Source organism: Stenotrophomonas sp. GZD-301, assembly GCF_049310345.1.
GTDB lineage: Bacteria > Pseudomonadota > Gammaproteobacteria > Xanthomonadales > Xanthomonadaceae > Stenotrophomonas.
Genome location: NZ_JBMOWY010000060.1, coordinates 1 through 57,671, shown reverse-complemented (window position 1 = coordinate 57,671; position 57,671 = coordinate 1). Strand labels below are relative to the sequence as shown.

At 66.9% G+C, this 57,671-nt stretch carries 28 protein-coding genes; all 28 read left to right on the top strand.

All coding sequences use genetic code 11. The annotated features are described in order from the left end of the window. Positions 1 to 187: 187 nt before the first annotated feature. Complete coding sequence (gene ndk, locus ACO6VK_RS16295; protein ID WP_038688788.1) at positions 188 to 613, top strand: nucleoside-diphosphate kinase; 426 nt, start codon at positions 188 to 190, stop codon at positions 611 to 613. Positions 614 to 623: 10 nt separating this feature from the next. Beyond that, positions 624 to 1,832, top strand: a complete 1,209-nt coding sequence (gene rlmN, locus ACO6VK_RS16290; protein ID WP_422508927.1) for a 23S rRNA (adenine(2503)-C(2))-methyltransferase RlmN — start codon at positions 624 to 626, stop codon at positions 1,830 to 1,832. Continuing rightward, a complete protein-coding gene (gene pilW / locus ACO6VK_RS16285; RefSeq protein ID WP_422508925.1) occupies positions 1,819 to 2,616 on the top strand; it encodes a type IV pilus biogenesis/stability protein PilW in 798 nt (265 codons plus the stop codon). Before rlmN ends, pilW begins: the two co-directional genes overlap by 14 nt. Before the next feature lie 6 nt (positions 2,617 to 2,622). Continuing rightward, positions 2,623 to 3,477 carry a RodZ domain-containing protein gene (locus tag ACO6VK_RS16280; RefSeq protein ID WP_422508923.1) on the top strand — a complete coding sequence of 285 codons (855 nt, stop codon included), beginning with the start codon at positions 2,623 to 2,625 and terminating at the stop codon, positions 3,475 to 3,477. Positions 3,478 to 3,534: 57 nt separating this feature from the next. After that, entirely contained in the window at positions 3,535 to 4,173 is a 639-nt protein-coding gene (locus ACO6VK_RS16275; protein ID WP_422508921.1) for a YfgM family protein, read from the top strand. Beyond that, positions 4,173 to 5,381 carry an outer membrane protein assembly factor BamB gene (bamB, locus tag ACO6VK_RS16270; RefSeq protein WP_422508919.1) on the top strand — a complete coding sequence of 403 codons (1,209 nt, stop codon included), beginning with the start codon at positions 4,173 to 4,175 and terminating at the stop codon, positions 5,379 to 5,381. The genes ACO6VK_RS16275 and bamB overlap by 1 nt, the downstream gene beginning before the upstream one ends. Before the next feature lie 12 nt (positions 5,382 to 5,393). Next, complete coding sequence (gene der, locus ACO6VK_RS16265; RefSeq protein ID WP_422508917.1) at positions 5,394 to 6,791, top strand: ribosome biogenesis GTPase Der; 1,398 nt, start codon at positions 5,394 to 5,396, stop codon at positions 6,789 to 6,791. Positions 6,792 to 6,923: 132 nt separating this feature from the next. Next, positions 6,924 to 8,060, top strand: a complete 1,137-nt coding sequence (gene moeB, locus ACO6VK_RS16260; RefSeq protein ID WP_422508915.1) for a molybdopterin-synthase adenylyltransferase MoeB — start codon at positions 6,924 to 6,926, stop codon at positions 8,058 to 8,060. A gap of 163 nt (positions 8,061 to 8,223) precedes the next feature. Then, positions 8,224 to 10,050 carry a monovalent cation:proton antiporter-2 (CPA2) family protein gene (locus ACO6VK_RS16255; RefSeq protein ID WP_422508913.1) on the top strand — a complete coding sequence of 609 codons (1,827 nt, stop codon included), beginning with the start codon at positions 8,224 to 8,226 and terminating at the stop codon, positions 10,048 to 10,050. Between the two features lie 219 nt (positions 10,051 to 10,269). Next, positions 10,270 to 11,145, top strand: coding sequence for a bifunctional methylenetetrahydrofolate dehydrogenase/methenyltetrahydrofolate cyclohydrolase FolD (gene folD / locus ACO6VK_RS16250; protein ID WP_422508911.1), 876 nt, complete (start codon positions 10,270 to 10,272; stop codon positions 11,143 to 11,145). A 204-nt stretch (positions 11,146 to 11,349) separates the two neighbouring features. Beyond that, complete coding sequence (gene guaB / locus ACO6VK_RS16245; protein ID WP_136003821.1) at positions 11,350 to 12,807, top strand: IMP dehydrogenase; 1,458 nt, start codon at positions 11,350 to 11,352, stop codon at positions 12,805 to 12,807. A gap of 111 nt (positions 12,808 to 12,918) precedes the next feature. Beyond that, a complete protein-coding gene (gene guaA / locus ACO6VK_RS16240) occupies positions 12,919 to 14,484 on the top strand; it encodes a glutamine-hydrolyzing GMP synthase (RefSeq protein ID WP_411850776.1) in 1,566 nt (521 codons plus the stop codon). 126 nt (positions 14,485 to 14,610) lie between these two features. Beyond that, on the top strand, positions 14,611 to 15,564 hold the full coding sequence (locus ACO6VK_RS16235) for a DUF5655 domain-containing protein (protein WP_422508908.1): 954 nt from the start codon (positions 14,611 to 14,613) through the stop codon (positions 15,562 to 15,564). Positions 15,565 to 15,692: 128 nt separating this feature from the next. Then, on the top strand, positions 15,693 to 16,475 hold the full coding sequence (locus tag ACO6VK_RS16230; RefSeq protein WP_422508906.1) for a 3-hydroxybutyrate dehydrogenase: 783 nt from the start codon (positions 15,693 to 15,695) through the stop codon (positions 16,473 to 16,475). Positions 16,476 to 16,605: 130 nt separating this feature from the next. Continuing rightward, positions 16,606 to 17,349, top strand: coding sequence for a 4'-phosphopantetheinyl transferase family protein (locus tag ACO6VK_RS16225; RefSeq protein ID WP_422508904.1), 744 nt, complete (start codon positions 16,606 to 16,608; stop codon positions 17,347 to 17,349). 136 nt (positions 17,350 to 17,485) lie between these two features. After that, positions 17,486 to 17,746: a 2TM domain-containing protein gene (locus tag ACO6VK_RS16220; RefSeq protein WP_422508902.1), complete on the top strand. Its 261-nt coding sequence runs from the start codon at positions 17,486 to 17,488 to the stop codon at positions 17,744 to 17,746. 187 nt (positions 17,747 to 17,933) lie between these two features. Continuing rightward, positions 17,934 to 19,085: an efflux RND transporter periplasmic adaptor subunit gene (locus ACO6VK_RS16215; RefSeq protein WP_422508900.1), complete on the top strand. Its 1,152-nt coding sequence runs from the start codon at positions 17,934 to 17,936 to the stop codon at positions 19,083 to 19,085. Continuing rightward, on the top strand, positions 19,072 to 19,836 hold the full coding sequence (locus ACO6VK_RS16210) for an ABC transporter ATP-binding protein (protein WP_422508898.1): 765 nt from the start codon (positions 19,072 to 19,074) through the stop codon (positions 19,834 to 19,836). Before ACO6VK_RS16215 ends, ACO6VK_RS16210 begins: the two co-directional genes overlap by 14 nt. Then, positions 19,836 to 21,053, top strand: coding sequence for an ABC transporter permease (locus ACO6VK_RS16205; protein WP_422508896.1), 1,218 nt, complete (start codon positions 19,836 to 19,838; stop codon positions 21,051 to 21,053). The genes ACO6VK_RS16210 and ACO6VK_RS16205 overlap by 1 nt, the downstream gene beginning before the upstream one ends. Positions 21,054 to 21,088: 35 nt before the next feature. Further along, entirely contained in the window at positions 21,089 to 21,787 is a 699-nt protein-coding gene (locus tag ACO6VK_RS16200; RefSeq protein WP_422508894.1) for a YIP1 family protein, read from the top strand. A gap of 612 nt (positions 21,788 to 22,399) precedes the next feature. Next, a complete protein-coding gene (locus ACO6VK_RS16195; protein WP_422508892.1) occupies positions 22,400 to 23,209 on the top strand; it encodes a thioesterase II family protein in 810 nt (269 codons plus the stop codon). A 31-nt stretch (positions 23,210 to 23,240) separates the two neighbouring features. Next, positions 23,241 to 23,459, top strand: coding sequence for an MbtH family protein (locus ACO6VK_RS16190; RefSeq protein WP_422508890.1), 219 nt, complete (start codon positions 23,241 to 23,243; stop codon positions 23,457 to 23,459). Between the two features lie 32 nt (positions 23,460 to 23,491). After that, entirely contained in the window at positions 23,492 to 31,636 is an 8,145-nt protein-coding gene (locus ACO6VK_RS16185) for an amino acid adenylation domain-containing protein (RefSeq protein ID WP_422508887.1), read from the top strand. After that, positions 31,636 to 39,411 (top strand): amino acid adenylation domain-containing protein, encoded by a 7,776-nt coding sequence (locus ACO6VK_RS16180; protein ID WP_422508885.1) that lies wholly within the window; start codon positions 31,636 to 31,638, stop codon positions 39,409 to 39,411. The genes ACO6VK_RS16185 and ACO6VK_RS16180 overlap by 1 nt, the downstream gene beginning before the upstream one ends. Further along, the gene (locus tag ACO6VK_RS16175) at positions 39,408 to 47,018 is read left to right on the top strand and encodes an amino acid adenylation domain-containing protein (RefSeq protein WP_422508883.1); all 7,611 of its coding nucleotides are present in this window, start codon (positions 39,408 to 39,410) and stop codon (positions 47,016 to 47,018) included. Before ACO6VK_RS16180 ends, ACO6VK_RS16175 begins: the two co-directional genes overlap by 4 nt. Continuing rightward, on the top strand, positions 47,015 to 51,772 hold the full coding sequence (locus tag ACO6VK_RS16170; RefSeq protein ID WP_422508881.1) for a condensation domain-containing protein: 4,758 nt from the start codon (positions 47,015 to 47,017) through the stop codon (positions 51,770 to 51,772). Before ACO6VK_RS16175 ends, ACO6VK_RS16170 begins: the two co-directional genes overlap by 4 nt. Next, on the top strand, positions 51,769 to 52,584 hold the full coding sequence (locus ACO6VK_RS16165) for an alpha/beta fold hydrolase (RefSeq protein ID WP_422508879.1): 816 nt from the start codon (positions 51,769 to 51,771) through the stop codon (positions 52,582 to 52,584). Before ACO6VK_RS16170 ends, ACO6VK_RS16165 begins: the two co-directional genes overlap by 4 nt. 5 nt (positions 52,585 to 52,589) lie before the next feature. After that, positions 52,590 to 57,671 (top strand): amino acid adenylation domain-containing protein (locus tag ACO6VK_RS16160; RefSeq protein ID WP_422508877.1); only part of this gene is annotated, 5,082 nt, incomplete at its 3' end.

The window sequence follows — 57,671 nt, the reverse complement described above, 5'->3', positions numbered from 1 at the left end:
CGAGGAGCTGAACGGGGGCGCCTGCCTTGGCGCTGCTGGGATGGCCGGGCAGGGGCCGGCACTACCGCGCCGTCGGGTTACACGTTAGAATCGCCTCACGTATATCAGGCTAAGCCCGCGTTTTGACGCGGGTTTTTTTCATGCTAACCTCGGGCCGATCAGTGGCCCGCCCAACGGAGTACTTCCCATGGCGCTGGAGCGCACCCTTTCCATCATCAAGCCGGACGCCGTCGCCAAGAACGTCATCGGTGAAATCTACGCCCGCTTCGAAAAGGCCGGCCTGAAGGTCGTGGCTGCCAAGTACAAGCAGCTGTCGCGCCGTGAAGCCGAAGGCTTCTACGCCGTGCACCGCGAGCGTCCGTTCTTCAACGCGCTGGTCGAGTTCATGATCTCCGGCCCGGTGATGATCCAGGCCCTGGAAGGCGACAACGCCGTGCTGGCCCACCGCGACCTGCTGGGCGCCACCAATCCGAAGGAAGCCGCTGCGGGCACCATCCGCGCCGACTTCGCCGAATCCATCGATGCCAATGCCGCCCACGGCTCGGACTCGGTCGAGAACGCCGCGATCGAAATCGCCTACTTCTTCGCCGCCACCGAAGTCGTTTCGCGCTGAGAGTGATGCCGTGAACGAGGTCGTACAGCCCACCGCCATCCCATCCGTACTCGTCCCGGGTCCGGCTGTGGCCAAGCAGAACCTGCTCGACCTCGATCGCGAGGGTCTGGAGCGCTTCTTCGCCGAGACTCTCGGCGAAGCGCGCTACCGCGCCCATCAGGTGATGAAGTGGATCCACCACCACTACGTCACCGATTTCGATCAGATGACCGACCTGGGCAAGGCGCTGCGCGCCAAGCTGCAGCAGCATGCCGAGGTCCGCGTTCCCAACATCGTGTTCGACAAGCCGTCCGCCGATGGCACCCACAAGTGGCTGCTGGCGATGGGCACCGATGGCAAGAACGCCATCGAAGCGGTGTACATCCCGGACAAGAACCGCGGCACGCTGTGCGTGTCTTCGCAGGTCGGCTGCGCGCTGAACTGCACCTTCTGTTCGACCGCCACCCAGGGCTTCAACCGCAACCTGTCCACCGCCGAGATCATCGGCCAGGTGTGGGTCGCGGCACGCCACCTGGGCAACATCCCGCACAAGCAGCGTCGTCTCACCAACGTGGTGATGATGGGCATGGGCGAGCCGTTGATGAATTTCGACAACGTCGTGCGCGCCATGAGCGTGATGCGCGACGATCTGGGCTATGGCCTGGCCAACAAGCGCGTGACCCTGTCGACCTCCGGCCTGGTGCCGCAGATCGACCGCCTGTCGGCCGAAAGCGATGTGTCGCTGGCGGTGTCGCTGCATGCGCCGAACGATGCGCTGCGCGAGACGCTGGTGCCGCTCAACAAGAAGTACCCGATCGTTGACCTGATGGCGTCCTGCGCGCGTTACCTGCGCGCCAACAAGCGGCGTGAGTCGGTGACGTTCGAATACACCCTGATGAAGGGCATCAACGACCAGCCCGAGCATGCGCGTCAGTTGGCGCGGCTGATGCGGCAGTTCGACAACGCCGTGCAGACCTCGCATGCGGGCAAGGTCAACCTGATTCCGTTCAATCCGTTCCCGGGTACCCGCTACGAGCGCTCCGGCGATACGGAGATCCGCGCGTTCCAGAAGATCCTGCTCGATGCCCAGGTGCTGACGATGGTCAGGCGTACCCGCGGCGACGACATCGATGCCGCCTGTGGCCAGCTCAAGGGGCAGGTCATGGATCGCACGCGCCGCCAGGCCGAATTCAACAAGACATTGCTGCAGGACGGGAAAGACCGGGATGCCGCTGCCTGATTGCCGATTGCCAGCCGTTGTTCTCTGCGTGCTGGCAATGGCCGGCTGTGGCAGACATGGCGTCAGACACCCGGCCGGGCAGTTGCCCGTCGCGCCGGTGTACGAGGTCCGCGATGACCCGGCCACGCGGCAGCGGGTGGGCTACCAGGACCAGGTCGTCCTGGCGTCCGAGGCGCTGCGTGCCGGCGGCCTGGATGTGGCGGCCAAGAAGGCCCGGGCCGCGGTGAAGATCGATGCGACGCGGCCCGAGGCCTACATGCTGCTGGCCCAGATCGCCAGCAGCCGGGGCGATGACGTCGCGGCGGGCACCCACTACCGCAAGGCCGCCGATGTCGCGCCCAGTCGCGGTGATGTCCTGAACAACTATGGCGCCTGGCTGTGCACCCACGGCCAGCCTGCCGCCGCGCTGGAGTGGTTCGACCGCGCCCTGAGCGCCCCCGGGTATGCCACGCCGGCGTCGGCACTGGCCAACGCCGGGGGATGCGCACTGGATGCCGGGCAGCCCGAACGCGCCGAGCGCGACCTGCGCGCTGCGGTACAGCTGGAGCCGACCAACGCCTATGCGCTGGAGTCGATGGCCCGCAGCGAGTTCGCCCAGGGGCGCTTTTTCGAGGCCCGGGCCTTCTCGCAACGGCGTCTTGCGGCTGCACCGGCCACACGTTCCGTGTTACAACTTGCCTCACAAATCGAGGTGCAGCTTGGCGACAACGCGGCATCCAGTCGTTATCTGCAGCGAATTCGCAACGAATTTCCGCAGGATGCGGCTCCTAATCCCCGGGGTTGAAGCATTGTGATTGATGACCAGACTGTGAACGCTTTCGACACCGTGACCGGGTCCGGAGCTCGACTCCGCCAGGCGCGCGAAGCGGCCGGACTGACGCTCGAATCGGTGGGTCAGCAGCTTCGCATGCCGGTGCAGGTGGTGCGGTCGCTCGAAGAGGAACAGTGGCAGCGCCTGGGCGCGCCGGTGTTCGTCCGCGGCCAGCTGCGCAGCTACGCCCGTTTGCTCAAGGTCGACATCACCGACCTGCTCGAACAGGCCCATATCGGGCCGGTGGTGCCGCCGCAGCTGGTCAGCCACACACATACCCCGCGGGCGCGCCGGATCGCCGAGAGCCTCGGTCGCCGCGCGCTCTATGTCGGCATCACCGCCGTGCTGGCCGTGCCGGTGTGGTTCGCCACCCGCGGCCATTTCGACGGGACTGCCAACACCCCCAATACCGCCTCGCTGGATGTCATTCCCGCAGCGGTTCCCGTGGCAGGGGGCGATACGCCGCCTGCCGCGCCGGCCCCGGTCAGTTCGGAGCCGCCCAAGCCGGCAGCGCCGTATCTGGCATCGCTGACCCCCGTGCCGCGTCCGGCCAGTACGGCCATGCCGGCCGGCGCGTTGAACCTGCAGTTCAAGGGCGACAGCTGGGTCGATATTGCCGCTCCCGATGGCACCACCGTCGAGAAGGCGCTGGTGAAGTCCGGCGAAACCCGCAGCTTCACGCCGGGCCAGGTGGGCCGCATGGTGCTGGGCAATGCGTCGGCGGTCGAGGTTCAGCAGGGCGGCACTATCGTCGACCTTTCGCCGTACCAGCGAGCCAACGTGGCACGCTTTACGGTATCCTCTGACGGCTCCGTGGCTCCGGTTTCACACTGAGTCGCGTTCCCAATCCAATTCAAATAGCTCCTCCTGACGGGCGGGGCGAGAGTACGCATGGCGATCGACGATCTGCTCGACGAGCACGAACAAAGTGAACGCGTCCGCGGCTGGCTGCGGAAGAATGGTCTCAGCATCCTGGCCGGTGTCGCCATTGCGATTACCGGCATCTGGGGCTGGACCGAATGGCAGGCCCGGCACAGCAACTCGCTGGCCGATGCCAACGTCGCTTACCAGGCCGTGCTCAAGAGCCTGGAAGAGATGAATCTGGACGAGGCGGCCAAGGGCGTGAAGGCGCTTGAAGGCGGCAAGGCCAACATCTATGCGGACCTGGCGGCGTTGCAGCTGGCCAAGGCGCAGGTGGATGCGGGCAAGGACGAGGCCGCGCTGGCGACCCTGCGCGGGATCACTGCCGAGGGCGAGTTCAAGCCGGTGATCGATCAGCGCGTCGCACGCCTGCTGGTCGCCACGGGCAAGAGCGATGACGCGATCAAGCTGCTGGGTACCGCAGCCGACAGCGCCAGCCTCGAGATCCACGGCGATGCGCTGATGGCGCAGGGCAAGCGTGATGCCGCCCGCGAACAGTATGAGAAGGCGCTCAAGACGCTGGACGTGGCAGCGCCGCAGCGGCGTCTGCTGGAAACCAAAGTGATGGATGCCGGTGGCACCGTCACCGATCCTGCGGAGTCGGTGTAATGAACCAGATGGTCATGATCAAGCGCGTTGCCACGGTGGTCCTGCTGGGCGTGGCCCTGTCGGGCTGCTCCACCGTCAAGGGCTGGTTCGCCGGCAAGGACGCGGCGGCCAAGAAGGCGCTGGAGCCGGCGGAGCTGGTGAAATTCGAGCCGACCGTCAAGGTCGACAAGCTGTGGTCGGTCAACGTCGGCAAGGGCGAGAAGCGCATCGGCGTGCGCCAGGGTCCGGTGGTTGCCGATGGCCGTGTCTACGCCGCTGCGATTGCCGGTGGCGTGCATGCCATCGACCTGCAGACCGGCAAGAAGGTCTGGACCTACGAGCCGGCCAAGGAAAAGAAGAAGCCCAAGCTGCGCCTGTCCGGCGGCCCGGGCGTTGGCGAAGGCCTGGTGGTGATCGGCACGCTGGACGGCCAGGTGATCGCGCTGGATGCCAACGACGGCAGCGAGAAGTGGCGCGCCAAGGTGCCCGGTGAAGTGATTTCCGCCCCGGCCGTGGGCCAGGGCATGGTGTTCGTGCGCAGCAACGATGGCCGCGTGACCGCCCTGGATGCCGGCAACGGTACCCAGCGCTGGTTCAACCCGCGTGAGCTGCCGGCCCTGACCGTGCGTGGCAACGCGCCGGTGGTGGTGGGTCCGGGCGTGCTGTTCATCGGCAACGATGACGGCAGCGTGGCGGCACTGGCCATGCAGGACGGCCGCACCGTGTGGGACCAGATGGTCGGTACCCCGGAAGGCCGTACCGAGCTGGAGCGCATGGCCGACGTCGACGGCGCCCCGGTGCTGGACGGCAACACCCTGTTCGTGAACAGCTTCAAGAACCAGACGATGGCGATCGAAGGCCCGACGGGCCGTCCGCTGTGGTCGCGCGATCACGGTGGCGCTGGCAGCCTGGCCGTGACCTCGGGCAATGTGTTCGTCTCCGACAACAAGGGCGGCGTGTTCGGTCTGGACAAGGCCAGTGGCTCGGCCATGTGGTCGCAGACCGGCCTGGCGCGTCGCTCGCTGACCGGTCCGGTCGTGCAGGGCGATTACGTTGTGGTCGGTGACTACAAGGGGTACCTGCACTGGCTGCGTACCGACAATGGTGAGTTCGCGGCGCGCGCCAAGAGTGGCGGCGACGCCCTGCTGGCGCAGCCGGTAGCTGCCGATGGGATTCTGCTGGTGCAGAACGTTGATGGAAAGCTGACCGCATTCCGGTTGGCACAATAAGGAGTTACCGCGATGCTGCCCTTGGTCGCCCTGGTTGGACGGCCGAATGTCGGCAAGTCCACGCTGTTCAATGCGTTTACCCGTACGCGCGACGCGCTGGTCCATGACCAGCCCGGCGTGACCCGGGACCGTAATTACGGTGTTTGTCGTCTGAATGAAGACCACCCGTTCCTGGTGGTCGATACCGGTGGTATCGCCGGTGAAGAAGAAGGTCTGGCCGGTGCTACCGCCCGCCAGGCCCGCGCTGCCGCCGCCGAGGCGGACCTGATCCTGTTCGTGGTCGATGCCCGTGAAGGCGCATCGGCCCTGGACGACGAGATCCTGTCCTGGCTGCGCAAGTTGTCGCGTCCGACGCTGCTGCTGATCAACAAGATCGACGGTACGCACGAGGACACGGTGCGTTCTGAGTTCGCCCGCTACGGCTTCAGCGAGATGCTGACCGTGTCGGCCGCGCATCGCCAGGGTCTGGACGATCTGCTCGATGAAGTGGTCGAGCGGCTGCCGGAGGAAGGCACCACCGAAACGCTCGACAACGATCCGAACCGCATCCGCATCGCCTTCGTTGGCCGCCCGAACGTGGGCAAGTCGACGCTGGTCAATCGCCTGCTGGGCGAGGAGCGCATGATTGCGTCCGAAGTGCCCGGAACCACCCGCGATTCGATCGCGGTGGACATGGAGCGCGATGGTCGCGAGTACCGTCTGATCGACACCGCTGGCCTGCGCCGCAAGGCGCGCGTGGAAGAGGTGGTCGAGAAGTTCAGCGTGATCAAGACGCTGCAGGCGATCGAGCAGTGCCAGGTGGCCGTGCTGATGCTGGACGCGGCTGAAGGCGTGACCGACCAGGACGCCAGCGTCCTCGGTGCGGTGCTCGATGCCGGTCGTGCGCTGGTGGTGGCGATCAACAAGTGGGACGGGCTGACCGTCTACCAGCGCGAGCAGGCCGAAGCGCTGGTGTCGCGCAAGCTGGGTTTCGTGCCGTGGGCCGAAGTGGTGCGCATCTCGGCCAAGCATGGCTCGGGGCTGCGCGAGCTGTTCCGTTGCATCCACGCCGCGCATGCCTCGGCCACGCACGAGTTCAGCACCAGCGAAGTCAACAAGGCGCTGGAGATGGCCTACGAGACCAACCCGCCGCCGGCGATCCGTGGCCACGTCTCCAAGCTGCGCTACGTGCATCCGGGCGGCTCCAATCCGCCGACCTTCATCGTGCACGGTACGCGCCTGAAGGATCTGCCGGAGTCGTACAAGCGCTACCTGGAGAACTTCTTCCGGAAGCGCTTCAAGCTCGTCGGCACGCCGGTGCAGTTCATCTTCCGCGAGGGTACCAACCCGTACGAAGGCAAGAAGAACGTGCTCACCGAACGTCAGGTCAAGCGCAAGCGGCGCCTGATCAAGCACGTCAAGGGCAAGTAAGACAACGAAGAGCCGGCGAAAGCCGGCTCTTCTGCATTGCAGACGCGGCAATCATCCCGCCATGCAGTGCCGGCCGCTGGCCGGCAACCCACCCAGCCGGTTCAACCCGGATGTCTGCGCGATAATGCACGCATGAGCATCCCCGAGCTGTCTCCCGCCGAGGCCCGCGCACGCCTCGCCCACGGCGCCCTGTTGATCGACGTCCGCGACGCGCATGAACGTGCCGGCGGCATGGCCGAAGGCGCGCTTGGCATCGCCCGGGGCGACCTTCAGAGCGCACCGGCCACGCACCTGCCGGCACTCGACCGCGAGGTCGTGCTGATCTGCCAGAGCGGCCGGCGCTCGCTGGACGTCGCCACCACCCTGGCCGGGCTGGGCTACACCCGCATCGCCTCTGTCCACGGGGGCACCGCCGCCTGGCGTGCGGCCGGCCTGCCGCTGGTGCAGCCGCTGCAGAGCGATGCCGAGCGCGATTTCAACGAGCGCTATTCGCGCCACCTGTTGTTGCCGCAGGTGGGCGTCGACGGGCAGCGCAGGCTGCTGGCGTCGCGCGTCCTTGTGCTGGGTGCCGGCGGCCTGGGCGCGCCGGCCAGCTTCTACCTGGCCGCCGCCGGGGTAGGCCACCTGCGCATCGCCGACGACGACGTGGTCGAGCGCAGCAACCTGCACCGGCAGATCCTGCATACCGATGCCAGCGTCGGCACGCCCAAGGTGCTGTCCGCGCGGGAGCGCCTGCTCGCGCTCAATCCGCCTCTCGACGTGGAGGCGGTGCAGGTACGGGTCGCCTCGGACACCATCGATGCGCTGCTGGAAGGCGTGGACGTGGTGCTGGACGGTTCGGACAATTTCCCACTGCGCTACCTGCTCAACGATGCCTGCATCCGCCACGGCATCCCGCTGGTCTACGGCGCGGTGGAGCGCTTCACCGGCCAGGTCAGCGTGTTCGATGCGGGGCGCCAGCGGGGCGTGGCACCGTGCTATCGCTGCCTGTTCCCGGAGCCGCCGCCGCCGGAATTCGCCCCGAACTGCGCCGAGGCCGGCGTGCTCGGGGTACTGCCAGGCATGGTCGGGCTGCTGCAGGCCACGGAAGTCCTGAAGCTGCTGCTGGGCATCGGCGAGCCGCTGGTCGGCCGGCTGCTGTCGTTCGACGCGTTGGCCATGCGCTTCCGCGAAACGCGGCTGCCACCGGACCCGGACTGCCGGCTGTGCGCGCCGGGCCGGACGTTCCCCGGGTACATCGACTACGCCGCGTTCTGCAGCGGCGTCTGAGCGCCGGTCAACCGACTGGCACGGCTGTCGATAGGACGATCTCGCCCTCCACTCGGGGCATTGTTCTGTTTTCAGTACAAATCAACGCAGCCCGCGCGCTATTGCCCGCAAACGCTTTGCCCTATCGTGGGGACAACATCCAGGTAGTTCGGGGAACATCCGCATGGCGGTGGAAGCAGGGGCCAGTGAGCTGGTGAAAGTAGTCGCGCTGCTCGGCGCGGCGGTGGTGATGGTGCCGCTGTTCCGCCGGCTCGGGCTGGGATCGGTGTTGGGGTACTTCGCCGCCGGTCTGGCGATCGGTCCGTTCGGGTTCGGCTGGTTCTCCGATCCAAAGGCCATTCTGCATACCGCCGAACTGGGCGTGGTGATGTTCCTGTTCGTGATCGGCCTGGAAATGCGGCCGTCGCATCTGTGGAGCCTGCGCAAGGAAATTTTTGGACTGGGCACGCTGCAGATCGTGGTGTGTGGCGCAGTCCTCACCGGCGTCTGCATGCTGTTCGGTTTCCCGCTGCCGGTGGCGTTCATCGGCGCGGCCGGCTTCGTGCTGACGTCCACCGCGGTGGTGATGCAGCTGCTGGCCGAACGCGGTGACATCGCGCTGCCGTCGGGACAGAAAATCGTCTCGATCCTGCTGTTCGAAGACCTGCTGATCGTGCCGCTGCTGGCCGTGGTCGCCCTGATGGCGCCGGTGCATGCCGAAGTGGGCGGTGCGTCGCGCTGGGTCAGCGTCGGCATCGCCGCCGGTGCGATCATCGGCCTGGTGCTGGTCGGCCGATTCCTGCTCAATCCGCTGTTCCGCATCCTGGCCGCCGCCAAGGCGCGCGAAGTGATGACCGCCGCCGCACTGCTGGTGGTGCTGGGCGCGGCGCTGCTGATGCAGCTGGGCGGACTGTCGATGGCGATGGGCGCGTTCCTGGCCGGCGTGCTGCTCAGCGAATCCACCTTCCGTCATCAGATCGAAGCGGACATCGAGCCGTTCCGCGGCATTCTGCTCGGCCTGTTCTTCCTCAGCGTCGGCATGGCGCTGGACCTGACCGTGGTGGCCAACAACTGGCCGCTGATCCTGTCCGGCGTGCTGGCGCTGATGCTGGCCAAGGCGGTCTGCATCTACACCGTGGCGCGCCTTCTGGGCAGCGACCACCACCAGGCGCTGGATCGTGGCGTGGTGATGGCGCAGGGCGGCGAGTTCGCCTTCGTGCTGTTCTCGGCCGCCGCCGCCGCCGGCGTGATCGGCGTGGAAGTCAACGCCAACCTGACCGCGATCGTGGTGCTGTCGATGGCGCTCACCCCGTTGTTCGTGCTGCTGCACGACAAGCTGATGCCGGCCCGTGCGGTGTCGATGGACGGCGTGGAAGCGGCCGACGGCCTGTCCGGCAGCGTGCTGCTGATCGGCTTTGGCCGCTTCGGCCAGGTGGCCAGCCAGTCGCTGCTGGCGCGAGACGTGGACGTGACCATCATCGACAACGACGTGGACATGATCCACAACGCAGAGCGCTTCGGCTTCAAGATCTACTACGGCGACGGCACCCGCCTGGATGTGCTGCACGCGTCCGGCGCCGCCACCGCACGTGCCATTGCGGTGTGCGTGAACAGCGCGCAGGATGCGGACCGCATCGTCGAGCTGGTGGCCCACCAGTTCCCGCAGGCCAAGCTGCTGGTGCGTTCGTTCGACCGTGAACATTCGCTGCGGCTGATCCATGCCGGCGTGGACTTCCAGATCCGCGAGACCTTCGAATCGGCGCTGCTGTTCGGCCAGGCCGCGCTGGTGGAGCTCGGCGCGGAGGAGGACGATGCGCGCGACATCGCCGAGCAGATCCGCCAGCGCGACGCCGAGCGTTTCGAGCTGGAGATGGCCGGTGGCGATCTGCGCGCCGGTGCGCACATGGTGTTCGGCACCGCGCTGCCGGGTGTGCCCACGCCGACACCGTTCACCGCGCCCAGGCGCAAGGCGCGCACCCTCAACGCGGACGAGGTCCCCGAAGAGGAATGATGCGCGTCCTGTGGTGGGGGGGGGGGGGGGGGGGAGGAGGAGAAAGGGGGGGGGGGGGGGGAGGAGGAGGGAGGGAGAAAGGGAAGGTTGTGTGTTGGCATCGTCGCTGCCACTGTGTGTCCCGGGTCGCCCCCCCCCCCCCCCCCCCCCCCCCCCCCGACGCGGGCGCGGCAAATCAGGGACAATACGTTCCCCGCCGCCGCCATGCCCCCGCATTCGATGAACGATTCCGCCCCCCGCCATTCCGCCCGCATCCTGGACGGACGCCGCATCGCCGAAGACCTGCTGGACAGCCTCAAGGTACGCGTGGACGCGCGCCTGGCCGCCGGTGGCAGCCGGCCCGGCCTGGCGGTGGTGCTGGTCGGGGGCGACCCGGCCTCGACCGTGTACGTGCGCAACAAGCGCCGGGCCGCCGAGAAGGTGGGCATCGAGGCGTTCGACTACGACCTGCCGGCCGGGACCACCGAAGCCCAGCTGCTGACCCTGATCGACCAGCTCAACGCCGATCCGAAGATCCACGGCATCCTGGTGCAGCTGCCGCTGCCGGGCATCCCCGATGCCAACCGCCTGATCCACCGCATCGACCCGCGCAAGGACGTGGACGGCTTCCACCCGGAAAACGTCGGTCACCTGGCCCTGCGCGAGTTCGGCCTGCGCCCGTGCACGCCGCGCGGCATCGTCACGCTGCTCGGCCACACCGACCAGCCGGTGCGCGGCCGCAACGCCACCATCGTGGGCGTGAGCAACCACGTCGGCCGCCCGATGGGCCTGGAGTTGCTGATCGCTGGCTGCACGGTCACCAGCTGCCACAAATTCACCCCCAAGGACGTGCTGGAGCAGTCGGTGCGCAACGCCGACATCCTGGTGGTGGCCGTGGGCCGCCCGGGCATCGTGCCGGGCGAGTGGGTCAAGCCCGGCGCGGTGGTGATCGACGTGGGCATCAACCGCCTGGACGACGGCCGCCTGGTCGGCGACGTCGGCTTCGAGGCCGCCGCCGAGCGCGCCAGCTGGATCACCCCGGTCCCGGGCGGGGTAGGGCCGATGACCGTGGCCACCCTGATGCAGAACACGATCGAGGCGGCTGAGGCCTTCTGACCGTCCGTGCCGGCCTACGGTCGGCACCTGCCGCGGCGCCAATCTCCGGACGCCCTTTACCGGCCAACGGTCCGCGGCGGCAATCCCGGTAGAGCCGACCGTTGGTCGGCTGCCGTTGGCGCGACACAGCGTCGCATCTGCCCCCTGCCCATCGGGCCCAAATAAGGGTAAAATGTCGCGCTTCCCCACATCTCGGGTATGCCGATGCTGCGCATCCAGGCTGAAGCACTCACTTACGACGACGTCTCGCTCGTCCCCGCACATTCCACGATCCTGCCCAAGGATGTCAGCCTTGAAACGCGGCTGACCCGCGACCTGCGGCTGAAGCTCCCGATCCTCTCGGCAGCGATGGATACCGTCACCGAAGCCCGCCTCGCCATCGCGATGGCCCAGCTTGGCGGCATGGGGATCATCCACAAGAATCTGACCGTCGAACAGCAGGCCGCCGAAGTGGCCCAGGTCAAGAAGTTCGAAGCCGGCGTCATCCGCGACCCGATCACGGTCGGCCCGGAAACCACCATCCGCGACGTGCTGGCGCTGACCCAGGCGCGCAACATCTCCGGCGTGCCGGTGGTGGATGGCGGTGGCCAGCTGGTGGGTATCGTCACCCATCGCGACATGCGCTTCGAGACCGAGCTGGACGATCCGGTCCGCCACATCATGACCAAGAAGGATCGCCTGATCACGGTCAAGGAAGGCGCCGCATCGGATGAAGTGCTGCAGCTGCTGCACCGCAACCGCATCGAAAAGATCCTGGTGGTCAACGATGATTTCGCCCTGCGTGGCCTGATCACCGTCAAGGACATCCAGAAGAACACCGACTACCCGAACGCCGCCAAGGACACCGCGACCCGTCTGCTGGTCGGTGCCGCAGTGGGCGTCGGCGGCGATACCGATCGCCGTGTCGAAGCGCTGGTCGCTGCCGGCGTGGACGTGCTGGTGGTAGACACCGCGCACGGCCACTCGCAGGGCGTGCTGGACCGCGTGCGCTGGGTCAAGAAGAACTTCCCGAACGTGCAGGTCGTCGGCGGCAACATCTGCACCGGCGAAGCCGCACTGGCGCTGCTGGACAGCGGTGCGGACGCGGTCAAGGTCGGCATCGGCCCGGGCTCGATCTGCACCACGCGCGTGGTCGCCGGTGTCGGCGTGCCGCAGATCACCGCGATCGACCTGGTCGCCGAAGCGCTGCAGGACCGCATCCCGCTGATCGCCGATGGCGGTATCCGCTACTCGGGCGACATCGGCAAGGCACTGGCTGCCGGCGCCTCGACCATCATGATCGGCGGCCTGCTCGCCGGTACCGAGGAATCGCCCGGCGAGACCGAGCTGTTCCAGGGTCGTTCCTACAAGAGCTACCGTGGCATGGGCTCGCTGGCCGCGATGGAGAAGGGGTCCAAGGACCGCTACTTCCAGGACGCCTCCAGCGCCGACAAGCTGGTGCCGGAAGGCATCGAAGGCCGCGTGCCGTACCGCGGTCCGGTTGGCGGCATCATCCATCAGCTGATGGGTGGCCTCCGCGCCACGATGGGCTATGTGGGCTGCGGCACGGTCGAGGACATGCGCAGCAAGCCGAAGTTCGTCAAGATCAGCGGCGCCGGCCAGCGTGAGAGCCACGTCCACGACGTGCAGATCACCAAAGAGCCGCCGAACTACCGCGCCTGATGCGGTAAGCGCAAAGAGGAACGAGGAAGCTGATTCCCGTTCCTCTTTCTCTATCCGCCGCCGCTACCCCCGTTTCGTTTTTCGTACTCCCTCCTGCATTGCCCGGGCGCCATGACCAACATCCATAACGACAAGATCCTCATCCTCGATTTCGGCGCGCAGTACACCCAGCTGATCGCGCGCCGCATCCGCGAGCTCGGCGTGTACTGCGAGATCTGGGCGTGGGACCACAACCCGGCCGAGATTGCCGCGTTCGGTGCCAAGGGCATCATCCTGTCCGGTGGCCCGGAATCGACCACGCTGCCGGGCGCGCCCGCCGCGCCGCAGGAAGTATTCGACAGTGGCCTGCCGATCTTCGGCATCTGCTACGGCATGCAGACCCTGGCCGCCCAGCTCGGTGGCGCCACCGAAGCGGCCGACCAGCGCGAGTTCGGCCATGCCGAAGTCAACGTCGTGCACCCCGACGCGCTGTTCAAGGGGCTGAGCGACCACGGCGGCGAGCCGAAGTTGAACGTGTGGATGAGCCACGGCGATCACGTCTCGGTCGCGCCCCCGGGCTTCACCGTGACGGCTGTGACCGACCGCATTCCCGTGGCCGCGATGGCCAACGAAGAGAAGCGCTGGTACGGCGTGCAGTTCCACCCGGAAGTGACCCACACCCTGCAGGGTCAGGCGCTGCTGCGCCGCTTCGTGGTGGACGTGTGCGGCTGCGAAACCCTGTGGACCGCCGCCAACATCATCGACGACCAGATCGCCCGCGTGCGCGAGCTGGTGGGCGATGACGAAGTGATCCTCGGCCTGTCCGGCGGCGTCGATTCATCCGTCGTGGCCGCGCTGCTGCACAAGGCCATCGGCGACAAGCTGACCTGCGTGTTCGTCGACACCGGCCTGCTGCGCTGGCAGGAAGGCGACCAGGTGATGGCGATGTTCGCCGAGCACATGGGCGTCAAGGTGATCCGCGTCAACGCGGCGGACCGCTATTTCAGCAAGCTGGAAGGCGTGAGCGATCCGGAAGCCAAGCGCAAGATCATCGGCAACCTGTTCGTGGACATCTTCGACGAAGAGTCCAACAAGCTGAGCAATGCCAAGTGGCTGGCGCAGGGCACCATCTACCCTGACGTGATCGAGTCGGCCGGCAGCAAGACCGGCAAGGCCCACGTGATCAAGAGCCACCACAACGTGGGCGGCCTGCCCGAGCACATGAAGCTGGGCCTGGTCGAGCCGCTGCGCGAGCTGTTCAAGGACGAAGTGCGTCGCCTCGGCGTCGAACTCGGCCTGCCGCGCAGCATGGTTTACCGCCACCCGTTCCCGGGCCCGGGCCTGGGCGTGCGCATCCTCGGCGAAGTGAAGCGCGAGTACGCCGAACTGCTGGCCAAGGCCGATGCGATCTTCATCGACGAACTGCGCAAGGCCGACCTGTACGACAAGACCAGCCAGGCGTTCGCGGTGTTCCTGCCGGTGAAGTCGGTGGGTGTGGTCGGTGACGCGCGCGCGTATGAGTGGGTGATCGCACTGCGTGCGGTGGAGACCATCGATTTCATGACGGCGCATTGGGCGCATCTGCCGTATGACTTCCTGGGTACGGTGAGCAACCGGATCATCAATGAGCTGCGTGGTGTCTCGCGCGTGGTTTATGACATCTCGGGCAAGCCGCCTGCGACGATCGAGTGGGAATGAGTTGAACCAACAAGGGCGCCGGAAGGCGCCCTTGTCACTTTCACGGGATCAAGGTGAAATGGTGAAGTTGGTGGCGCGGGATCGTCCGGTGCGCTACCTCGCAATTTCCCGAAAGGAATCACGTGCATGAGTGACATCAAGCTGTTCAGAGTGGCCGACGGCCTGGCAACGGAGCTGCAGGGTCGGGCATCGGACCTGGAAAAGCCGCTGCAGCATCTGATCGAAGCCAATCTGCAGCCGATGCTGGGTATCCGCTTCGTCGCCTCCGAGTACGCGACGGGTAGGGCGCATGGCGGTCGCATCGATTCGCTGGGGCTGGATGAAAACGACAGCCCGGTGATTCTGGAATACAAGCGGTCCGTGGGCGAGAACGTGATCAATCAGGGGCTCTACTACCTGCATTGGCTGATGGACCACCAGGCCGAGTTCAAGCTTCAGGTAATGGAAAAACTTGGCATGGAGGCCGCAGCTCGCATCGACTGGAGCTCGCCACGCGTGCTGTGCATCGCGGCCGATTTCACCAAGTTCGATGCGCACGCAGTCCAGCAGATCAACCAGAGCGTGGAGCTGATCCGGTACCGTCGCTTTGGTGACGACCTGCTGCTGCTTGAGCAGATCAATACCGTCAGCAGCGGGCGCTCGAAGGCGCGTCCGCGTGCCGTGGATGCGCCGGTGCAGACACCGCCGGAACCGGTGGCCAACGTGCGTGCTGCGGGTAGTTCCACCGACCGCACATACGCCGAGTGGATGGCGCTGTTGAGCGCGGACATGCTGGAGCTGATCGGTTCGTTGGACGACTTCATCGTTTCGTTGGGTGACGACGTCCAGCGCAAGGAACTGAAGCTCTACATGGCGTTCAAACGCCTGAAGAACTTCGCCACGGTAGTGCCGCAGCGCAGCCGGCTGCTGCTGTTCCTGCATGTGGACCCGGACCCGCTCATGCCGCTGGCGTCGAACATGCGCGATGCCCGTACGTTCGGTCACTGGGGGACGGGCGATCTGGAGGTGTCCATCGCCAGCTTTGCGGATCTCGATCAGGTCAAGCCGTTGATCGTGCAGGCATATGACGGACGGGGTTGATCAGACGGCAGCGCCAACGAATGGCGCCATGTGAAGGTCCCGAGCATGTCTGGCTCCCCTTGGCCTTGACTCAGCCAAGACCGCGGGTGTCGCTACACTAACGACTTATGCCCGATGGAATCTCGCTCATGTTCACTGGAAAAGTCGCGGTGGTCACCGGCTCCACCAGCGGTATCGGTCTTGGCATTGCCATCGCGCTCGCGCGTCAGGGGGCCGATATCGTGCTGAATGGATTTGGCGATGCGGCGGAGATCGAACGCATCCGTTCCGGCCTGGCGGCCGAGTGTGGCGTACGGGTGGCGCATGACGGCGCCGACCTTTCGCGTGGTGAGGCGGTGCGGGACATGATCGCCCATGCCGTTGAGACGATGGGGCGCATCGACATCCTGGTGAACAATGCGGGCATCCAGCACACCGCGTCGATCGAGGCGTTTCCCGTAGACAAGTGGGATGCGATCCTGGCGCTGAATCTATCGGCGGTGTTCCATGCCACGGCGGCTGCCGTGCCCTACATGAAGCAGCAAGGGGCTGGCCGCATCATCAACATCGCATCGGTGCATGGACTGGTCGCGTCGGTGAACAAGTCTGCCTACGTAGCGGCCAAGCACGGCGTGGTGGGCTTCACCAAGGCGACGGCACTGGAAACCGCGGGTACGGGCATCACGGCCAATGCCATCTGCCCAGGCTGGGTGCGAACTGCGCTGGTCGAGCAACAGATCACGGCGTTGGCGGAGCGGGACGGAACGGATCAGGAGTCTGCCGCTCGCGCGTTGCTGGCCGAGAAACAGCCCACGTTGCAGTTCGTGACGCCCGACCAGCTGGGAGACATGGTTGCCTTCCTGGCGTCCGACGCTGCCGCCCAGATCACGGGGACCGCGCTTCCGGTGGATGGCGGCTGGACAGCCCGCTAGCCGGCCGGCTGTGCCCGCCGCTGCAGCTTCGGCAGCGCCACCCGACGCGCCGTAGCGCGGGAACATTGGCTGCGGCTTGACAGTCAGGCTGGCGCGTTCCAGCCTGACGCGATCCTCTGCTCGAATCCGCATGCCAACCTTGCCGCCTCTTTCCCGCGCATCCGCGTTCCTGGGTGCGCACAATGCCTATGAGCGCTGCACGCGTGGTGTGGTGATCCACGGATACGCGTGCGCATTTCATCAGCAGTACTACTGTGACGCGCTGTTCGACGAGTACGGCGTGGCTGCACCGGCATCGGTGATGGCTGCAGTGGAGAAGCGCCGCAGCGAGTTTCTCGTGGGTCGGTTATGCGCACGCCATGCGCTGGCTGCGGTGGGCTGCGATGTCGTCCATGTTGCGGTGGCGGCAGACCGTTCGCCGCAGTGGCCGGTCGGTGTGCGGGCGTCGCTTTCGCACGCCGCAGGGCGCGCGGTCTGCATTGCGACGGTCGATGCGTCGGTCGCAGGCCTGGGGGTGGACGTGGAAGGACGACTGACGCGGGTCGCCGCTGCGGAGGTGCGCGATCAGGTGCTTGCTCCACAGGAGGTGCACCGGATTGCGTCAGAATTTTCTGACCCCGATCTTGGTCTCGTGCTGGCGTTCTCGGCGAAGGAGTCCATTTTCAAGGCACTGTACGCACACGTAGGGGCCTTCTTCGGATTCGATGCGGTCGAGCTGACGTGCTGTCTACCAGGGGAATTCGAGTTTGTGGTCTGCGATCGCCTGTCGCCTTCGGTGCGGGCCGGCATGCGCATTCGCGTCGGCTACGACATCACGCCAACGCAGGTGGAGACATGGGTGTGCGTGCTGTGGTCGGACTTGGAACTGTCATGAAGACATGCACTCAGCGCATGACATGCGGCGGGTTGTTTGGCGGGAAATCGCATGCTATGTTCGTTTAGCAACCGAGACACTTACATCACTTAGGTCTCGCTGCGTGTGATCATGGATGCACACCCTGGAGAAACGAATGTCTCTGGAAGAAGAAGTCGATGCAGTACGCTATGTAAAGCGACTGAAAGAATTCTGGTCGCACGTTTTTATGTACCTGATCTTCGCGATCGCATTGGGCATTTATGCAGTGCCGGATCGTCCAGTAATCCTGTGGGGTCTGCTGGGCTGGGGCGTCGGTGTCGCCCTGCATGGCGTGTTCGCCTATCGCGGATTCAGCTTCTTCGGTCCCGACTGGGAACGAAAGATGATCGAGAAGCGGCTCAACAAGAAGCCGTAAGACGTCACGCGGAAATCGCATGCCGTGAGCGCAAGGCCGCACCCGGGGAGGTGCGGCCGGTTGGCGCGTGAGCTGTGCGCAGTGCCGTGTCGTCAGTATCCGGGCGTCCCTTGGGGTGCATTGAAGATCCAGGATGGAGAGCGGGGGCGTGAAAAAAACTACAGCGGTGTTCGTAACCCTTGTCGGGTTGACGATCGGCCTGCCGGTGCTTGCCGGCATGCTGCGAGGAAAACAGGGCATTCCCGTCGAGACGTTGCCCGTCGCCGACGAAGTGGTCCGCAGTTCGGTGCTCGCATCGGGAAAAGTGGGGTTTCGTGAACAGGTGCGACTCAGCTCCGAGCTCAGCGGCAAGGTGCTCAGCGTGGACGTTCGCGAAGGCGATACGGTACGCAAGGGCCAGTTGCTGATCGCGCTGGAAGCCGAGCAGTATCAGGCGATGCTGGAGCAGCAGCAGGCCGATGCGCGGCTGCAGCAGGTGGCGATCTCACAGGAGCAGACGCAGTTGCGGAACCTGGAGCGCCAGGTAGAGCGGCTGCGTGCGCTGCAGCAGGATCGTCTGGTTGACCGCAGCACGTTCGAGGCCGAAGAGAACAAGATGAATGTGGCGCGGCTGAACGTGCAGTCGCGTCGCGAATCGCTGGCGCAGTCGAGCGCCACACTGGCGCAGGCGCGCGACACCCTCAAGCGCACGCAGATCCGCTCGCCGCTTGACGGCGTGGTGACGCGGCTGGACGTGAAAGCGGGCGAATCGGTGATTCCAGGCACCACCAATATTCCCGGTACCGTGCTCGCAGAAGTCTCGGATACCTCGTCGGTGATTGCCGAGGTCAAGGTCGACGAAACCGATATTGCCCGCATCGTTATCGGCCAGCGTGCCGCCATCCATGCAGCGGCGTATCCCGATCAGGTGGTGCATGGCGTGGTCGAGCGCATTGCGGCATCGGCGGTGAAGGCCGAGGGGCAGCAGAACCTCTCTTTCGCCGTTGATATCCGTCTGGACGCCGCCGAGGCCAACCGGATCAAGCCAGGCACCAGCTGTCGCGCGGAGATCTACATCCAGTCCAGCGACAAGGAACTGGCAGTTCCGCTCCAGGCGGTGCTGTACGAAGACGCGACACGCGCCGGCAAGGAAAAGGCCTATGTGTTCGTGGACGAGGCCGGCACCGCCGTGCGCCGGGACCTGACGCTGGGCTTGTCGTCGGACAGCCATGTCGTGGTCAAATCGGGTCTGAAATCCGCCGAGCGCGTGGTGGTGGGGCCCTTCCGGACGCTGCGCCTGCTCAAGGACGGCGACGCGATCGGCGATGCCGACAGGGACGGCGCCCGTGTCCGTCGCTGAGCGTGCGGCTGGCGCGACGCCGGTTGCCACGGTGGAACCTGCAGATGCGGATGCGGCCCCGGTGATCGCGCTGCGCGGCGTGCGCCGCGAGTATGTGATGGGTGGGCAGACGGTGCAGGCCCTGCGCGGCATCGATCTGGACATCCGGCGCAACGACTATGTCGCGATCATCGGCGCCTCCGGCTCCGGAAAATCCACCCTGATGAACATCATCGGCTGCCTGGACAAGCCGTCGCACGGCCACTATCTGCTCAACGGGCAGGCGGTGGCCGACATGGGCGACAACGCGCTGGCCGGTGTACGCAACACCGAGATAGGCTTCATCTTCCAGAGTTTCAACCTGCTGCCGCGCGTGGATGCCCTGCACAACGTGATGCAGCCACTGGTGTATCGCCGGATGCCGTATGCCGAGCGACGCGAGCGCGCCAGCGACGCGCTGCGCAAGGTCGGTCTGACGCAGCGCATGGGGCATCTCCCCAATGAGTTGTCCGGCGGGCAGCGGCAGCGCGTCGCGGTGGCGCGCGCCCTGGTGGGCAACCCCAGCATACTGCTGGCCGACGAGCCCACGGGAAATCTGGATTCCACCACCACCGAAGAGATCATGACTCTGTTTGACCAGCTCCAGGCGGATGGCCAGACCGTCGTGGTGGTAACCCATGAGCCGGACATCGCGCAGCGCTGCCACCGCGTGATCACCCTGCACGACGGGCTGGTCAAGCTCGATCAGCAGCAGAGGCCGCTGGCATGCTGATGGATTGCGCCCGCTCCGCGCTTACGTCGCTGCGGGCGCATGCGTTCCGTTCCTTTCTTACCGCCCTGGGCATCGCCATCGGCGTCGCCGCCGTGATCTCGATTGTGTCGATCGTGCAGGGGCTGTCGTACACGATCAGCATGCAGTTCGAGAGCTTGGGCTCGAACTCCATCACCATCCGCTCCTTCACGCCGCTGCGTGAGCAGATGCTGGGCCGCAACGCCAAGTTGACCGAAGCCGATCTGCAGGCGATCCGGCACAAGGTCAATGGCGTCTCGCACATCACGCCGGTACTGTTCGACCCCGGCGACAGTACCAGCCGGGTCGGCTACCGGTCGCGCAATGCGATGACGCGCGTGTTCGGTGTGGGTGCCAGCTACATCGACGTCAATCGAATCTATCCGCAGCAGGGGCGATTCTTCAGTCAGGACGACGATGCCAGACGTCGTCTGGTCTGCATCGTCGGCACCGAGGTGATCGAGAACCTGGAGCTGCCCAAGCCCGGGTTGGGCGAGTTCGTCCGGGTCGGCGAGGAATGGTGCAAGGTCATCGGGGTGATGGAGAGACGGGGCGAGCTGTTCGGCTTCTCCCAGGACGACTACATCCTGCTGCCGTTCTCGACCATGCAGCGTCTGCTCGGTGGCTCGCGTGAATACGACATCCAGGTGCAGCTGCAGCTGGAGGATCCCGAGCGGTCCGACGTGGTCATTGACCGCATCCGGCGCGTGCTGCGCGAACAGCACAAGCTGCAGGGCGCGCAGGCCGACGACTTCCGCGTGCAGACCTCCGAGCAGTTGAGTGCCTCGTTCAACACGATCCTGGATTCCGTGACGCTGGTCGCGGCGGGTATTGTCGGTATCTCACTGCTGGTCGGGGGCATCGGCATCATGAACATCATGCTTGTCTCGGTCACCGAACGTACCCGTGAGATCGGCATCCTCAAAGCGCTGGGCGCACGGCGCGCCGACATTCTGCTGCAGTTTCTGATCGAGGCCATCGTGATCTGTCTCTTCGGCGGCGTCATCGGTGTGGCCATTGGCTACGGCGTCGGCAGCCTGATCGCCGCGATCATTCCCGGCATGCCATCGGTGTACATGCCGGCATGGGTGGTCTGCATTTCTGTGGGGTTCTCCGTGGCGGTGGGCGTGCTGTTCGGCATCCTTCCGGCCACCAAGGCCGCGCGCCTGGACCCCATCGAGGCGCTGCGTTACGAGTAGTGGGGCGGGTTCATCAACAACAACTGGAGGCGTATGTGACGGACAACAGCAGCAACCTCAAGCTTGCCGAGCGGATATTCACGGCACCCGTGGAGGCTTTCCGCACGTTGCCTCCCGGCTACTCCTGGGCGATGCCATTCCTGGCCGTGCTGGGTCTCAGCCTGGCGGCGTGGGTGTTCTACTACCTGCGCGTGGATATTGCCTGGTTGGCCGATCATCAGGTGAACCTGATGGGCAAGGAGCTGACCGAGGAGGAGGCCGAGAGCGCGCGGAACATGCTGGGCCGGGGCTTCCAGTTGACGATGGCGATCGGGACGGTGCTGGTGCTGGTACCCGGCGCGTACGTGCTGCAGGCGTTGTACTTCAATGCCGTGGGTGCGCTGCAGGGCGACAACAAGGGCTTCCGTCAGTGGTTCTCTTTCGTCTCCTGGACCTCGCTGCCCACCGTGCTGGTGCTGCTGGCGATGATTGCCTACGTTGCCGCGAGCGGCGACCGCCTGGCGACCGAGGAGTTGAATCTGCTGTCGTTGGATGGCCTGCTGCTGCGCCTGCCGGCGGAGTCACCGTGGAAGGTCATGCTCTCCAGTATCTCGATCGCCACCATCTGGTCGATTGCCTTGATGATCGTGGGCTACCGGTTGTGGGTGGGTGCGTCGCTGATCAAGTCGGCGGTGATCGTGCTTGCGCCATACCTGCTCGTATACGGCGTCTGGGCGTTCTTCATCGCGCGGTGATGCCGCTGCAGCGGCACTGCTGCCTGTACGCGGGCAGCAGTGCCGTGAAGTCGTGTGATGGCGCACACATTGGTGCGACATTGTCATGAAGCAAGATGCCTTGAGGCGATTGCGAGACGAATCTTCTGTGCTAATCTCAATTATCAAGCCTTGTGTTCTGTCGAGGCGCAACTGAAGCAGTAGCGGTAGTTCGATTTGTTTCCATGCCGGGGATCATGGCCGCAGCGAGGATGCTGCAGTCCAGGCGGTGATCCGGGTGCAGTGAATTCACAGTCTTGGAAGGCTAATGATTTCTGCGATCGATACCAGCAACAACTGTTCACGTATCCGGCGTCCGGTTGCATCGTGCAGCCCTGTGGAGTTTTTTGCTCCTGCGCCGAATCCACACGTTTCCGGTTCATTGCGATCCGTGATCGCCGCTGTCTGCGACCGTCCCTCTGGGGCGCTGGCGCTGTGCTGTCTGCAAGGGTTCCAACGCGAGCGGTAGTCGTTCGCGCTTTCGATTGGGTGTTCTACGTTGCCGGGTGTCCCTGAGCTCACGTTGATGGGCGACGGGAGCGTGTGCCTGCACGGTGCAGGGTTCGCAGGAAAGGGGAATGCATGGAGCAGTCCGTGATCGATGACAACAGGTGGATGCCTGCGCTCGGGCCTGCGGCGGAGGGCACTGTGCGTCTGTTCTGCCTGCCGTATGCGGGGGGCGGCGCGTCCATCTACCGGCAGTGGTCCAGGCTGTTGTCGCATCACGTGAGCGCCGTGCCGTTGCGGTTGCCCGGACGCGAGATGCGCATCCTGGATGCACCGATCGACACGCTCGACCGCATGCTTGACGCGCTCGTTGCCGTGCTCCGGCCGCACGTGCACCAGCCGTATGCCGTGTTCGGGCACAGCATGGGTGCATTGATTGCTCATGAGCTGGTCCAGCGCCTGCGCGCCGAAGGCGTCGCGCTGCCGGTACTGTTGGGCGTCTCTGGCCGACAGGCGCCGCATATTCCAAATCCCGCCGGCTGGGAATCGGTGCGCGGCGTGAGCGATGCGCGTTTCATCGAGATCCTTGCGCGCATCAATGCCGCTACCGAAACCGTGCTCGCCAATCCCGCGCTGTACGAGCTGCTGCTGCCGACGCTGCGCGCGGACTTCAATCTGTGCGAGGACTATCAATCGCGTGCGCCCCGGCCGTTACCGATGCCGATCGTCGCATTCGGCGGGATGCACGATCCGTCCGTTTCACTGCAGGCGGTCGCCGACTGGTCGCGACATACCACCGCGGGATTCAGCATGAATGCCATCGACGGTGACCACTTCTTCATCAACAGCCACGCCGCACAGGTGTGCCAGGCGCTTGAGCAGTCCCTGTTCGAACGCAGGGCCGTGTCGTGCGCGGGGTTGAGCCGTGACGCAGAAGCCGCTTCATCCAATGCGTGATTTCCATCCGTAGTCCATCCGTGGAGGCAACATGAACGCTGAAGTTGAATATTTCGTAGTCATCAACGACGAAGAGCAGTACTCGATCTGGCCGTCGTTCCGCGAGGTGCCGCTGGGTTGGTACAAGGAGGGCAAGTCGGGCACGAAGCAGGCGTGTCTGGACCACATCGAGCAGGTCTGGAAGGACATCACGCCCAAGAGCGTGCGTGACGCCATCGCCGCCGCGCGTGAGTCCACGCCGGCAGTCTGAAACCCTTCTCTCGTTGCAGCCGAGGTCTTCCGATGTCGAACCAGCACGCGAGCTCGAACGCTACATCCCTGTCCACTGCCTTCATTCGTTCGGCGACGCATTGGCCTGACGCAGTGGCGGTGAAGGACGCAGAGGGGGCGCTGAGCTATGCGCAGCTGGAGGCGGCCAGCGCGGCGATTGCCGCGGCGCTGCACCGCAACGGGGTGCTGCCGGGCATGCGGGTGGGCGTCAGCCTGACCCGCTCGCGCTGGCTGGTGGCGACCCTGCTGGGTATCGTCCGAGCCGGTGCCACCTATGTGCCGCTGGATGCGAGCTATCCAGGCGAACGCCTGCGCGCGATGCAGGCCGATGCCCAGGTCGCCTGGCTGGTGAGCAACGACGAACCGGAATGGGCGCAGGCGCCGGTACTGCCCTGGTCACACCTGGAAACGGCGATTGCCGGCGGCGAGCGTTACGAGTGGGCCGGGCGCAGCGCCCGCAGCGCGGCCTATGTGATGTTCACCTCCGGCTCGACCGGTCGGCCGAAGGGCGTGCTGGTCAGCGATGGTGGCATCGTCGATCTGGTCAGCGGCCAGGACTACGTGACGCTGGGGCAGGACGATGTGCTGCTGCAGCTGGCGCCGGTGTCCTTCGATGCGTCCACCTTTGAGATCTGGGGTGCGCTGCTCAACGGTGGGCGGCTGGTGATGGCGCCGGAAGGGCGGGTTTCGCTGAGCGAGCTGGGTCGGCTGATCGAGGCCAACGGCGTGACCGTGCTGTGGCTGACCGCGGCGCTGTTCCAGCTGATGGTCGATGAGCACTCGCAGGGCCTGAAGGGGCTGCGTTACCTGCTGGCCGGTGGCGATGCGTTGTCGCCGGCGCATGTGCAGCGCTACCTGGCGTTGCCGTTCAGCGGCACGCTGGTGAACGGCTATGGCCCGACCGAGGCAACCACGTTCAGCTGCTGCCAGGCCTTGAACGGCTGGAGCGGGCAGGGCAGCGTGCCGATCGGGCGCGGCGTGGCCGGGCGCACTGCATACGTGCTCGACGCGTATGGCCAACTCGTGCCGCCAGGCACGGTGGGCGAGCTGTTCGTGGGCGGCAGCGGCGTGGGCATGGGCTACATCGGCCAGCCCGGCGCAACGGCCGAGCGCTTCGTTCCCGACCCGTATGGTCCGGCGTCCGGTGGCCGGCTGTACGCTACGGGCGACCGGGTGCGTACATTGCCGGACGGCACGCTGGAGTACCTGGGCCGCGACGATGCGCAGGTGAAGGTGCGTGGCTACCGCATCGAGCTGGGTGAGGTGGAGCGTGCACTGGCCAGCCATCCGCAGCTGGGCGCGGTGAGCGTACAGGTGCACAGCGCGGGCGACGGCAAACGGCTGGTGGCCTACGTCGTCGCGCGGCCGGGTCATGCCGTGCCGGCCGCCGGGGAACTGCAACGCTATCTCGGCGACTGGTTGCCGGAATACATGGTGCCGGCACTGTACGTGGGGCTGGAGCGGCTGCCGCTGACGGCCAACGGCAAGATCGACAAGGCGGCGCTGCCGGTACCGGGAGCTGCTGCTTCGGATGCGCAGCACGAAGCGCCACAGGGCGCGGTCGAACAGGTGCTGGCGAAGATCTGGGCGGAGGTCCTGGACGTCGACCTGGTCGGCCGGCACGACAACTTCTTTGAGCTGGGCGGCGATTCGATCCTGAGCATCCAGGTCAAGGGCTTGGCCGATCAGCGTGGCCTGGTGCTGGAACTGGCGGATCTATTCGACTACGACACCCTTGCCGAGCTGGCCGCGCAGGTCCGCGTGGCCGAGCCAGCCGATGCGCCGCTGGAGGCGATCGCCCCGTTCGAGCTGTTGGGCCCTGCGCAGCGCGAGGCGCTGCCCGACGGCGTCGTGGATGCCTATCCGCTGAGCGCGATGCAGGCCGGCATGCTGTTCCACTCCGACCTCGGCGGCGGCGCCACCACCGTCTACCACGACATCTATCATCTCGACCTGGATGGCGAGTACCGTAGGGAGCTGCTGCAGAAGGTGCTGGCGGGTGCGGTGGAGCGGCATCCGATTCTGCGTACCTCGTTCGACATGCTGCGCAAGCCGGAACCGCTGCAGTTCGTCTGGGGCCACGCGCAGATCGCACTGCTGGAGAAGGACGGGACCGGGTTGCCGCCGCAGGGCTGGGAGCAGGACTACCAGGACTGGCTGGAACAGGAGCGACGCACGCCATTCGACTGGCAGCAGGCGCCGTTGATGCGCGCCTTCGTTCACCTCCAGAGCGGGCGTCAGTGGCGGCTTACCCTCAGTTTCCATCACGCCATCCTGGATGGCTGGAGCCTGGCCCAGTTCCTGGCGGAGCTGCTGGTGGACTACCGGGCGCTGCTGGATGGACAGCCGATCGCCTCGCAGCCCCCGCGCAGCCGGTATGCGGAGTTCATCGCTGCCGAGCGGCGCTCGACGGCCGACGCCGCCGCCGAGCGTTTCTGGGCGGACTATCTGCGCGATGCGGACGTGCTGCAGATCGAGCGCGTCCAGCCACTGGCCGAGCCGGTGGCCGCAGACGTGCGCAGCCTGCACATTCCGCTGTCGCCGCAGATCCAGCGGGGATTGAAGCAGCGGGTCGAAGACTGCCAGGCACCGATGAAGAGTGTGCTGCTGGCCGGACACCTGCAGACCCTGTCGCTGTACTTCGGCAAGCAGCAGCCGTTCTCCGGCATCCTGGTGCATGGACGACCGGATCGGCAGGACGGCGAGAGAACGCTGGGCTTGTTTCTCAACAACGTGCCGCTGCGCCTGCCGGCAAGCGGTCTGGGCTGGCGCGAGCTGGTCAGCGCCGTACAGGCGGAGGAGCGCCGGCTGTTTCCCCACCGGCTGTACCCACATGCGCGCATCAGCCGTGCGCTCGGCGGACCGGATACGGTCCAGACCGCGTTCAATTTCACCAAGTTCCATGCCTACAAGGGGCTGCGCGACGACGCGCTACTGAGCGCTGCCAACGCCCAGGTACGGGAGCACTCCACGTTCCCGCTGGTGCTGCAGACGGCAGAGGATCCGGACACCGGCGCGTTGACCTTGAGGCTGGAGTTCGATCCGGCACGGTTGGACGAGGCGCGTGCGGAGGCCCTGGCGGAGCTTTACGCGACGGTCTTCGCCGCGCTCGCGCTCGCGCCGCAGCAGCGGCCCGATGAGGCGGTGCTGGTTCCTGCGGCACAGTGGTGCGTTCGCCAGGAGCAGTCGGCGGCCGGTGCGCAGGCCTTCCGTACACTGTTCGACGCGGTGTGCGCCGAAGCGGGTGCTGCGACTGCGGTGCACGATGGCAGCGGTCACTGGTCCTACGCGCGCCTGCGTCGCGGCGTTCACGCCCTGGCAGACCGTCTGCGCTCGCATGGCGTGGTCCAGGGGACCCGGGTCGGGGTCTGCCTTGAGCGTTCGATTCCGCTGCCGGTGGCGATGTTGGCCATCTGGAGCGTGGGCGCCACGTATGTGCCGCTGGCGGCCGACCATCCCGCAGAGCGGCTGGAGGCGATGCTTCGCGCCTGCGACATCGCCCACCTGGTGGTGTCGCCGGCGACCGTGGCGTGCCTTCCTGCCGAGGTACGTGGTGGACGTGTCCTGATTGCGGGCGAACTGAGTGGCGAGGAGATCACCGCGCCTCCGCCGGGTCCCGGCCTTCGCGACGACGATGCGGCCTACATCATCTTCACCTCCGGCTCGACCGGCACGCCCAAGGCAGTGGTCGTGCCGTGGCGCGGCGTGTGCAATCTGGTGGCGCAGCAGCGCCGGGTGCTGGGTGCCGGGCCGGGGCATGGCGTATCGCAGTTCGCCTCGCTGACCTTCGACGCGTCCGTGTACGAGATGGTGATGGCGCTGCTTACCGGCGGCACCCTGCATATCGTGGAGGAACGTCGCAAGCGCGACCCCGACTACCTGCACGCATTGATTGGCGAGCGCGCGATCGATCTGCTCACGCTGCCGCCCTCCTACCTGGCGGTAATGGACCCAGAAGTCCTGCCGCACCCGGTGACGGTGGTGGCAGCCGGCGAGGCGTTGCCGGCCGCATCGGCACGACGCTGGGCCCAACGTCATCGCCTGCTCAATGCGTACGGGCCAACCGAGGCCACCGTCTGGTCCACGTGGCATGCATGCGACGGCACCGATGCCGCCCGGGTGCCGATCGGGCGTCCGTTGTCTGGCGTCGGGGCTCGGCTGCTCGATGCGGGATTGCGCCCTGTTCCGGCCGGGATGCGCGGCCACCTGTACCTGACCGGACCCGCGCTGGCACACGGGTACACCGGTGATGCTGCACGTACCGCCAGCCGCTTCCTGCCCGATCCGTATGCCGAGGTCGCGGGCGCCCGCATGTATGACACCGGCGACGTGGTCTGCATGCTGCCCAGCGGGGACATCGACTTCATCGGCCGCGACGACCGCCAGGTGAAGCTGCGCGGCTACCGGATAGAGCTGGACGAGGTGGAGCTGGCGTTGAACGCGGTGCCCGGGGTGGAGCAGGCCGCCGTGGAGCTGGTGGAGCGGGCCGATGGGCGACGCGAGCTGGTGGGTCTGGTCCAGATGGCGGCGGACTTCGGTGCGCCCGAGCGTGTCGCGGACGTGCTTGCGGGGCGCTTGCCGGACTACTGCATTCCGCAACGTTTCATCACATTGGAGCGGATGCCACAGACGCGGCACGAAAAGCTCGACCGCGCCGCGCTGCGGGCACTGGCAATCAGTGCGGAGGCAACCCCGTCAGTAGTGGCCGGCGCCCCGCTGAATGGTCTGGAGCAGACCTTGGCCCGGATCTGGAGGGAGGTCCTTGAGCTTGAAGCGATCGACCCGGACGACTCGTTCTTCACCCTGGGTGGCGACTCCATCCTCAGTATCCAGCTGCGCGCACTGACCCATGCGCACGGCTACGACTTCGAACTGGAGGATCTGTTCAAACAGCAGAGCATCCGCAAACTCGCTCCGCTGGTGAAGCCGCTTGCGGCGAAGGGGCCGGCGGCGGTCGTGCCGTTCAGCCTGGTCCGCGCCGACATCGCCGACGCGCTGCGCGACACCGCCGTCGATGCCTACCCGCTCAGCCGGATGCAGGCGGGCATGCTGTTCCACCAGGACTTCAGCGGGGATGATGCGGTCTACCACGACATCATGAACTACACGATTGGTGGCGAGATCGACCCGCAGGCGCTCGAGCAGGCCCTGCTCCGGCTGACCGCCCGTCACGACATCCTGCGTACCGGCTTTGATCTGTCCCGGTTCGACATCCCCTTGCAGGTGGTGCAACGGGAGGCCAACAGCCATTTCGGCTTCCACGATCTGTCTGCCTTGGGCGCCGACGAGCAGCGCGTGCTGCTGCAGCAGGCCAATGCGCAGGAGAAGACCCGTTCGTTCGATCTCAACGCTCCCTCGTTGCTGCGTGTGGACCTGTTCCGGTTGGGACCCGCGCGGCATCAACTCAACCTGAGCTGCCCCCACGCGATCCTCGACGGCTGGAGTGCGGCGTCGCTGATGACCGAGCTGCTGCGCGATCACTGCCGTGGCGGCAACCACCCGGGCGTAGAGGCCCCGACCCTGCGTTATGCCGACTTCGTGGCGCTGGAACAGGCCGCCCTGCAGTCGCAGCAGAACCGGGCGTTCTGGCTGGACAGGCTGCAGGACGAGGGACGTGTGCCATTGCCGGCGCGGTCGGATGCTGCGGTGGGCGAGCCGCTGCGTCTGGAGGTGCCGCTGGCGGCACAGCACAAGCAGGCGTTGGCGGCGGTGGCGGTCGAACTGGGCGTACGCCTGCGCGATGTCATGCTGGCCATCCACCTCAAAGCCATCAGTGTGATTACCGGAAGTGCGCAGGTGTGCAGTGGCGTGGTCGTCAATGGCCGGCCGGAATCGGCTGGCGGCGAGCGCATCCTGGGCATGTTCCTCAATACGCTTCCGGCGTCGCTGAAGGTGACGCCGGGGACGTGGCGCACCCTGATCGGGCACGTGCGCGACATGAACGAGCAGCACTGGAGCCACCGGCGCTTCCCGATGACGGAGATGAAGCGTATCGCGGGCGGTACGGCACTGTTCGACGTGGTGTTCAATTTCACCCACTTCCACGTGTACGACAAGTTGGGCGAATCCGGAATGCGTCTGGAAGGCACGGACGGCTTCGAGTACTCCAACTATCCGCTGACCTTCCAGGCCGGGTACCAGCCGTGGCGCAATGAACTGCACATGATGCTGGACCTGGATTCAGCAGCGATCGATGCCCCCCAGGCAAAGCAGATCGCCCACGTGTACGCGGCCGTCGCGCAATGCCTGGCCAGCGATGTGGAGGCCTCGCATGCGCGTGATTTCCTTGCGCCTGACCAGCGTGCGGGCGTGCTGGCCTGGGCCGGCACGCCGGGCGACGGCGACGACAGCCTGGGCGGCCGCTTCGCACGGACCGCGCAGGCGGTGCCCGATGCCATCGCCGTGCAGGACGCCGACGGCACGCTGAGCTATGCGCAGCTGGAGGCGGCCAGCGCAGCGATTGCCGCGGCGCTGCACCGCAACGGGGTGCTGCCGGGCATGCGCGTGGGCGTCAGCCTGACCCGCTCGCGCTGGCTGGTGGCGACCCTGCTGGGTATCGTCCGAGCCGGCGCCACCTATGTGCCGCTGGATGCGAGCTATCCGGGCGAACGCCTGCGCGCGATGCAGGCCGATGCCCAGGTCGCCTGGCTGGTGAGCAATGATGAACCGGAATGGGCGCAGGCGCCGGTACTGCCCTGGTCACACCTGGAAACTGCGATTGCCGGCGGCGAGCGTTACGAGTGGGCCGGGCGCAGCGGCCACAGCGCGGCCTATGTGATGTTCACCTCTGGCTCGACCGGTCGGCCGAAGGGCGTGCTGGTCAGCGATGGCGGCATCGTCGATCTGGTCAGCGGCCAGGACTACGTGACGCTTGGCCAGGACGACGTGCTGCTGCAGTTGGCGCCGGTGTCCTTCGATGCGTCCACATTCGAGATCTGGGGCGCGCTGCTCAACGGTGGGCGGCTGGTGATGGCGCCGGAAGGACGGGTCTCGCTGAGCGAGCTGGGTCGGCTGATCGAGGCCAACGGCGTGACCGTGCTGTGGCTGACCGCGGCGCTGTTCCAGCTGATGGTCGACGAGCACCCGCAGGGCCTGAAGGGGCTGCGCTACCTGCTGGCCGGTGGCGATGCGCTGTCGCCTTCGCATGTGCAGCGCTACCTGGCGTTGCCGTTCAGCGGCACGCTGGTGAATGGCTACGGCCCGACCGAAGCGACCACCTTCAGCTGCTGCCAGGCCTTGAACGGCTGGAGCGGGCAGGGCAGCGTGCCGATCGGACGCGGTGTGGCCGGGCGCACGGCATACGTGCTCGACGCGTACGGCCAGCTGGTGCCGCCGGGCACGGTAGGCGAGCTGTTCGTGGGCGGCAGCGGCGTGGGCATGGGCTATGTGGGGCATGCAGCGCTTACCGCGCAGCGGTTCGTACCGGATGCCTTCTGCGGCAAGGCCGGGGCACGGCTGTACGCCACCGGGGACCGGGTGCGCTACCGCACCGACGGCACGCTGGAGTACCTGGGCCGCGACGATGCGCAGGTGAAGGTGCGTGGCTACCGCATCGAACTGGGCGAGGTGGAGCGAGCGCTGGCCAGCCATCCGCAGCTGGGCGCAGTGAGCGTGCAGGTGCACAGCGCGGGCGATGGCAAGCGGCTGGTGGCGTATGTCGTTGCACGTCCCGGCCAAACCGTGCCGGCGACAGGGGAGCTGCAGCGATTCCTGGGCGACTGGTTGCCGGAGTACATGGTGCCGGCGCTGTACGTGGGGCTGGAGCGGCTGCCGCTGACGGCCAACGGCAAGATCGACAAGGCGGCGCTGCCGGTACCGGGGGCTGCGGCATCGGATGCGCAGCACGAAGCGCCGCAGGGCGAGGTCGAACAGGCACTGGCGCAGATCTGGGCGCAGGTGCTGGAGGTCGAGCAGGTGGGCCGGCACGACAACTTCTTTGAGCTGGGCGGCGACTCGATCCTGAGCATCCAGATCAAGGCGCAGGCGCAGCAGCAGGGCATGGAGTTCGCACTGGAAGCGCTCTTCGAACGGCAGACGGTGGCCAGGCTGGCCGAGGTGGTCACCCAGGGCGGCAAGGCGGTGGCCGCGCCCAAGGTGGAGGCCTTCGACATGTTGTCGCCGCAGGAACTGGCTGCACTTGACCAGGAGAGCGTGTGATGACCGAGACACAGCGCGTTGCCGATCGCCTCCGGATCGAAGATGCCTATCCGCTGGGCCATGCACAGGCCGGAATGCTCTTCCACAACGAGATGCATGCCGAAAGCGCGGTCTACCACGACATCGTGACGTTCCAGCTTCGCCTGGGATTCGACCTCGCCGCGCTCACTGCGGCCTTCGATGATCTGGTGACGGCCCATCCCATCCTGCGCACACGCTTTCGCCTGAAGAACGCGTCGCGTCCATTGCAGGTCGTGATGTCCGGCGGGCGGATGTCGATCACCCACCGCGACTTGACCCGCTTCTCCGAGGCCGCCCAGGACGCGTATCGCGAAGAGTGGCTGGACACGGAGAAGCGGCACGGGTTCGATCTGGAAGCGGCCACACCGTTGCGCGTGCATGCGCACGTATTGGGAGAGCAGCGCTGGGAGCTGGTCTTCAGTTTCCACCACGCGCTGCTCGATGGCTGGAGTCTCGGGCTGCTGCTCTCCGCCTTCATCGACGCCTACACCGCGCGGCTGCACGACGTTGCCGCGCCCTGCAACGTCCCCGCATCGCGGTATCGGGACTACATCAAGCTGGAGCAGGATGCCCTGCAACAGCCAGCGGCGGCGGACTACTGGCGCAGCGTCCTGGAAGGCGCGACACCCGCAGACCCGCCGCGCACTGCCGGCACCGGCCATCTCGGCGTGGAGCGCCGTGCATTGCCCCTGGACGGGCCACGGTCGGCGGCGATCCGTGCACTGGCCAAGCGACTTCGGGTCTCGGTGAAACACGTGCTGCTGGCCCTGCACCTCAAAGCGCTGGGGGCGATCTGCGGGCAGGACGAGGTGATGAGCGGCGTGGTGACCAACGGCCGGCCGGAACAGGCCGGCGGCGATACCGTGCTGGGGTTGTTCCTCAACAGCGTGCCGTTGACGCTGCGCACGCGTGGATTGAGCTGGGAGGCCCTGATCGGAGCGACCTTCGCGCAGGAGCAGGCAATGTGGCCGCATCGTCGGCTGCCGCTGTCGGAGATCATGCGCCTCCAGGGCGGACGCACCCTGTTCGAGACGCTGTTCAACTACACCCACTTCCACAACTACGGTGGGCTGGTCGGGGATGAGGGGGGCGTCATCCTCGAGCGCGGTGGCTTCGAACATTCCAATTACCCGCTGGTGGTGCAGGCGGGCCAGGAGGCCGATGGTTCTGCCGTGTATCTGTATGTGGAAGCCGATCGCGCCGTGTTTTCACCGACGCAGATCGAGCGCATGGTGGCCATCCATGCCGATGCGCTGGACCGCCTGCTCGACGATCCGCAGCGGCCTTGCGATGCCGGAGACTTCGTGCCGGTGGCCGACCGCAGGCAACTGCTGGCCTGGGCCGGGACCCACGGTGCCGGCACGGAGAATCTGGTTGGCCGGTTCAGGGAGGCGGTAAGCCAGACCCCGGATGCGGTGGCCGTGGAGGATGCCGAGGGCGCGCTGAGCTATGCGCAGCTGGAGGCGGCCAGCGCGGCGATTGCTGCGGCGCTGCACGGCAGCGGGGTGCGGCCGGGCATGTGCGTGGGCGTCAGCCTGGCCCGCTCGCGCTGGCTGGTGGCGACCCTGCTGGGTATCGTGCGTGCCGGTGGCACGTATGTGCCGCTGGATGCGAGCTATCCGGACGAGCGCCTGCGCGCGATGCAGGCCGATGCCCAGGTCGCCTGGCTGGTGAGCAATGACGAACCGGAATGGGCGCAGGCGCCGGTACTGCCGTGGTCCAGTCTGGAGACGGCCATTGCCGGCGGTGAACGCTACGAGTGGGCCGGGCGCAGCGGCCGCAGCGCGGCCTATGTGATGTTCACCTCTGGCTCGACCGGTCGGCCGAAGGGCGTGCTGGTCAGCGATGGCGGCATCGTCGATCTGGTCAGCGGCCAGGACTACGTGACCCTGAGGCGGGACGACGTGCTGCTGCAGCTGGCGCCGGTGTCCTTCGATGCGTCCACCTTTGAGATCTGGGGTGCGCTGCTCAACGGTGGGCGGCTGGTGATGGCGCCGGAAGGGCGGGTTTCGCTGAGCGAGCTGGGTCGGCTGATCGAGGCCAACGGCGTGACCGTGCTGTGGCTGACAGCGGCGCTGTTCCAACTGATGGTCGATGAGCATCCGCAGGGGTTGAAGGGGCTGCGTTACCTGCTGGCGGGCGGCGATGCGCTGTCGCCGGCGCATGTGCAGCGGTACCTCGCGCTGCCGTTCAGCGGCACGCTGGTGAACGGCTATGGTCCGACCGAGGCGACCACGTTCAGCTGCTGCCTGGCCTTGAACGGCTGGAACGGGCAGGGCAGCGTGCCGATCGGGCGCGGCGTGGCCGGGCGCACGGCGTACGTTCTGGATGGCACCGGGCAGCTCGTGCCGCCGGGCACGGTGGGCGAGCTGTTCGTAGGCGGCAGCGGCGTGGGAATGGGCTATGTCGGCCAGCCCGGTGCGACAGCGGAGCGCTTCGTTCCCGACCCGTATGGTCCTGTCCCCGGCGGCCGTCTGTACGCCACGGGCGACCGGGTGCGCTACGGCATCGACGGCACGCTGGAGTACCTCGGGCGTGACGATGCGCAGGTAAAGGTGCGTGGCTACCGTATCGAGCTGGGGGAGGTGGAACGCGCACTGGCGAACCATCCGCAGCTGGGTGCGGTGAGCGTGCAGGTGCACACGGCCGGCGACGGCAAACGGCTGGTGGCCTATGTCGTCGCGCGGCCGGGCCACACAGTGCCTGGCACGGGTGAGCTGCAGCGATTCCTGGGCGAGCGGTTGCCCGAGTACATGGTGCCGGCGCTGTACGTAGGGCTTGACCGGCTGCCGCTGACGGCCAACGGCAAGATCGACAAGGCGGCGCTGCCGGTACCCGGTGCTGCCGTGGCCAGTAGCAGTCATGAGCCGCCGCAGGGTGAGGTCGAACAGGCGCTGGCACGGATCTGGGCGGAGGTGCTGGAAGTCGAGCAGGTGGGCCGGCACGACAACTTCTTTGAGCTGGGCGGTGACTCGATCCTGAGCATCCAGATCAAGGCGCAGGCACAGCAGGACGGCCTGGAGTTCGCACTGGAAGCGCTGTTCGAGCTCCAGACCGTAGCCAAGCTGGCCGAGGTGGCAACCCGCGGCGGTCCGGCTTCGGGCGCATCATCGCAGCGCACCGTTGCGTTCGGACTGATCGATGCGGCGGTACGGGCGCGGCTGCCGGCCACGGCCGAGGATGCCTATCCGCTCAGCCACATGCAGGCGGGCATGCTGTTCCACAGCGATCTCGATCGGGCCAATTCGGCCTATCACGATATTTTCCACTTCCGCATTCGCGCCGACGTGGACCCGCCCCGCATCGCTGCGGTGCTGCGTCAGCTGGCACGCCGCCACGCCGTGCTGCGCACCGCGTTCGATCTCAGCTTCGCACCGCCGTTGCAGGTGGTGCATGCGCAGGCCGAGATACCGCTGGCATTTCACGATCTGGCACATCTGGAAGCCTGGCAGCAGGACGCCGAGCTGCAACGCTGGATGGAGCGGGAGAAGCACGCGGGTATCGATGTGCGGCATGCGCCGGTGGTCCGGGCGGATGTCTTCACGCTTGGACCGCGTACGTTCGACGTCGGCCTGAGTTTCCACCACGCGATCCTGGACGGCTGGAGCCTGGCGACACTCACCACCCAGTTCGTCGAGGACTATGCCGCGCTGGGCAAGGCACGTTCGATCGAGTGGGACGTCACCGGGGCGTACCGCGACTACGTCGCGCTCGAGATGCAGGCGGTCGAGAGCGATGCGCATCGTGGCTGGTGGGAGGCGCAGCTGCGCGATTTCAGTCCCTCGTTGCTGCCTGCGGGACCGGGAAGCGCGTCCGGTGCCACCCAGCGTACACCGGTGCGGATCGACCAGGCACAAAGCAGGCAGCTGCAGGATCTGGCCAAGCGCTGGCAGGTCCCGTTCAAGAGCATGCTGCTGGCGATCCATCTCAAGGCCTTGTCGGTCATCACCGGCCTGCGCGATGTGACCACCGGTCTTGTCACCAATGGCCGGCCGGAATATGCGGACGCCGAGCGCCTGGCCGGGCTGTTTCTCAACACGGTGCCGTTCCGCCTGCACGCCGGCAGCGAAAGCTGGCGCGAGCGCGTGGGTCGGATCGCCGCCCACGAACAGGGGCTGTGGGCGCACCGCCGCTACCCCATGCCGTTGATGAAGCGCTGGGTGGAAGGCGGCCAGTTGTTCAACACCGCGCTCAACTACACCCACTTCCATGTGCTGGAAAGCGCGATCGACAGTACTGAGGACGTGACCCTGATCGGCGGTGGTGGCTTCGAGCACGCGCACTTCGATCTGATCGCGCAATGCGGTTGGCGTGCCGACAGCCATACACCCCAGTTCACGCTGGAGACCAACGCTGCGAGGACGCCACCGGAGGTCGCTGCCCTGTACGCGCGGATCTACCAGCAGGCGCTGTGCAGCCTGCTGACCGATCCGCTGGCGTCGTGCGATGCGCTGGACAGTGTCTCCGGGCAGGATCGCCAGCAGCTGCTGGCCTGGGCCGGCACGCCGGGCGACGGCGACGACAGCCTGGGCGGCCGCTTCGCACGGACCGCGCAGGCGGCGCCCGACGCCATCGCCGTGCAGGATTCCGACGGCACGCTGAGCTATGCGCAGCTGGAGGCGGCCAGCGCGGCGATTGCCGCGGCGCTGCATCGCAACGGGGTGCAGCCGGGCATGCGCGTGGGTGTCAGCCTGGCCCGTTCGCGCTGGTTGGTGGCGACGCTGCTGGGCATCGTGCGGGCAGGTGCCACCTATGTACCGTTGGATGCCGGTTATCCGGGTGAACGCCTGCGCGCGATGCAGGCCGATGCCCAGGTCGCCTGGCTGGTGAGCAATGACGAACCGGAATGGGCGCAGGCGCCGGTACTGCCCTGGTCACACCTGGAAACGGCGATTGCCGGCGGCGAGCGTTACGACTGGGCCGGGCGCAGCGGCCGCAGCGCGGCCTATGTGATGTTCACCTCCGGCTCGACCGGTCGGCCGAAGGGCGTGCTGGTCAGCGATGGCGGCATCGTCGATCTGGTCAGCGGCCAGGACTACGTGACGCTGGGCCAAGATGACGTGCTGCTGCAGCTGGCGCCGGTGTCCTTCGATGCGTCCACCTTTGAGATCTGGGGTGCGCTGCTCAACGGTGGGCGGCTGGTGATGGCGCCGGAAGGGCGGGTCTCGCTGAGCGAGCTGGGTCGGCTGATCGAGACCAACGGCGTGACCGTGCTGTGGCTGACGGCGGCGCTGTTCCAGCTGATGGTCGACGAGCATCCGCAGGGGTTGAAGGGGCTGCGTTACCTGCTGGCGGGCGGCGATGCGCTGTCGCCGGCGCATGTGCAGCGGTACCTTGCGCTGCCGTTCAGCGGCACGCTGGTGAACGGCTATGGTCCGACCGAGGCGACCACCTTCAGCTGCTGCCAGGCCTTGAACGGCTGGAGCGGGCAGGGCAGCGTGCCGATCGGGCGTGGCGTGGCCGGGCGCACGGCGTACGTTCTGGATGGCACCGGGCAACTCGTGCCGCCGGGTACGGTGGGCGAGCTGTTCGTGGGCGGCAGTGGCGTGGGCATGGGCTATGTGGGCCATGCGGCGCTCACCGCGCAGCGGTTCGTACCGGATGCCTTCGGCGGCAAGGCCGGTGCCCGTCTGTACGCCACCGGCGACCGGGTGCGCTACCGCACCGACGGCACGCTGGAGTACCTGGGCCGCGACGATGCGCAGGTGAAGGTGCGTGGCTACCGCATCGAGCTGGGCGAGGTGGAGCGTGCGCTGGCCAGCCATCCGCAGCTGGGCGCAGTGAGCGTGCAGGTGCACAGCGCGGGCGACGGCAAGCGGCTGGTGGCGTATGTCGTTGCCCGTCCCGGCCAAACCGTGCCGGCGACAGGGGAGCTGCAGCGATACCTGGGCGACTGGTTGCCCGAGTACATGGTGCCGGCGCTGTACGTGGGGCTGGAGCGGCTGCCGCTGACGGCCAACGGCAAGATCGACAAGGCGGCGCTGCCGGTACCGGGGGCTGCGGCATCGGATGCGCAGCACGAAGCGCCGCAGGGCGAGGTCGAACAGGCACTGGCGCAGATCTGGGCGCAGGTGCTGGAGGTCGAGCAGGTGGGCCGGCACGACAACTTCTTTGAGCTGGGCGGCGACTCGATCCTGAGCATCCAGATCAAGGCGCAGGCGCAGCAGCAGGGCCTGGAGTTCGCACTGGAAGCGCTCTTCGAACTGCAGACGGTGGCCAAGCTGGCCGAGGTGGTCGCGCACGCTACGGGCGAGGTGCAGGCTCCGTCGCCGCGCATCGCGCCGTTCGCATTGATCGACACGCGCGTGCGCGAGCGGCTGCCTGCCGATGTGGAAGATGCCTATCCCGCCTCGCGCATGCAGATGGCGCTGCTGTACCACAGCGACGCCAGCCAGGACGCCATCGTCTACCAGGATGTCGTCTGCTACGAGGTGGCTCTTGCCTGGAATGCGTCTGCCATGCAGCAGGTGGTCGACGAACTGGCCGTGCAGCACCCGGTCCTGCGCACCTCGTTCTCGATGTCGCACGGCACCGATCCGCTGCAGCTGGTGTGGAAGGGCGCGCGCATTCCGCTGACGGTGCTGCCTGCCGCCACAGGGGCCGGAACGGCCGGCAGCGATCTGGATGCATTGATCACCCGCGAAACGCTGACCGCGTTCGACTGGGGCACGGCCCCACTCTGCCGCATCCATGTCATACCGCTGCCGGGCGTACCGCGCTTCCACCTGTGCGTGACCTTCCACCATGCGATTCTGGACGGGTGGAGCGAAACGCTGCTGGTCAAGCAGTTGCTCACCGGCTACCGGCACGCGCTGGCGGGGCAGGCGGCACGTCCCGACGGCCCGCCCTTGGCGTACCGCGAGTTCATCGCGCTGGAAACCGCAGCCCTTGCCAGCGACGACAGTCGGCGATACTGGCAGGCGCTGCTGGCCGGGTACACCGACGCATCCCTGCAGCCGGCGGATGGCGGCCCGCGCGGCCACATGGCCACGTCGCGTATCGAACGTGAGATCGCGGTGGACGACGATGTGGAAACGCGGCTCAACGCCCTGGCCGTGGCGCTGGGGGTGCCGCTGAAGTCGGTGCTGTTGGCCGCGCACCTCAAGGTGCTGGGGGCGGTCCTTGGACGCAGCGATGTGATCTCCGGCGTCACGGTCAATGGACGTCCCGAGCAGGACGGGGGGGAGCGCACGCTGGGACTGTTCATCAACACTGTGCCGATGCGTACGCGCCTCGGGGGAGGATGCTGGCGCGATCTGATCCGCGACGTGTTCCAGCGCGAGCGCGAGACGCTGCCGCACCGCCGGTTCCCGCTGGGCGAGATCGTCAAGGCGTGTGGGGGCATGCCGTTCGATACGGCCTTCAACTTCACCCGGTTCCACGTGGGCGAGCAGATGTACAGCGGTGAGGAGGCCCCGATCCGCGACCGGCGCGGCTTCGCCGCCACCCATTTTGCGTGCGTGGCCGAATTCATGATGCGTCCTGGCGAGAACCGCCTGCGATGCGTCCTGATCTTCGATGGCGCGAAGGTTCCTTCAACACGCCAGGACACCCTGGCCGCGCTGTACGCACAGGCACTGGCGGCCATCGCCGCGGATCCGGATGCGCAACACGCGGGGTGGGGGGGAGCGGTGGAGGGAACCGCAGGCGCACCGCTGGATCCGGCCACGCTGCCGGAGGGCTTCAGGAAACGTCGCCGCGGCACCACGCCGCAACCGTCGGTCATGGACAACAGCACGGAACTATCCCAGTGAGACTCGAACGACTGTTTGAAGAGCAGGTACGGTTGCGTCCCGAGGCCATCGCGATTGTCGACGGCAGCGAACGGATCAGCTACGCGCAGCTGGACGCGCAGGCCAACGCGATCGCCGCCGCCCTGCGGGCGCGCGGGGTCCAGGCGGATGAGGCGGTGGGCCTGTGCATGCAGCGGTCGGCGGCGTTGATCGCCACAATGGTCGGTGTGATGAAAGCCGGTGCCGGCTATGTGGCGCTCGATCCGATCTATCCCGGCGACCGCCTGCAACGCATGCAGGACGACAGCCAGGTCCGCTTCGTGATCGTCGATGCCGACAGCGCGGATGCGCAGGCGTCGGCGTCCGCCACGGTACTGGACGTTGGGGCGCTGTCCACAGAGGCGGCCACCGGCGGCACCGAAGCCGGCAGCGGACGCATCGGCGATCATGGTCTGGCATATGTGCTGTACACCTCCGGCTCCACCGGCATGCCGAAGGGAACCCCGGTCTCGCACGCGAATGTGACCACGCTGCTGGCCGCCGCCAACGCGTGGTTCGAGTTCGGTCCGGACGATGTCTGGAGCCAGTTCCACTCCTATGCGTTCGACTTCTCGGTCTGGGAGATATGGGGAGCACTGGCGTTTGGCGGCACCCTGGTGATGGTGTCCAATGCAGTGGCACGTTCGCCGCAGGACTTCCTGCAGCTGCTGCGGACCGAGGCGGTCACCGTGCTCAACCAGACGCCGTCGGCGTTTGCCGAGCTGCACCGCTGCATCGTGTCCGACGCGGCGTCGCCGTTGCCCGCCTTGAGCGTGGTGGTATTCGGCGGTGAAGCGGTGGATCTGCACGACCTCGACCGCTGGTTCGCGCGCTTTGGCGATGAGCAGCCGTTGCTGGTCAACATGTACGGCATCACCGAAACCACGGTGCACGTCACCTATCGCCCCCTGACGCGGGCGGACACCGCTGCCGGCGGTGCGCGCGGTACGCCGATAGGCGTGCCGCTGGCGCACCTGAGGACGTACGTGCTTGATGAGATGCTTCATCCCGTCCCTGCAGGTACCGTGGGCGAAATCCATGTCGCCGGCGGCGGGGTTGCGCGGGGCTACCTCAGGCGCCCGGCGCTGACGGCCGAGCGCTTCGTGCCCGATCCGTTCTCCGCCACACCAGGTGGGCGTCTCTATCGCAGCGGCGACCTGGGCTACATCGACGCACGCGGTGAACTGCGCAACCTGGGGCGGGGCGACAACCAGGTCAAGGTGCGCGGTTACCGCATCGAAATTGGAGAGATCGAGGTCGCCTTGGCGCGGCATCCATTGCTCGCTGAAGCGGTGGTGGTGCCATGCCAGGAAGACAGTGGTACCCAGTTGATGGCGTTCGTGCGCCCTGCAGGCAATGCGCTGCCCGAGCTTGAGGCGCTGCGCGAGCATCTCGCCGCCCTGTTGCCGGCCTATATGGTGCCGGCGCGCTACGCCGCCGTGGCTGCGCTGCCGCTTGACGTCAACGGCAAGCGCGACCGCCGTGCGCTGCTGGCGGTGGAGACCACCCCGCTACCGCGCCGGTTCGGCGCGGTAGCGGCGCAGAACGAGATGGAGCGGAGCCTGTTGGCGGTGTGGGCGGACGTGCTCGAGGTCGAAGAAGTCGGCATCGATGACAACTACTACGCGCTTGGGGGCGACTCGATCCGCAGCATCCAGATCAAGTCCAAGGCGCAGGACGTGGGCATCGTGTTCAGCCTGGCCGACCTGCTGCGTACGCAGACGGTGCGCCTGCTTGCCCAGCTTGCCCGCCGGGAGGCGGCGGACGGCAGCGCACCGCGACGTGCGCCGTTTGCCCTGGTCGACCCTGCGCTGGCCGATAGCCTGCGCGACCGCTACGAGGATGCCTACCCGGTCAGTGGAACGCAGATGGGTATGCTGTATCACAGCAGCCTGGGTGCCGATGACGCGGTGTACCACAACATCGAGGTGCATACGCTGCGCTTGCCGTTCGACGGGCAGCACCTCGCGTCGGTATGGGAGGCGCTGGGCCAGCGGCACGAAATCCTGCGGACGGGCTTCGACCTCTCCCGCCCGCAGCAGCCGATACAGGTGGTTCGCCGTCAGGGCCGGGTACCACTGGACGTCTGCGATTCACGCCAGCTTGATGCCAGCCAGGTAGCGGGCGCGCTGCAGGCGTGGGTGGAGCAGGAACATGCACGCGGCTTTGGCGACTGGATGGACGAGCCGCTGTTCCGGGTCTGTGTGCAGCGGCTGGACGATGGGGTCTTCAACCTCATCTACAGCTGCCACCATGCCGTCCTCGACGGCTGGAGCGCAGCGCGACTGACCCGTGAGTTCATCGATCTGTACCGACAGACGTTGGGCGGCAACGCGGTGCAGGCAGCAGCGCAGGCGTGCAGTTACGCCGACTTCATCGCGCTGGAGCAGCAGGCGCGCGCAGACGAGTCCGCAGACAGGTTGTTCTGGGCGACGGCCCTGATCGAGGTACGGCCGGTGCTCTTCGAGCGGACCCGCCCGTTCGAGCCGCGCGGCGACACCGAGGTGGTTGCCCGCGTCGACGTGCCGGTGGACGCAGCTGCCTCGGCGCGGTTGAAGGTGCTGGCACGCGAGCTGGAGGTGCCGCTGAAGAGCGTGCTGCTGGCGGTACATCTGAAAGCCATTGCCGTACTCACCGGAAAGCACGAAGTCGTGAGCGGCCTGGTCACCAATGGCCGTCCCGAACAGGACGGTGGCGATGCAGTATTGGGGCTGTTCCTCAACAGTGTGCCGCTGCGGCTGTCAACGGCCGGTCGGGACTGGACGCACCTGATCCGGGCAGCCTTTGACCAGGAGCAGGCGCTATGGCCCCACCGGCGGCTGCCACTGTCGGACATCATGCGTCTGCATGAGGGCGGCACGTTGTTCGACACGCTGTTCAACTTCACCCATTTCCATGTCTATGGCGATGAGTACGGCAGTGAATCCGCTGCAATCGTGGATCGCGGGGGCGGCTTCGAGCATTCCAGCTACCCGTTGATCCTGCAGGCGATGCAGCTGCCCGGAACGGAGACGCTGCGGCTGGTCCTGGAGGCGGATCGCGCGGTGTTCTCGCCGGTGCAGATCGAACGCATTGCCGCCATCTATGCCGACGTACTGGATCACCTGTTGGCCGATCCATCGGCATGCAACGATGGCGTGGACTTCCTGCCGGACGGTGACCGCCAGCAGCTGCTGGTCTGGGCCGGGACGCCTGGCGAGGGCGACAACAGTCTGAGTGGTGGCTTCGCACAGACCGCGCGGGCGGTGCCCGATGCCATCGCCGTGCAGGACGCCGACGGCACCTTGAGCTATGCGCAGTTGGAGGCGGCCAGCGCGGCGATTGCTGCGGCGCTGCACGGCAGCGGGGTGCGGCCGGGCATGCGCGTGGGCGTCAGCCTTGCCCGCTCGCGTTGGCTGGTGGCAACGCTGCTGGGCATCGTGCGTACCGGTGGCACGTATGTGCCGCTGGATGCGAGCTATCCGGACGAGCGCCTGCGCGCGATGCAGGCCGATGCCCAGGTCGCCTGGCTAGTGAGCGACCAGGCGCCGGAGTGGGCGCTGGCGCCGGTCGTGCCGTGGTCCCGTCTGGAGACGGCCATTGCCGGCGGTGAGCGTTACGAGTGGGCCGGGCGCAGCGGCCGCAGCGCGGCCTATGTGATGTTCACCTCCGGCTCGACCGGTCGGCCGAAGGGCGTGCTGGTCAGCGATGGCGGCATCGTCGATCTGGTCAGCGGCCAGGACTACGTGACGCTGGGGCAGGACGATGTGCTGCTGCAGTTGGCGCCGGTATCGTTCGATGCCTCCACGTTCGAGATCTGGGGTGCGCTGCTCAATGGCGGGCGGCTGGTGATGGCGCCGGAAGGGCGGGTCTCGCTGAGCGAGCTGGGTCGGCTGATCGAGGCCAACGGCGTGACCGTGCTGTGGCTGACGGCGGCGCTGTTCCAGCTGATGGTCGACGAGCACCCGCAGGGGTTGAAGGGGCTGCGTTACCTGCTGGCGGGCGGCGATGCGCTGTCGCCGGCGCATGTGCAGCGGTACCTGGCGCTGCCGTTCAGCGGCACGCTGGTGAACGGCTATGGCCCGACCGAGGCGACCACGTTCAGCTGCTGCCTGGCCTTGAACGGATGGAACGGGCAGGGCAGTGTGCCGATCGGGCGCGGCGTGGCCGGGCGCACTGCATACGTGCTCGACGCGTATGGCCAACTGGTGCCGCCGGGCACGGTGGGCGAGCTGTTCGTGGGCGGCAGCGGCGTGGGCATGGGCTATGTGGGCCATGCGGCGCCCACCGCGCAGCGGTTCGTACCGGATCCCTTCGGCGGCAAAGCCGGAGCACGGCTGTACGCCACCGGCGACCGGGTGCGCTACCGCACCGACGGCACGCTGGAGTACCTGGGGCGCGAGGATGCGCAGGTAAAGGTACGTGGCTTCCGCATCGAACTGGGGGAAGTGGAGCGTGCACTGGCCGGCCATCCGCAGCTGGGCGCGGTGAGCGTGCAGGTGCACAGCGCGGGCGACGGCAAGCGGCTGGTGGCCTACCTCGTCGCGCGGCCGGGTCATGCCGTGCCGGCCGCGGGGGAGCTGCAGCGCTATCTCGGCGACTGGTTGCCCGAGTACATGGTGCCGGCACTGTACGTGGGGCTTGACCGGCTGCCACTGACGGCCAACGGCAAGATCGACAAGGCGGCGCTGCCGGTACCGGGGGCTGCGGCATCGGATGCGCAGCACGAAGAACCGCAGGGCGAAGTGGAACAGGCGCTGGCGCGGATCTGGGCGCAGGTGCTGGAGGTCGAGCAGGTGGGCCGGCACGAGAACTTCTTCACGTTGGGCGGTGACTCGATCCTCAGCATCCAGATCAAGGCCCAGGCACAGCAGCAGGGTTTTCAGTTCGCCCTGGAGGCACTGTTCGAGCGGCAGACCGTGGCCAGGCTGGCAGAGGTGACGACACCCCGTGCTCCCGCCATCCACACGCCTGCGCGCCTCACCGCGCCGTTCGCGCTGGTGGATGACGACGTGCGCGCACGGTTGCCCGACGGGGTTGAGGACGCGTATCCGCTCAGTCACATGCAAGCGGGCATGCTGTTCCACAATGCGTATGCCGCGCAGTCACCCACCTATCACGATGTCATCCGGTACACCGTTGGCGAGACGTTCGACCGCGAGCGTTTCGTGGCGGCACTGCGTGCGGTGGTCGCGCGCCATCCGGCACTGCGCACCCGCTTCAGCGTTGCCGAGTACGAGCTGCCGTTGCAGTGCGTCTATCGTGACCTCGAACCTGAGCTGGAGATCGAAGACGCCAGTGATCTGGCGCCTGACGCGCAGGCGGCCGTGATCGATGCATGGGTCGATCAGGAGCATGTGCGGGGTTTCCGTGGCGATGATCCGCAGTGGATCCGCTATTACGTCTGTGTGTTGGGCGAGCGCGGATTTGCGCTGGGATTGAGCTTTCACCATGCGCTGCTGGATGGCTGGAGCGAGGCCAGCCTGGTCACGGAGCTGTTGAGCCTCTATCACGGCGGGCCTAGCTCTACCACGCTGGAACCGTTGAAAAGCCTCTACCGAGATTACATCGACGCCGAACTGCGCGCCCTGGCAGACGAAGACGCACGCGCGTTCTGGCAGGGTGAACTTGCACGCAGTGCGCCGGCCGTGATTGCGCCTTACCTCCATCTGGAACAGGCCGGGGAGCCCAACGGGCTGTTTGCCGGAAAGACCATTCTGCACGCGGAGATCGCGATCCCCGCGCATACCGCCACGCGCTTGTTCGCGTTGGCCGCGCGGCTGCAGGTTCCGCTGCGCACCGTGCTGCTGGCGGTGCATGCCACCGCGATGGCGATCGCTACCGGGCAGAACACGGTGACCTCCGGGCTGATCGCGCACGGACGTCTCGACCATGCCGATGGCGACGCGGTGCTGGGCGTGTTCCTCAATGCATTGCCGTTCACCCAGCACGTCGCAGGCGAGCGCTGGGCCGACGCGATCCGGATGACGTTCGCGCACGAGCAGGCGGTGGAACGCCATCGGCGCTTCCCGGTGGCCTCGCTGACCCAGTCGGCAAGCGCTCGCCTGCCGTTCGATGTGCTGTTCAACTTCACCAAGTTCCATGTCTATGAGCGGCTCGCCACCGGGCAACCGCGCTTGGATCTGGATCAGCGTGGTGGCATCGCCGAAACCAGCCTGCCGCTGTGCGTGAACTTCCAGGTTGACCCACAGGGCCAGTCCGTCGGAGGCGCGCTGTCGTTCCTCGCCGACCGCTACACCGCACGCGTCGCTCAAAGCGTCGCGCGGATCTACGCCCGGGTACTCGATACCCTCGATGCCGACGGCGAGGCCGCACGGCCGAGCTCCTGGGGCGAACTTCCCGGGCCGGCGGTGCGCCCCGTGCCGCTGTCCACTGCGCTGGCCACTGCCGCAGACAAGATCGGCGCGGTGCCTGCGCTGCGGCTCGGCAACGCGCGCCTCCGCCACCGCGACTTGGGTGAGCGGATCGCCACGGTGGCAGCTGCGCTGCGCCAGCGTGGGGTGGGGCCAGGTAGCCGGGTCGAGCTGGACATCGCCGATCCTGCACAGCACCTCCTGGCCCTGCTGGGCACTCTGGGGACCGGTGCGGAAACGGTACCGCAGCCGGCGGGCGCGGCGGGAGCCGTGGTGCGGATCGCGCTGGCTGCCGGACCGACGTCCGCGATACCCGTCGTGGCCCTGCAGACCCTGCTTGACCTCGCGGATGCGGGGAACGCCGGAAACATGGCAATGGAGACGGAACTGCAGATCGTCGACGCGCATGGCCATGCGGTCCCGCCTGGCGTGATTGGCGAGGTGTTGCTGTACGACGCGCGTATCGTCGGCGGTGATCACAACCGGGGATATCGCAGTGGTGTGCTGGCGCGTCTGCTGCCCGATGGCTCCCTGGAATGGCTGGGGGCGGGCGTTCAGTGCACCAGACACCGGAACTTCGCCATTGTGCCGGCCGAAATCGAACACCATCTCGCCGTGCATGCCCAGGTGGGCGATGTCGTGGTCCGCAAGGTGACCGGCCCGGATCACGAGCACCTCGTCGCCTTCGTGGTGCCGGCAACGGCGGGCATCGCACCGGATTGGCAGGAGCTGCGTCGCCACGCCGCGCAGACCCTGCCGCCGCAGCAGGTGCCGGACCACTACCAGGCTCTGGACTGCCTGCCGCTGGATGCCACAGGGCAACTCGATGAAGCCGCGTTGCTCGTGGTAGGGGGTGGTCGGTCTGCACGTGAGCACGAAGCCCCCGACGGTGACCTGGAAACCGTGCTGGCGTCGCTGTGGTCGGAGGTGCTCGGCGTGGATATGGGCCGCCACACCGACTTCTTCCAGGTGAGTGGCGATTCTATCCAGGCGATGCAGATCACCGCGCGGGTGGAGAGGGCCCTGGCGGTATCGGCACCGGTGGGCCTGATGTATGCCAATCCCACCATCGCCGAGTTTGCGGCAGCGCTGCGTGACGATCCGGATAACGGACGACGCGCGATGCGTGCGGCCGAACTGCTGGTGCGGTTGTCCAGCGAGCGCCAGGCAGCGCCGCCGGCAGGTGCTGCCGTCCGCGACGGGGCGGACCGGGACCTGTTGGAGGCCAAGGGATGATCCGCATTACCAGCGAAGACCAGGATGCCGTTGCGCGCCTGCTGGCCGAAGAAGGACTGCTGGCGTCGGCATCGACCATTGCACGGGTGAGTGACGCGGGTCGCGCGCCGCTGTCGGAGTATCAGCAGAGCTTGTGGCTGGCCCTCAATGGTGGCGGTGCCCGTCATGCCAACGTGCCGCTGGTGCTGAAGATATCCGGAGGTACGGTGGACGGCCTCATGCTGGAGCAGGCGCTGGTAGGCATCGCCGAGCGGCATGAAGCGCTGCGCTGCCGGGTCGTCGTTGAGGGCGATGTAGCCTGGCAGGTGCCGCAACCGCTGGATGGCGTGCGTCTGCAGGTCGAAACGGTGGATGCGGGCGCCCTGGACGCGCGCATCGACGCGCTGGTCAATGCGCCGCTGGATATCCGCACGGAGCTTCCGTACCGGCTGCACCTGCTGCAGGCGGATGCCGTTTCAAGCTATCTGATCGTGATCACCCACCACATGGTCTTCGATGGCTGGTCGATCGGGCTGTTTCAGGAAGAACTGCAGACGCGCTACGCGCAGCTGTTGCGCGGTGCTCCGCTGCCCCCGCCTTCGGTGGCGCCGCGGCATCTGGACTTTGCCCTGTGGCAGGCCAGTGACGCCGGCCGGGCAAGCCGGCAGAAAGGGCTTGAACATTGGCAAGGCCTTCTTCGGGGCGCGCGCTCGCGGCTGCACTGGACGGGCATGCCACCCTGCCAGGGCACCGCCGCCCACGCCGTTGGCAACCACCTGTGCGAGCTTCCCGAGGCGCTGTCGGCCAAGGTGCATGCCTTCGCCGCGGCGCACCGCACCACCGTGTTCGTGGTGATGGTGTCGGCCTACGTCGAAGTGCTGTCGCGCTTCTGCCTGCAGGACGACCTGTGCGTGGGTACGCCGACGTCGGCACGCGATCAGCTCGATCTGGAGAAAGTGATCGGCTATTTCGTCAATACCGTGCTGCTGCGCCACCGGCGCGAGCCGTGGCAGAGCTTCAGCGGCCTGCTGCGCAGCATGGACGCCCAGTTCCGGCTGGCCCGCGAGCACCAGACCGTACCGTTCCATGCCGTTACCCGCGCACTTGAAGGCGCACGCGGCAGCCAACAGCCGTTCACCCAGGCGATGTTTGCCTATCAGACCGAAAGCAGCGGTACCGGCCTGGGGTTCCAGTCCGGCGGGTTGGTCTTCGAGCCCTATCACTGCGAACTGCATGAGGCGCGGTACGACCTGCTGCTGACCGTGCTGTCCAGGCGCCGCCAACTGGCAATCAACATCGAATACCGTACACAGGCATTCAGTACCGAGACGGTGGCGCACTTCGCCGACGCGTATGTGCGGCTGCTGGAGGCAGCGATCAGCGCCCCGCTGACCCTGCTTGCCGACCTGGGTCTCCAGGCAACGCCCGACCTGCAGGCAGCCCCCTCGCCTGAATTGGAATGGCCGGCGCAACCGGCAAGCGTGGAAGGACGACAGCGGTTGGCCTCGCTGATCCGCATCCTTGCGGCGGCCGGCATCGGCTGCCATTCGCGGGTCGGGTTGGCCGGCCAACCCTGTGAGGCCCAGTCGTTGCTGCTGCTGGCACTGCTGCATCGGGGCGCGTGCTGCGTGGTGCTGGACCCGGAGACAGTCCTGGATGGGGGCCCCGCCCATGCCGAACAGCTGGGGGTGCAGATCATCGTCACCGATGGCGCCTGGCACGCGGCGCTGCAGGGCGTGGTGCCGACGGTGCTTGATGTAGAGCGCCTGACCGATGCCGGCGACGACACCCCCATGTCGCAGATGCCGCTGTCGCGCCTGGTCCGTGTGGAGGTGGGTCCCGGCGGTGCCGCGCCGGTGCAGATCGTGTTTCCAGCCGAGGCGGTCCTGGCCGGACTGTCGGTGACCGGCCAGCTGGCCAACCTGGCCGGCTGGGGCTCGGACCCCCATCTGCCGATCTTTGACCGGGTGATGGTCCAGCTGGCGCAGTGCCTGAGCGCCGATGTCGGCACGCCACAGGTGCAGGTGGACGGTATTCCCCTGCGCAGCGACGAGGGCGCAGGCCAGGTGCTGCATCGCCTCGGACTGGGCGATCTCGACGCCCCACGTCGCCTGCATGCTGAGGGCAATGTGGACTACAGGTATCTGCTGCGTATGCCCGAGCGGATCGTCGATGGCAGCATCTGCCACGTGCGCAGCGGAACATCCAGTCGGTTCGACACGGCATCCGCCGTGGTGCTGGACCCACATGCCGGCCCGGTCGATACGGGCATGCCGGGTGAGCTGCTGCTGGGGGGCGTGGCCGTGGCATGGGGCTACGCGGGCGATGCGCGTCGCACGGCCGAGCGCTTCATCCCCGATCCGTATGCCACCCGCGCAGGGGCGCGGCTGCTGCGGACCGGTGCGTGGGCGAGCCATGATCCGGACGGTGGTCTGCGTCTGCTGGGACATGAACACCTGCGTGTGGAGCATCAGGGGGTGGTCTTCGATCTGGGCGAGGTCGAGCGTGAGCTGCTTGCGCTCGAAGGTGTCGTGGCCGCGCGTGCGCAGCGCGAAGATGACCCTGGGCGTTGCGTCATCTCCGCATCGCTGGTGCTGGATGGGCGCCATACCTACAGCGCCGCGGCACTGCGGGAGCATCTCGCGTCGCGCGTGCCTGCCAAGGCGCTGCCGTCGCGGTTCCTGGTGACTGCCGCCCCGGTGCGGGGAGCGGACATGGGCATCGAGCCAGCTGCGTTCCAGGTACTGCAGACGGAGAATGGAACCGATCCGGCGCTGGAACGCATCGAGGCGATCCTGCTGGAGGTATGGCAGGAGACCCTGGGGGGCGTGGTCCGCCGCGACGACAACTTCTTCGAGCTGGGGGGGGATTCCATGCTCTGCCTGGTCGCGCAGTCGCGTGCGGCAAAGCGCGAGGTGCAGTTTGCCGTGGAAGACCTGTTCGCCCACCAGACCCTGGCCGAGCTGGCTGCACACTGCCACCACGGCGTGGCGCGCAATGAGGACATCGGGCCGTTCGACCTGGTCGCCAGCGCGGACCGCGCGCGACTGCCGGCCGATGCCGACGCCGCATACCCGATGAGCCGGCTGCAGGCCGGCATGTTCTACCACTCGCGTGACGCCTCGCAGCGCCTGTACTTCGATGTCATCCACGTATGGCTTGACGGCAACGCGAATGCACCTCTGTTGCGCGATTGCCTGCAGAGCGTCCTTGCCCAGGCGGATACCTGCCGATCCACGTTCCACATCACCGGTTACAGCGAGCCGCTGCAGGTTGTCCGCCGCGAACGGTCGGTGCCGGTGGAGCTCATCGACGTCGCAGAAAGCGACGACACCCGGATGCAGGCGTGTATCGAGGCATGGGCGCGGGAGGACCTGGCCCGAGGCTTCGACATGGAGCGTCACGCGCCGATCCGTTGCGCGATCCATCGCTTCTCCGCGACGCGTTCTGTGATGTCCTACAGCTTCCACCATGCACTGCTGGACGGTTGGAGCGAAGCCCAGATCACGGTGGACACGTTGTCGTTGTATGCCCAGTGCCGCGCGGGCCAGGAGCGTCCTGCGGTTGCACCGCGCCTCCGCTACCGCGAGTTCATCGCCCTGGAACGGGCGGCCGAGGCCAGCGTGACGCAGCGGGGCTTCTGGCAGGCGTATCTGCAGGACGTGCACTGTCGCGACATTCCGGTACTGCAGGACGCCGTGACGGAGAATGACGCCGGGGCAATCGAGCTGCAGATAGGGCCGGAGCGGTCGGCCCAGCTTCAGTCGCTGGCCGTGTCCCTCAAGGTGTCGGTCAAGGCGGTACTGCTGGCGGTGCACTGCCACGTAATGGCCCTGGTGACCGGTTCAACCGACGTCATCACCGGTGTGCCTTTCAATGGTCGGCCGGAGCTGGCCGGGGGTACCCAGGCGCTCGGCTTGTTCCTCAATACCCTGCCGCTGCGCGTCCGCACGGATCGGCACCGCCATTGGCGATCGCTGGTCGCAACCACCGCGCGCAGTGAGGCCGAACTGGCGCCGTACCGACGTTTCCCGCTCAGTGCGGTGATTGCCGCAACCGGGGAGGTCGCGCGCCCGAAGGTGCTGTTCAATTACCTGCACTTCCACAACTACGACGCATTGGGCGAATCGCTTCCCCTGCAGATGACGGCACGCACCGGCGTGGCGGTCAACAGTCTCAGCTACGCCGTCAATTTCTGGACCGATGCAGGTGACAAGCGCATCTACGGCTTCCTGGGCGTGCCGCCGCAGGAACGCGAGCACGGGCGTCGGATTGCCGCGCTGTTCGAGTACTGCATCGCGTCCATTGCCGACGATCCGCAAGGCGCCTTGCCGGAGCCACCGTCCGGATACGTTGCCTATCGTGACGCTGCACGCGTTGCTGAGGGGCGCACCGGCAACGGCGGCAATCCTCCCGTCGCGGCTGCCCCTGTTGATCGTGGCGGCGCGCCGCAATCGGCCACCGAGCATGTGGTCGTCTCGGTCTGGAAGCGGGTCCTGGGCGTGGACGACGTGCAGCGCAACGACGAGTTCAACGCCGTCGGGGGTGATTCGATCGCCGCCATGCGCGTGGTGGCAGAGCTGGAGCGCATCTACGAGTGCGATATCGATATGGCCACGCTCCTGCTTTTCCCGAAACTGTCGGCGTTCTGCGCAGCGCTGGACCGCGACGAGACGTATGGCGAAGACATCATGACCAGCTCACGACTTCTTCTGGAGGCGCACCGGGCGCGTGTGCGCCGCGACGCGGCCGCCGGCAGTGGAGAACGCGCATGAGAATCAGCGCAGAAAGCATTGCCACGTTGCACGGCGGTCCTGCGCGGATGGGCGCGGCAGAAACGTACAGGACCGATGTCGTGGTGCGCCTGGGCGGCGGCGACCAGGGCGTTCCGCTGTTTCTGGTGCACCCGGTAGGGGGAGGGGTGGGTTGCTATCTCCCGCTGGTGCAGGCGCTGGAACCGACGTACCCGGTGTATGCCCTTCGTCACCCGGGCCTGAACGGCGAATCGCGGCGGCACGCGCTGGACGATCTTGCCGAGCGATACCTGGACGCCATCCGCAGCATTCAGCGCGGTCGGCCGTACCGGTTGGGGGGGTGGTCGCTCGGGGGCGTGGTAGCCACCCTGATGACGGCGCGCGCGGAAGCGCTGTCCGAGCCGCCGTCGCTGCTGCTGGTGATCGACGGCACGCCATGCGCTGCGGACGGCGGCTTTGTCCATGCCGAAAGCACCTCGGCGCCTGATGAGGATGAAGATCACCGAGCCGCCTTGCAGGAAATGGAGCGCAACGCTGCGGCGCTGGAGAGCGACCCCGAGGCACTCGCCGCCCTGCACTCGGTGCTCGCTGCCAATGCCGAAGCGCTTGCAGCGCATCGGATGACGACGACCGTGCGTGCCGTGCACTACATCGGCGCCGGAATGGACCTGTCTGACCGCGGCTGGCGGTCGCTCGCCCGCGAGCGATTCGAACGTCGTCAGTGCACGGGCAACCACTACTCGATGATGGACGCACCGCATGTGGCGGTATTGGCCCGGCAATGCGCGGAATGGCTCGCACCGGGCACGTTTGCCACCCCTGGAGATGCCTGAGCTGCATGGATATCACCGATCTCGACCTTGAGCTGCTCAATGCCCACCGCCGCAGCCGCCGCAGCGAGGAGCGCGCGGGTATTTCGCCGGTAGCCGGCGATCAGGGGCCGCTGTCGTTCGCACAGTCGCGGCTTGCCTACCTGCAATTGCTCGATCCGGCGTCCAGTCAGTACAACATGCCGTTTGCGTTCCGGGTCGCGGGGGCGCTGGACCACGCAGCGCTGCGCCAGGCAGTGGCCTGGTTGCTGGATCGCCATCCGGTACTGCGCAGTGGTGTTCATCTGGTCGATGGCGAGCCGGTTCAGCGCATCCATCCTACTGGCGAAGTAGCGATCGACGCCTGCGACCTTCGCGACGTGCCAGTGTCGGCGGTCGAGGGCGCCTTGCGTACGTGGATGGCCGAGCGCGCCGGTGCTCCGTTCGCGCTGGACGCAGGCCGCATGCTTCGCGTCGAACTGGCACTTCTCCCGGGCGAACAGACGCTGGTGCTGATCACCATGCACCATATCGCCAGCGACGGTTGGTCGCTGGGCATTTTCAAGGCCGAGCTCTCCGTTGCCTATGCGGCGTTCGCCGAGGGCAAGGTGCCGGCCTTGCCGGCCCTGCCGATCCGGTACCTGGACTTTGCCGCGTGGGAACAGCGCACTGCGGAACGGGATGCCGAACGGCATTTTGCGTACTGGCAGCAGCAGCTGGTGGACGTGGACAGCACCGCTGTGCTTGCCTACGACCAACCACGGGGCAGGGCGGCAGGCTCGCCGGGCAGCACTGTCGCGCTGGCGTTGGACGGCCGCAGTTCGGTTGCGCTGCGTGCGTTGGCGCGAGAGGAAGGTGCAACCGGCTATGCGGTGGCGGCGGCTGCTTTTGCGGTCGTCCTTTCGCGGCTGGGCAATGCAGCCACGGTGCAGTTCGGTACGCCGACGGCCAATCGTACCCGCGCCGAAACGCAGGGTTTGGTTGGTTTCTTCGTCAACATGCTGGTGATCCGGCTGCAGGTGGATGGCCACGCCAGCTTCCGTGCGCTGGTACGCGCGGCCCGGCAGACCGTGGCCGAAGCGCAGTCGCACCAGAGCGTGCCGTACGAGCAGCTGGTGGAGCGTCTCCAGAGTGCGTCGCGCCCGCAGCGAAGTGGTCTGTTCCAGGTCGTGTTTTCCTATGATGCGATGGCCGCGGCGACCGAGCCGATGCGGTTTGGTCCCTACGTCGCGGTCGCCGATGCCTTGCCGCACCAGACGGCCAAGTTCGACCTCACGGTCAACGTGGTCGAGAGCGGTGATGCGCTGCTGCTTGTGGCCGAGTATGCATCGGACGTATTCGAGCACGCGCGCATTGAAGCGGTCTGCGCGGAGTACCGAGATACCCTGGAGGCGTTGCTGGCGGCACCGGATGTTCCACTCGCCGCGCTGTTCGCACCGGTGCCATTGCAGGAGACGCTGCTGGAGCCGCAGCACTGCACCGCCGACCTCTTCGCGCGGCTGCAGGCGCACCCGCCGCAGGCGATCGCGCTGCGGGGTGAGACCGTGCTCGACTACGGCACGCTGTTGGGGAGGGCAGCACGCCTTGCGACGCGCCTTCAGCAGCGCGGCCAGGGGCCAGGCCAGGTGGTCGGCCTGCTGATCGAAGACAGCGCCACGCTGATCGTGGCGATGCTCGCCTGTCTGCGCGCCGGTACGGCATTCCTGGTGCTGGACACCGGCTACCCGGCGGCGCGTCTGCGCACCATGCTCGATAGCGCCCGGTGCGGCGTCCTGCTGCGGCAGGGGGCGGTGCCGCCGCTGACCGCGCCGCGGGTGCTGGACCTGGACGCGTCGGATACCGATGCCCTCAGTGCACCGGGCCCGGTGGTCGACGGGGCGGTGTCCTCGATACTGCACACCTCCGGTTCCACCGGCAAACCCAAGGCGGTGGCGCTGCCGGTCAGCGGCCTGATCCAGCATGCGCTGCGCATGCAGCAGTTGTGGGGGCTGGGGCCGGACGACCGCGTGCTGCAGTTCAACGCACCGGCGTTCGATGCCTTCGTGGAGGAGGTGTTCACCGCCCTGGTCAGCGGAGCGTGCCTGCTGCTGCCGGCGCAGCGCCTGCTTGATCCACGTCAGTTCTGCAGCTACGTGCAGACGCATGCGGCGACCATCCTCGACCTGCCTACCGCGTACTGGCATGCACTGACCTTCCAGCTGGACGAGGCTGGCGCCGAATCACTGCGCGGGGTGCGCTCGGTGGTGGTCGGCGGTGAAGCGGCCTCGGCCGACGCAGTACGGAAGTGGCTGCGGCTGTGCCCGCAGGCGGCGTGGACGAATACCTACGGGCCGACCGAGGCCAGCATGTGTGTGCTGGCCGGTACCCAGCACACCGCGCCGTCCGAAGACGCGCTGCCGTTTGGACCACCGCTCGGTACGGCGCTGGCCGGCAACCGGGTGCATCTGCTGGATGACGCGTTGCGCCCGGTACCGGATGGCGCGCCAGGGCAGCTGTACATCGAGGGCAGCGGCCTGGCCTACGGCTACATTGGTCGTGCCGGCGCCACCGCCGAGCGCTTCCTGCCCAATCCTTTTGGCGCAAGCGGTAGCCGCCTGTACGCCACCGGCGACCTGTGCCGGCGCGACCGTCTTGGCCAGCTGCTGTTCCTCGGTCGCAACGACCGACAGATCAAGCTCAATGGCCACCGTATCGAGCCGGGGGAGATAGAAACGGCCCTGATGGGCTGTGCGGGGGTCCGTCTTGCGGCCGTTGGCGTGCAGCGCGGTGAGAACGGCGAGGTCGCGTTGTATGCCTGCGTTGCGGCAGACGATGCACTGACTGCCGCGTCGCTGCAGAACGCGCTGCATGGCCGGCTGCCGGCGTACATGGTGCCGAGCCGCATCTGGGTGACCCACCACGTTCCGCTGACAGCGTCGGGCAAGATCGATCATGCCGCGATCCTCGCTGCGCTTTCAGGCCCAGGGCCGGCCCACGTCCACCGTGCGCCGGAGAATGCACTGCAGCAGGCAGTAGCCACGCTCTGGGAAGAACAACTGCAGCAGACACGGATCGGTCTGGACGACGACTTCTTCTCGATCGGCGGGCACTCGATCGCGGCAATACGCTTCATCGCCCGATTCAACGCCCGGTTCAACGCCGACGTGGCGCTGGTGGTGCTGCTCGAGCGACCGCGGCTGGAAGACTTCTGCATCGCCGCTGCGGATCATCTGGAAGCGCGGGCCGGGCATGGCGCCCCGACGGCCCCTGGGATTCCGGTGCATGCGGGTGACGAAGGCCCTCTGTCGTTCGCGCAGTCGCGGCTGGTGTTCCTGCAGATGCTTGATCCGGCCTCCAGTCAGTACAACCTGCCCTACGCGTTCCGAGTTGATGGCGCGCTGGCACTGCCTGCGCTGCGCCAGGCGCTGGCGTGGCTGCTCGAACGCCACGCCGTATTGCGTACGGGCATCCATCTGGTCGATGGCGAGCCGGTCCAGCGGATTCACCCGGTGGCACCGGCCGACCTGACCGTTCACGACCTGCGGGCGCTGTCGACGCAGGAGGCCGAAGCGGCAGTGCAGGCATCGCTGCCCGGGCGCATCGGGACGCCGTTCCGCCTGATCAGTGGCACGATGCTGCGCGCCGATGTGTACCAGTTGCCGTCGCAGCGCACCCTGCTGCTGCTCAACACGCATCATGTGGTCAACGATGGGTGGTCGTTGGGCATCCTGATGAAGGAGCTGTCGACGGCGTATGCGGCTTTTGTGCGGGGGCAGGTCCCGTTGATGCCGGTGCCGGCGATCCGCTACCTGGATTTCGCAGCATGGGAGCGCGGCAGGCCCGCAGGTCTGGACGCCCCGCAACCGGCGGAGAGCCACGCCGCACCGTTGGTCGAACTGCTGCCGGATCATCCATCCCCGGCGGTACCGACCGGGCAGGGGGCCACGGTCGTGGTGCCGTTGCCTGTCGGGCTGGCACAGGCACTGCGTGGCCTGTCGCGCGATGAGGGTGCCAGCCGCTACGCAGTGGGCCTGGCCGGTTTCGCTGCCTGCCTGGCCAGGCTGACCGGCGCACGCGAGGTCAGCGTAGGTACGCCGACAGCCAACCGTGAGCATCCCGATGTCCACGCACTGGTCGGCTTCTTCGTCAACATGCTGGTGGTCCGCCTGCAGGTGGACACGACGACCAGCTTCCGCCAGTTGGTGGGGATGGCCAAGCGTGTGTCGTTGGCCGCCCAGGCGGGGCAGGGCATACCGTACGAGCAGCAGGTGGAGCAGTTGTCGCCCAGCCAGCGCATGCAGCGTTCGGCATTGTTCCAAGTGGTCTACGCCTATGAAACCGGCGAGGATGTTGCCGCCGCCATTCCTTTCGGTCCCCATGCGGCGCAGGTGGAGGCACTCCCGCACCAGACCGCGAAGTTCGATCTCACCGTCAATCTGGTCGACACCGGCGACACGCTGACGCTGGTGGCCGAGTACGCGTCGGACATATTTGAACACGCGCGCATTGAAGCGATCTGCGCGCACTACCGTGACACGCTCGGTGAGCTGCTGGCCGCACCGGACGTACCGCTCGCTGCGCTGTCCGCGCCGGTGCCATTGCAGGAGGCGCTGCCGGAGGCACGGCACAGCACGGCGAAGCTGTTTGCGCGGCTGCAGTCGCACCCGCCGCAGGCGATCGCCTTGCAGGGCGAGACCGTGGTGGACTACGCCACGCTGCTGGCCCGGCTGGAGCGGCTGGCGGTACGTCTGCAGCAGCGCGGGCAGGGGCCGGGCGCTGCGGTGGGTCTGCTGATCGAAGACCGCGCCACGCTGATCGTGGCGATGCTGGCCTGCCTGCGCGTCGGCGCGGCCTTCCTGGTGCTGGATGCGGACTATCCTTCGGCCCGGTTGCGCTACATGCTCGATAACGGCCGCAGCGGTTGTCTGCTGCGGCAGGGGGCGGTGCCGGCGCTGGAAGCGGCGCAGGTACTGGACCTGGACGCGCCGGACACCGACCGCCTGGGCGAGGTGGGTCCGGTGGTCGACGGGGCGGTGTCCTCGATACTGCACACCTCCGGTTCCACCGGCGAGCCCAAGGCGGTATCGCTGCCGGTCAGCGGGCTGCTCCAGCACGCGCTGCGCATGCAGCAG

Coding starts and splice junctions, on each gene's coding strand:
- pilW (WP_422508925.1), top strand. CDS start 1,819: ATGCCGCTGCCTGATTGCCGATTGCCAGCCGTTGTTCTCTGCGTGCTG.
- guaA (WP_411850776.1), top strand. CDS start 12,919: ATGACCAACATCCATAACGACAAGATCCTCATCCTCGATTTCGGCGCG.
- folD (WP_422508911.1), top strand. CDS start 10,270: ATGAACGATTCCGCCCCCCGCCATTCCGCCCGCATCCTGGACGGACGC.
- ndk (WP_038688788.1), top strand. CDS start 188: ATGGCGCTGGAGCGCACCCTTTCCATCATCAAGCCGGACGCCGTCGCC.
- ACO6VK_RS16255 (WP_422508913.1), top strand. CDS start 8,224: ATGGCGGTGGAAGCAGGGGCCAGTGAGCTGGTGAAAGTAGTCGCGCTG.
- bamB (WP_422508919.1), top strand. CDS start 4,173: ATGAACCAGATGGTCATGATCAAGCGCGTTGCCACGGTGGTCCTGCTG.
- ACO6VK_RS16170 (WP_422508881.1), top strand. CDS start 47,015: ATGATCCGCATTACCAGCGAAGACCAGGATGCCGTTGCGCGCCTGCTG.
- ACO6VK_RS16220 (WP_422508902.1), top strand. CDS start 17,486: ATGTCTCTGGAAGAAGAAGTCGATGCAGTACGCTATGTAAAGCGACTG.
- der (WP_422508917.1), top strand. CDS start 5,394: ATGCTGCCCTTGGTCGCCCTGGTTGGACGGCCGAATGTCGGCAAGTCC.
- ACO6VK_RS16180 (WP_422508885.1), top strand. CDS start 31,636: ATGACCGAGACACAGCGCGTTGCCGATCGCCTCCGGATCGAAGATGCC.
- moeB (WP_422508915.1), top strand. CDS start 6,924: ATGAGCATCCCCGAGCTGTCTCCCGCCGAGGCCCGCGCACGCCTCGCC.
- ACO6VK_RS16190 (WP_422508890.1), top strand. CDS start 23,241: ATGAACGCTGAAGTTGAATATTTCGTAGTCATCAACGACGAAGAGCAG.
- ACO6VK_RS16230 (WP_422508906.1), top strand. CDS start 15,693: ATGTTCACTGGAAAAGTCGCGGTGGTCACCGGCTCCACCAGCGGTATC.
- ACO6VK_RS16225 (WP_422508904.1), top strand. CDS start 16,606: ATGCCAACCTTGCCGCCTCTTTCCCGCGCATCCGCGTTCCTGGGTGCG.
- guaB (WP_136003821.1), top strand. CDS start 11,350: ATGCTGCGCATCCAGGCTGAAGCACTCACTTACGACGACGTCTCGCTC.
- ACO6VK_RS16165 (WP_422508879.1), top strand. CDS start 51,769: ATGAGAATCAGCGCAGAAAGCATTGCCACGTTGCACGGCGGTCCTGCG.
- ACO6VK_RS16235 (WP_422508908.1), top strand. CDS start 14,611: ATGAGTGACATCAAGCTGTTCAGAGTGGCCGACGGCCTGGCAACGGAG.
- ACO6VK_RS16185 (WP_422508887.1), top strand. CDS start 23,492: ATGTCGAACCAGCACGCGAGCTCGAACGCTACATCCCTGTCCACTGCC.
- ACO6VK_RS16275 (WP_422508921.1), top strand. CDS start 3,535: ATGGCGATCGACGATCTGCTCGACGAGCACGAACAAAGTGAACGCGTC.
- ACO6VK_RS16205 (WP_422508896.1), top strand. CDS start 19,836: ATGGATTGCGCCCGCTCCGCGCTTACGTCGCTGCGGGCGCATGCGTTC.